The following is a 42,167-nucleotide window of genomic DNA, read 5'->3' on the forward strand; positions in this document are numbered from 1 at the left end:
CAGTGATTTGAGACATAACACGATCATTTGAAACAAGTTGATAATAATAGTCAAAATCATCTTCCTTAAACTTCAATAGATTTAATTTCATTAGGACCTCCAATTGAATTCAATAGTTACTCATTTAGTTATTGTTATTATATCTCAGAAGTAAGTAATTAATACTCTATATTTTACACATACGATACATGAAATTGTATAAAATCATGTATCGAGAATTCTATGCGAATGGGGTTCTTTTTTGTTAGGAGTATTCAATACATGATTTCGTGTCATAGCATTCGAAATTATGCATGCATTTTGAGGTTTTATAAAAAACTCACTACAAACAAAAAAAGCGAGAGGCCAGGGTATATGATTCCAAAATCAATTTTTGGAACACCACCCCTAGCTCTCGCTTTTTCTTATCCCAATACAAACAATCACATCTTCAGCGACCCCGTCATCCCTTTCACAAACCCTTTTTGCATAAACAAGAATAAGATCAAGGTCGGTATGGTGGCGATGACGATGGCGATCATTTGCATACCGTTATTAGCTATGTAAGAAGCGGAAGACAGGCTAGAAATCAGCAATGTCATGGTGTACTTGTTTTCTGTTTGCAAGAAAATCAAGGGCAACAAGTAACTGTTCCAAGAATTCATAAACGCATAAATAGCGGCCGCAGCGTAAGTAGATTTCATCATGGGAAAAACGATTCGGAAGAAAATCGCATAATTGCCGGCACCTTCTATTTTACTGGCATCGATGATTTCATTTGGAAAAGATTTGAAGCTTTGCCTGAAAAAGAAAATCAGGAATAGATTATTGACCGCCGGAAGAATGATGGCCAAATGTTGGTTGACCAATTGCAAGCCGGCCATGATCTTGAACAGCGGAATAACGAGCGCTGCCAGTGGAATCATCATAAACAGTAAGATGACGGTGTAGATCCATTCACTTGTTTTAGTTTTAAACTTTTCAAAGCCAAAAGCTGCCAGCGAGGTGACCAATAAACTGAAAATAACGGTAATGCCCGAGATCTTCAGCGAGTTCCACATAATCAGCGGAATGTTGTATGCACCCAGTAATCCTTGCAAATTGACCCACAGTTGGTTCCCAAGAGTCAGTTTTCCTTCTGCGATTTGATTGGTCGTATTGGTAGCACCTGCAATCATCCAATAAAAAGGAAAAATCGAAATAAAGGAACTGATGATCAGAAAGGCATATTTCAATACACTGGTTAATTTTTTCATCTTTCCTCCTCCCCTTTCATTGGCAAATGTTAGTCTCGGTTAGATATTTTCAATTGAATAATCGACAAGACAGCGATGATCACTACCAGTGCCCAAGATAATGTAGCTGAATAACCAAAGTTGGACGTATAAATAAAGGAATGGTTGTAGATCAATTGCGCTGCAGTCAGTGTCTCATTCGATGGACCGCCGCCAGTTAAGTTGACAACTTCATCAAATAATTGAATGGTCCCGATTGTTGAAGTAATAGTGGTAAAAACGATCACTGGCTTCAATTGCGGGATAACGACTTGAAAAAATTTCTGGAAGCCGTTGGCGCCATCAATATCAGCAGCCTCCAAGGTGTCATCTGATATATTTTGCAGACCTGCCAGATAAAAAATCATATTGTATCCCGTCCACCGCCAACAAAGTGCAATAATGACGGTCACTTTTGCCCAGAAAGGACTGTTTAACCAATCGATGGGGTTTTGAACGATCCCGATACCCAATAAAGCGTTGTTGACGATCCCTCCGATTTGAAACATCATCTTAAACAATACTGCATAAGAAACCAGAGATGTCACGCAGGGCAAGAACAGAGCTAATTTGAAAAAAGTACGGCCCTTTAGGTTGGGTGTGTTCAACAGGAAAGCCATCAATAAGCCTAAAATTACCATAATAGGCACCTGGAAAATCAAGAAAGTAAAATTATTCATCAAGGCTTTTAAAAAAATATCGTCTTGAAACATCCGCAGATAATTCCCAAATCCTACAAATACCGACTGCAGACCTTGCATACTGTGCAGTGACAGGTACAGGGAATAAAAAATAGGATAAAGAAGGAAGATGCTGCTTAATACGACTGCAAAAACGATAAATTTCCAGACATCTTGTTTTTGACGGCGAACGTGTTTTTCTTTCGGATGAGCCTTCATCTTCATCTCTCCTTTCACCCTATCCAGTAGTTTTAATTATTCTCCAACTTGCATCGTGTAGTTTTCTTCCGCTTTTTCCAACATCTCGTCTAGTGTCAAGTTGCCGTCAAAGTAGTCCTGCAGTACAGAACGCAAAGCATCTACAGCAGCCTGAGTGTTGTTTCCATAATCCACTCCCGGAATCTCAGCCATCCAGTCCGAGAAGTCTTTGTAGATTGGAGCGTCATTGAAGAACGGGTCTTCGAATTGGTAAGCTTCTCCACTCTGTGATGGCAAATAAGTTCCTACGGCGCCGTTTTCAACTAAAATATCTTGATAGAATTCATCATTCCCGGCAAATTGTGTCTTCATAAAATCGATGGCCAGATCTTTATTTGGCGAGTCTTCTAAAATGACCCAGCTGGCTCCTCCTAAGTTCGAATAAGGAGTGGCGTTATCGACTGTTTCCAGTTGCGGCACGTTTGTATATGCCCATTTGCCCGCTTGGTCTTCTGCTGAACGAATCGTAGCTGAGAACCAGATCGCTGAATTGACAGCTGCCACCTCTCCGCTCGTAACAGCTCCAATACCTTCAGGAGCAAAATAATCTACCGGTTTGGCCAGTTCGTTTTCTTCGATGGCTTTCAAAATTTCCGCCATTTCACGTACAGCAGGATTGTCTTTCAAGTAAATCTCTCCATTTTCATCAAAGTACCATAAACCTGCAGATTGCATGGCCATTTGAATGTAATGAGTTCCTCTGTTTGGAATAAATGCCACGAACCATTTGCCGGTTGCTTCTTTGACATCCTTCCCAATCTCCACAAATTCAGACCACGTCAAATCCTGCATAGCTTCCGGTGTATATCCCGCTTCTTCCAAGTAATCTGTGCGGTAATACAAACCAGCTGAACCAGAATCGAACGGAATAGCCTAAACACCATCATCTTTCGTAGCATTTTCTACTTTGTATTCGGCAAATTGTGAAAAGTCAATCTCGCTAGACAATTCAGCAAATTTACCCTCGTAATTCGTAATGTAGTTTTGTACGTCGTAATCATCCATCAGCATAATATCGGGCAATCCTTCAGATACTCCTGAAGTAAATCCTGAAACCAATTTTTGTTTGGTATCTTCGTTAGACATCTCGACAACATTGACGGTCACATCTTCATGGCCGGCTTGTTTGTAATATTCAGCTGCTTTCTCTGCGATAGGAATATTGAAGTTTGTATCCCAAGCCCATACAGTGATGGTATTGTCGTCTCCACTAGCAAAATCTTCAGGGTTGGCTTCTGGCCCGCCCGTACATGCTGCTAATAAAGATGCGCTAAACAATCCAAAAAAAAGTACCCCTAATTTCTTTTTCATCATCTTACCCTCCTATAAAATTATTCTTGTTGATTTGATACACTTAGAAATATGAGTTAGTTTGGTTGCTGCTTGATCGAAGATGTATTTTTAGAAGAAAAAAACTCTTCCCAACCTTTTTATCGGCTTGCAAAAGAGCGGAATTGTATACGTTATCATTTGTTAAGCTTATTATATAGTGACGCTTAGATAAAACCAAATGATTCGTCTCTGGCAGTTGGTACAAGGTAGTGACAGGCCCGTTACTTGCGATAAAAAAAACAGCTGCTCACGAAGAAGCAGCTGGTTTTAGTTGCATTTCAATGTGTCAAAGCAAACCCAATGCGTCCAATCCTTTGTAAATCCCGTCATTCCAAACAGTGTCGGTGACCAAATCAGCTAAATTCTTCAACTCTACTCTGCCATTCCCCATGGCTACCCCGATTCCGGCGTATTGGATCATTTCCATATCGTTCAATCCATCTCCAAAAGCAACGGTATCTTCAAGAGTGCCTTCAATATGCTCCAACAATTTTTGAATACCGACTGCTTTTGAGCCGCCTTTGCTGATGACGTCGACAGAATAAGGATTCGATCGCGTAAAGGTGTACTCTGGAAACTCTTTGGCATAAAAAGCGTCATCGGATTCCGGGGCATTCAAAATGCACTGGTAAATCGGGCGATCTTCATAATCCGTTGGTTGAATCGGCTTGGCAGAAAAACGGCGATTGACCAGTCTTAAAGCACTTTTTGGAGCCATCTTCGAAAAAAAGGGTCGCAGCCACTTTACGAAACCTCTATTGGCCAACAGAATCATTGAATTCCCGGTGATCTTTTCGCTTCCGCAAAAAGCTATGCCTTGTTTACGCTTTTGAGCGGTTTTCATTAGCCGCGCAATCGACTCTTGAGGCAGCGGATTTTGATAAATCGCTTCTCCTTCATATACCACATATTGCCCATTCATCGCGATAAATGTACAAATTTCTAATTCATTCGCCACTTCTTGCATCAAGGTGAGCGGTCTTCCCGTAGAAATGGCCGGGACAATGCCGTTTTGTTTTAATTTCCGGATCGCCGCTTTGGTAGAAGCTGGAATCGAATTGTTGTGTGTCACTAAAGTTCCGTCAATATCAAAGAAAATCATTTTTGGCATACTTTTCTCCTGTAACTCGTTCTCTTAATTTATGAAAACAGTTTCGTTTAGCTTATTTTAGCTTTCAAATCAACTTTAAGCAAGCTGTTATCTGCAAAAATCCATATTGTTTTGAATACGCATACAAGTCTGCTAAAATTTATTTAACAAGTTTGTTTCAACTTTTACACCACGCACTTTCTCTACTCAGTCTAGCTTCTGATTATCCAACATTTAGTCAGAAAGGAGCTTTATCAAACACCAGTGAGATACAGATTATTTCTTGTCTAAGAGTTCATTTGGACAGTTTTACATAATCAAAGGGGGGAATTTCATCATGAAAAAAACTATCAAACTATCTTTAGCACTTTTAAGCACAGCTGCCGTTCTTGCCGCTTGTGGCGGAGGTTCAGGTGATAACGCAGGCAGTGATTCTGAGGCAGTAGTCGTGGAATTCTTCAGCCAAAAGCCGGAGATTACCACTCAATTAGAAGCCTTAGCAGCTAGTTATACAGAACAAAATCCTGATGTTCGCGTCAACATTACAACAGTAGGAAGCGGAGAAGGTTCTGCAGCTCTGCAAGCGAAATTTTCTTCTGGAGATGAGCCGGCTTTAATGATGTTAGGCGGTTTGCCGGAAGTAGAACGTTATAGCGATTCATTGCTGGATGTGACGGAATTGGAAATGAGCGATACAGTGATCGAAGGCATGCTGGAAGGTGGAACGATTGACGGGGTGCCTTTAGGAATCCCGATGAATATCGAAGGATTCGGCTGGATGTACAACAAAGAAATCTTCGAACAAGCGGGTGTCGACCCTGAAGGTATTCAAAGCTATGATGATTTTGTAACCGCTGTAGAAACTTTGGACAGTCAAAAAGAAGAGTTGGGTATTGATGCAGTGTTTGCCTTCAGCGGCGCTGAAAATTATATCGCCAACCAATTCTCAGCCAACTTTACTTCGCCTGAATTCAACAACAGTATTTTGGAAAGCTACAGTGCGACTGAATTAAATTGGGAATATGGCGATCAAATGCAAAAATACACTGACTTGTTCAATCAGTACAATGTACAGCCTATTTTAACGATTGATTACAGTCGTTCTGTGGAAGAACTGTTTATCAACGATGCAGTTGCTATGGTGCACCAGGGAAACTGGATCGTCCCTACTTTGAATGGTATTGATCCTGAATTCGCCGCCAATAAAATGGGCATTTTGCCTGTATTTGGCGAAAACGATACCACCGGTAAAATCATCGCCGGAGCTCCTTGGTACATTGGAATCAACAAGAATCTAGACGAAGCTGTTGTGGAAGAAGCAAAAGCATTCTTAGACTGGATGTACACTTCTGAAGAAGGCCAAACAGCAGTCTTGGAAGAATTTGAATTCGTGCCGGCACAGGAAGGTTACGATGTGGAAGCTATCAGCGACCCGGTTTCTCAACAAATCTATCAAGCATTACTGGATGGCGAGACTGGCGCGATGACGCACAAACAATATCCAGATGGTTGGTTCCAACAAGTATTGTTCCCAGAATATCAAAAATATTTGAACGGCGACATCAGCTGGGATGAATTTGAAACCAATACTTCTAATCGATTTGCAGAAATGCGCTAGACATTGCAACCGAGGAATAGAAGAACTTTTCTTCTATTTCTCTTTCTTTTTCGCAATAACTTATCCTAAAGGTAAAAGGGGCGAACAACAGAATGAAACGAAAAAATGAAAAGTATTTTTATTGGGCATTTCTATTCCCAAGCATATTAGCAGTATCTTTAGTCATCTTCATCCCTCTACTTTATGGGATTTATACTTCCTTTACGGATTCTGACGGATACACGATGAACTTTATCGGTCTAGAAAATTACACCCGCTTATTGAATGACAACCAATTTTTAAGCAGCGTTTGGTTTACGGTCAAGTTTGCGGTCGTTTCTGTTATTGGCGTTAATGTCATTGGGTTGAGTATGGCTCTTTTAGTGACGCAGCGGACAGGAAAAATCAGCAACTTGTTTCGAACGATCTTTTTCATGCCCAATTTAGTCGGGGGGATCATTCTTGGATTTATCTGGCAATTTATTTTTGTCAAAGCCTTCGAAGGCATCGCCCAATTGACCGGCATTAGTTTTTTCAGCAGTTGGCTGGCAGATACAACGACTGGATTTTGGGGACTCGTTATCGTGTTCTTATGGCAAATGAGCGGCTATATCATGATCATTTACATTTCATTTTTAAACAGCATTCCGGGCGACATCAATGAAGCGGCCTCCATTGACGGTGCAAGCACTTGGCAGACATTCTGGCGAATCAAACTACCGATGCTGGCTCCCGCTTTTACGATCAGCTTGTTTTTAACTTTGGCAAATGCGTTCAAAGTCTACGATCAAAACTTGGCTTTGACGAATGGTGCTCCCTTTGGTTCTACCGAGATGGTAGCTATGAATATCTACAACACGGCTTTCTTCCAGTACCAGCAAGGATATGCCCAAGCTAAAGGGATCGTCTACTTGTTATTGGTAGCGGCCATTTCGTTAACGCAAGTTTATTACACACGAAAGAGAGAAATTGACCTATGAAAACAGAAAAAATGCATAAATGGCTGGTCATTATTCTAGGTACAGTAGTTTCTCTGACGTGGATTTACCCTTTCGTATTGATTTTCATCAACTCCTTTAAAACCCGAAGAGAAATTTTTACCAACACCTTATTTTGGCCAGAACTATTGACCACAGAAAATTACCCTAGAGCGTATGAAAGTTTAGATTATACGCGCAGTTTTATGAATTCATTGATGATCACCGTAGCTAGTATCATCGTGGTCGTCTTGTTCTCTTCGATGGCAGCTTATGCCTTATCTCGCTATCCAGGAAAAATGAGTTCCGTGATTTATTTTATTTGTGCGATTACAATGCTGATCCCTTTTCAGTCGTTGATGATTCCTTTGGTGAGTTTATTTGGACGATTTGATATGCTGAATCGCGTGGGACTGACTTTTATGAACTTAGGTTTCGGTTCCAGTATGTCTATCTTCTTATATTTTGGAGCTTTACGGTCAGTGCCGCAATCCTTGGACGAAGCAGCCATTTTAGACGGTGCCAATCCTTTTCAAATCTTTTGGCGCGTGGTATTCCCGCTACTGAAACCAACGACAGTGACGGTTATTATCTTGAATTCCATTCGCATTTGGAATGATTACTTGCTCCCTTCACTGGTCATCAATAAAGACGGCATGTACACCATTCCCTTGCAAATGTACTACTTCTTTGGACAGTACACGATTCAATGGGAATTAGCCTTAGCTGGTTTGGTACTGGCGATCATTCCTATCATACTGCTGTATATGTTCCTGCAAAAATACATTATCCAAGGGATTACAGAAGGCGCTACAAAATAAAATGATGAAAAGGCTTTGAGAATGTTTTGTTCTCAGAGCCTTTTTCAGTGGATCTTCATCTTCTAGCGTTGGTAAAGAAATTTTTTCCAGCCTACGGTGTAGCTCGTGGAGAACCATGGGAACGCCTTGAGCCGAAAACCGCGTCTCAAGGCTTGCAAGCGTCAAATTTAGCGTAACGGCTAAAGCCTAACGCTAAGTAATTCCCATTGCATCCTCTTTCATGGTTATAAGCAACCCCATATTCCTCCAAAAATTTCTAGGAATGAGACTTTTTAAACGTTTACAATTAAATTTTTTTCCGCTTACCAACGTCAAATGATGTAGAACTTTTTCAGTTAAAAAATGGTTTTTTGTCCTCCATAAATGGAATGATTTCCATTGAACACATAGGAAATACTAACGGTGATCAGAAAGTACGGAAGGTAATCAAATCCAAAAACTTCTGCACCGATCAAAGCTGGTGCAATGAGGGTGTTTGTAGCAGAAGAAAACACACTTGCATACCCTAAAGCAGCCGCGAATTCTATCGGCAAGCCGAATAACGGCGCCAGCCAAACTCCTAAACTAGCTCCAATAGAAAAGAGTGGCGTAACCTCTCCTCCTTGAAACCCTGCCGCTAAAGTTAGAATGGTCAATAGAAATTTGATGATCCAATCATAGCTGTAGATACTGCCTCCATCAAAACTGGCGGCGATCAGATTTGTTCCCAAACCTGAATATCTTTCCAGATGGAGAATGAAGAGCAGCACACTGAGCAGCAGACCTATGAAGAAAATCCGTTTGCTCAAGTCCGGTATTTTCTTTCCAATATATTGCTTCGCATAGCCCAGCAAGTAGGCAAACAAACCGCCGACTACGCCAAATAAAATCCCTAAAAGAATCATTTTTAAAATCGTTTGACCGTCCATACTCACAGAGGATTCTAAGTGGACTGAAAATTTCTCCAGCCCTAAAAAATGCGAGACAGAACTGGCTACCAAAGCAGCAATTAAAGCAGGAAATAATGCTAAATACTCTAGTTTTCCTACTACCAATACCTCTAAGGCAAAAAATGTAGCTGCAAATGGCGTTTCAAACAAACCGCCGAATCCGGCTGCCATTCCTGTGATCAACATTATTTTTGAGGCATTTTTATAGGGTATGTTGCGACCGATTGCATGCGAAAAGGTCGCTCCAATTTGGACTGCCACTCCTTCGCGACCGGCACTCCCGCCAAATAAATGGGTGATCCAAGTGCCGATGATGGTCAACGGAATCATACGCTTCGGGATTTCCCGCAACTCTTCATTTCCAGCTGCAAAAACCAAACTCATACCTTTCTGGGTATTCTTTCCGATTTTTTTGTACATAGATACAATAAATAAACCTGCTAAAGGCAGGAATGGAATCAGGTACACAAAGTGGCTGTCCCGAAAGGCACTGATCATAAGCAATACTCTCCCAAATAAGGTATCTAATATGCCCACTACTAGGCCAATAAAGATGGCCAGAATCGCATAAAGTCCAATTTCTTTATATTCCGATAGATATTTGTTCATTTTCTATTCCTTTCAAAACAACGGCTATTTTTATTGCTTACCTCTTGCATCCCGCAAAAAAAGCTGAAGACAGACTGCGGCCTATGCGCAGAAGTCATCAGCTTTATCAAGCGGTTTAAGCAGTTTGCTTAGGGAGACATTCATTCCCCAAAAGATAACATTAGAATACTATAGATTTCTTTGGTAAACAAGTTAAAAAATTCATCAAAGACTTTGAGAAGATAAAAACAGTTTTTTTCTGAATCAGATACATTCGCACTACTTGAGCTAATTGCATGCAGATGTATTTACAACAGCATTACAAAAGAGTATAATAAAAATAAACAAGGGGGGTGATTCTAGTGGCAACTAAAGCAAAAAAAGCTGTTGTTCAAGTTCGAATCGATGAAGACATTAAGAGTCAAGCAGTAGACGTTTTGAACAACATTGGAATGGATACCAGTACAGCCATTAACGTCTTCTTTAGACAAGTTATTGCAGACAATGGACTTCCGTTTCAACCCACTCGACCTAAATTTAATCATGAGACATTTGCAGCAATTAAGGAATCCGATGAAATGATTAAAAATGGAACGGGCAAACGCTATTCTTCTATTGATGATCTTTTTGAGGATAGTTTAGGAAAATAGCCGCTATGTTGGAAATGATACAAACGACAAAGTTCAAAAAAGATATGAAACGTTTAAAAAAGATATGAAACGTTTAAAAAAACGGAATTATAAGTTGGAAAAACTTAAAACGGTCATACAAATGATCATTGAAGAAGTGCCTTTATCAGAAGAAGAGTATCGTTCCCATCTCTTAGAACCAACAAAAGATTATCTCGATTGCTGGGAATGTCATATTGCTGGACGCAATAGTGACTGGCTATTGATTTATAAGTTTTATCCTTCTCAACATCTTGTATCTTTTATCCGAACTGGAACACACTCGGACCTTTTTTAATTTCTATAAACCTATTAAAATAAAGCGGAGAGAAAAAACAACTTCTCTCTCCGCTTTATTTTTGAATCAAATATCTCTAGAAGTTCTTCCTAAACACAAATAAGCACTGATTATTACAGCAATTCCTTCGCCAACAAGCGATACGTATCCAATCGTTTCTCTTGTGAGTGAGGGATACTGCAAATCATGGCTTCATCAAAACCATAGCGTTCTTGTTGCTGCATCAGATTTGCTGCCACTTCTTTAGCCGAACCTACGATGTGCTGAGTCCGGTTATCTAACATATTCAGACGATCTACTTCACTCAAAGGGTAATTTTGCGCTTCTTCTGGTGTTAAAATCAGCCCCATTTTTCCTTGAGACATCCACAAGCGAACCAGATCCTGCGGCAATGCTTCATATTCCGCTTCTTCCGTAGTTTCGGCAGCGGTAACCATATATGCTACATTGATTTCGGATTTTTCCATGAAAGCACTAGGTTCGAAATTGCGTCGATACTGATCTAACACAGCTTTTTCCATCACTCCTGTAAAGAACTGTGCATAAGAATAACCGATCCCTTTCCGGCCGGCTTGCACAGCGCTGCTTCCACTAGAACCCAACAACCAAGCTTCAGGCAGTACAATACCGCTAGGAGCAGCGATTGTTTTGTTGTACAGATTATCTGCAGGCTTTAGATCATTTATTAATTCCAGCGCCACATCTAATTTTTCATACATATTATCCAACTGAGGTCGATTTCCTTGCGCCAACGCAAACATGGATGCGTGATCTCCACCTGGAGCACGCCCTACACCAAAATCGATCCGTCCTGGAGCAAATGCACTCAACGTTTTGAAGACTTCTGCCATTTTCAAGGGTGAATAATGCATCATCATTGTCCCGCCTGTACCTAGGCGAATATTTTTAGTTTTGGCCGCTAAATAAGCTAGCGTAATCTCGGGTGCCGAGCTGGCGTAGTTTTCAGTCCCATGGTGCTCCGCCATCCACATCCGTGTGTACCCCAATTCATCAGCTAATACAGCCAGTTCTTCTGCTTTTAACAGCGCGTCTGCTGCTGTGTTTCCTTGAGTCACCGGAGCTTGATCTAAAACACTTAATTTCATAAAAATCCCCTTCCTTACTAAAAATCAGTCTTTTAACTATCTTAGCACTAACTCGTCGGGAATTCCTTTCAAAATTCTCATTATTGAATAAACTTCTTGAAAAAAGTGTCTGCTTCAGATGCCTAGCAAGCTTCGGCAATTGATTTTGCTTTTCTTAAGTTCAATAGGCTTCCTTACTATCCTGCACTCTTTGTGTAAGACAATCTTTCAAAAATACTTTATACTAGACATAAATAGAATGAGGAGGCAACAACATGGATTTATATGGAGCAACCGTTGGATCGATCCAAGAAAATTGCTATTTTCTAGTGGGCGACAACAATCGAGAGACGCTTATTTTCGATCCGGGTGCAGAACCTGAAACACTTAAAAATATCGTGAAAGAACACGATTTGAACCCGATCGCGATTGTTTTGACTCATGCGCATTACGATCATATCGGAGCATTAAATGACATCAGAGATACTTATGACATACCAGTGTATCAACACATTATCGAAAAGGAATGGTTAGTAGACCCCGCACAAAACGGCTCAGGACGCCATCCAGAAATCGAAGACGTGATCTCTACCAAACCAGCTGATGTTCATTTGGAAGAAATGGGCAATTATTCTATCGGCGAATTCACCTTTGAAATGCAGCACGTTCCAGGGCACTCGCCTGGAAGCACTATTTTCATTTTCAAAGATCACGGGTTTGCGATTGTCGGAGATGTTATTTTCAAAGGCAGTGTAGGCCGGACTGATTTTCCATATGGAAGTCATGAAACCTTGATAGACGGTATTCGCAAATACATCATGCCGCTCCCAGGCGATACTGTTTTGTTCCCGGGACATGGCGACGCGACAACTGTTCAAGAAGAAATTGACACCAACCCATTCTTGAATGGTGCAACCCGCTAACTAAAACAACTGGGACAAACCTCCTAGTAACTGAAATATACTAAAACAAAAGGACTCTCAAACACACACTCCCAAAACTATGAACTATTTTGTTCGATAGTTTTGGGAGTGTGTGTTTCTATCTATATTAAATTAAAGTAAGGGGGATTACTTTTTTGGCAACTCTGCTTTTACTCGATTCGTCTCGTGCTTACTAAGGGGGAGCCTATTACTTTACTTGTGGGTCTTAAAATCATCGTGGTAAGTCAGGTAACTCTTCCTTTCTTGACTTGTGGAGCTGAAAATCTGAGGCGTAAGGCAGGTTTATCTCTTATAGCTGACTTGTGAGCACCAGAATGTTCCCCACAAGTCAGCTAAAGGCCGTTTATCTCAGTGTTATTACCTGTGCTGACCTAAAATCTTTTCAATGAGAAGAGAGCTGGAACAATAATCCACCTTTGAATGGTTCTATAAAAAAGAATGTTCCTTTTCTCCCTTAAGAAAGGAGAAAAGGAACATTCTTTTTTTATTTAGTCTAGGAAAAATAAGTTATTGTCCCAGCTTCTTTCCTACGTTTAGTTAAAATAAATCCAATCAATGGTCAACAAATTATCTTTAAATGACTCATTCATTTCAGGTGCATCAATAATTTTTCCGTCATACAATACTTTTCCTGTATTAAAGTCTGCAGCTACGATTGCAATGTCTTGTCCTGAATTTTCTTTTACGGCACTGACATAATAAATGACGTTTTCATCAATGTAAGTTGAAAAGGCTTCTTCTTCATAGTATGTCTGTGAAGTAAAATTCGTCATCACTTCACTTGGCAGACTAACAAACTGTGTTTCTGCAACCTCATTTGCTTCAATATCAAATCGACTGACCTCAAACCCATTTTCCACAGCATTCGTGTAATAGATAGATGATTCATGAACCGTCATGGCTGGATATAAAGGTAATTCTTTCAATTCATTTGGAACTGTTAGCTCTTTCAAATTACCAGATGCTGTATCGTAGGCCGATAGCAGTATCTCATCAGTATCTACATCCTGCTCATCTTTTAGGCTGCTTTCATAGATCATGTAACGTTCTTCTTTTGAATCGTGTGGCCCAGTAAGTGTATTTAGTAAAATAGAAGAATAATCTGCTCCCGTTTCGCCTGCTGCCGGCTGGATAATTTGATCTTCTATCACTGTTCCAGTTGCTAAATCTACTCGATAAACGTGCAGCTCCGCATATTGCTGATCATCAAAGTAATTCACAGTAAAAACCATTACTTCTTCGCCGCTTTTTTGAACGTTTTCAATGTAAATGTCATCATATTTTTCATACTCAGGAATATCGACAATCATTTGAGTTTCATCATTAGTTTTTTTATCCAACAAAGCGATTTCCATTTGCTCGTAAGGTAGATTGTAATCTTCCGTATAGGTATCTACAAAAACAATACTGGCTTCATCTTCATAATACAAATTAGCGCTCACGCTTTTATCACGCAGAAAACTAGGATGTTCGTGGTACATAGTTTGTATTTCTGGACTGTAAGTATAAATATAATCCAATTGCTCATTAAATGAAAAGTCTTCTGAAGCTTTTGTACCTTCTGTACTGATCTGTACAAAATCCCAGTACATATTTTCCTCGTTATTGACATCTCCTGATAAAATCATATCCTTAATATAGGTTGCATCTCCTGAACGAGTTTCAATCGTATATTCAGGTGACGTTGTATTTGCTAAAGCTTTTTGTACATAAAAACTACTGATAGTGATTACGCTAAAAAGTACTAAAGCAATTACTTTCCAATATTTCTTCATTCTTTTTCTCCTCCCTTTCTTGACGCAGACCCGTTAGACGGTAATCCGTTTGTTTAATAAATGATGGCTGATCCAAACAGAAACTGCTCCGATCACAAAAGTCAATGCTAATGAAATCCAGAATATTTCACTTGTGAAAAATAATTGGCGATTAAAGATTGCTTGCAGCCAGTAAGGAGAAAATAGACATACGAGTGTTAATACACTATAGACTCCAGCTAATAGTAACCCTTTGAATTTAAAACTGCGTTCTAATAAAATCAACGTAAATAGCACCAAAATCGCTATAAAACCTCTACTGTAATTAGCTACTGCTGCAATAAAAGAAGCTGGATACAAAAGGAGTAATTGATTAGATCCTTGAATTATTTGGCTTATGGTCGATGTCTTAATATACACTGCAGGAATCAACATAGAGAAAAGTTGTCTTTCTACAACCAATAAGACCAACTGTAATGCGACTAACCCCAACACCATTATGAAGATAGCTGCCGCTTTAGAAAAGTATACGTTCAATCTTTCTGTTGGCAACATCAATAAACGGTAAATAAACGTATTTTTTCCTAACCAATCCCGGTACCAAATGAACAAACTATAAATAATCAAAGTGACAACACATAACGCAATAGGCGCCCAAAACCATAAACTGCTAGTGAAACGGTCCATTCCCATTCGACCAATCTCAAGAATAACAGCACTTTCTTTTATTATTCCCATTTTTATTTGTTCATTAACTTGATAAATATAGTCATTTGCTGTTACAAATACTCCAACGATTTGCAAGATGATCGTTAAAATCCCTAAAGCAGCATAAATCGGAAAGAATCGATTCAGTTCAAAGTTGACTAATTTAATAAAATTTTTCATGGTTGGTACACCTCTCTCATCACATCTACGACTGATTTCCCGTTTTCTTCGCGCATTTCTTCTGCGTTGAATTCAGTCAATACTTTTCCATTTTCTATCAACACCGCTTTATCGATTAAATGTTCAATATCGCTGATCTCGTGAGTCGTGATCAAGACTCCTCGATTTTCTACCAAATGACTGGTAAACACGGCAGCGATTTGTTCACGACTGAAAATATCAATTCCAGAAAATGGTTCATCCATCAATAAGTAATCTACATCTAACGCTAGTCCTAGCAGCATATTTACTTTTGCTGTGTTCCCTTTTGATAACGTCGAAATTTTATCTTGCGAGCTTAATTTGAAAAAGTTCAATATCTCCGTTGCTCTGTCTTGGTTCCATGTAGTATAGAAATCGTTCATAAAGTCCATCGCTTGTTGAATCGTCATAGATGGCATCATCGTGATCGCATCAGGAATAAACGCTATTTTTTCATAAGACTCTTTCGTCAACGTCTTTCCGCCAATCAAGATTTCCCCATTTTTGATCGGCGTCAAATTCATAATGGCGTTCAAGATGGTTGTTTTACCAGATCCATTGATTCCGATCAAACAAGTGATTTCACCTTTATTTGCGGTAAACGACATCCCGTTCAATACTTTTTTACGCCCAAATCGTTTCTCTACTTGTTTTACTTCGATCATGCTGTTTCGCCTCCATCTTGTTCATCTTCCAAAAGAAATTGTTCTTTTATTTTGTGTTGGACTTCCTCCAAAGAAACACCGATCGGCTTCACTGCTGCGATAAAGGTTTCCACAGCTTCCAACATCAATTCGTGACGGACTTGAGTCAATACATTCGTATCTTCCGTTATTTTGCTGGGCATATTTCCTTCTGTATACAACAACTTTTCTTCCTCCATTCGTTTGTACGCTCGTTGAACTGTGTTGGGATTGATGCCTAAAGTTCCTGCTAACTCTCTTCTTGACGGCATTTCTTCCCCGGGCTGCAGCTCTCCCGCAGCGATTTTTTCTTTAAAATGACGCACGACTTGCAAATAAACCGGCTCTCTTTGATTAAATAGCTCTGGCACGATCAATACACCTGCTTTCTTTTCTGTACTAAGGGGTTAATACACTATGCGCAAATTGATGTATTAATCCATTAATACAGTTGCTTTGTGTGTATTATATGGTTAATACACTAAACTGTCAACAACTTTCTTTTTTCCTTGATTGACATTCTGCCATTAATTTCCTATACTGAATTTAAATCTTATAACCTTTGCATAGAAAGAGCACAGTAGAGTATTGTCACTGTTTAAAGAAAGCCGATGGGTGCTGGAAATCGGCACAAACAATACGTCGAATTACACTCTGGAGCAACTTGATTAACCTCAAGCGCGATACTGGCGATATTAGTACTGAAGAGGCAACGAACTCAGTTCAACTGACGTTTGCTTGCAAATTGGGTGGTACCACGGAAAATACATTCGTCCCGATGAAAAGACTTGTTCTTTTCATCGGGTTTTTTTATACAAAAAAATAGAAAAGGGGTAAAAAACATGAATATTATTGATGAATTAGAATGGCGCGGAGCCATCAACCAACAAACGGATGAGGCTGGTTTACGTGAACTAGTTTCAGAGAAGGAAATCGGGGTCTACTGCGGAATCGACCCTACAGGCAGTATGCACATCGGTCATTTGATTCCTTTTATGGTTCTAAGACGTTTTCAATTAGCTGGTCATAAACCCGTTATCTTAATTGGCGGTGCAACAGGCTCTATCGGAGATCCTAGCGGAAAATCCGAAGAACGTGTGCTGCAAACGGCTGAACAAGTGCAAGCCAACGTCGAAAAATTAACAGAGCAAATGGAGAAACTATTTGATGCTGGTAAAGACGAAAAATCGATTCGTTTAGTCAACAACCTAGATTGGACTGGCGAGCTGACTTTATTAGACTTCTTGCGCAATGTCGGAAAAAGTTTCAACGTGAATACGATGTTATCTAAAGATATCGTTGCCAGCCGTTTGGAAACTGGAATCTCATTTACTGAATTTACTTACCAAATCTTGCAATCCATCGATTTCTTGCATTTATACCGCAATGAAGATGTTCAATTACAAGTTGGAGGCGCAGACCAATGGGGAAATATTACTGCTGGTTTGGAATTCATCCGCAAACAAGAAAGCGCTGAAGCTAAAGCATTCGGCTTAACGATTCCACTACTGTTAAAAGCTGACGGTACTAAATTCGGGAAAACAGCCGGCGGAGCAGTTTGGCTGGATGCAGAAAAAACAACGCCTTACGAGTTCTACCAATTCTGGTTAAACCAAGACGACCGTGATGTAGTTCGTTACTTGAAATACTTTACTTTCTTGAGCCAAGAAGAAATCGATGCGTTAGCCGAGAAAGTTGAAGCCGAACCGCACAAACGCGAAGCTCAAAAAACTTTGGCTCGCGAAATGACATTATTTGTTCACGGTGAAGAAGCCTTAGCAGATGCTGAAAAAATCACTGCCGCTTTGTTCTCTGGAGAAGTCAAAGACTTGACCGCTAAACAAATCGAAGAAGGCTTCAAAAACATGCCGACTTTTGAAGCACCAAAAGAAGAACGCAATATCGTGGAATGGTTAGTAGACGTTGTAGGCATCGAGCCGTCTAGACGCCAAGCGCGAGAAGACATCACTAATGGAGCGATCTCGATCAATGGTGAAAAAGAAACGGATGTAGAGGCAGTCATCAAACCAGAAAATTCCTTCGAAGAACGTTTCATCCTAGTCCGTAAAGGCAAGAAAAAATACTTTTTAGTGAAACTCGTTTAGAGAGCGGAGAAAAGCGCTCAGCTTATAGGTGTATAGGATACTTTTCGCAGCTCGTTTTAAAAGCAAAGAGCGGAGAAAAGCGTTTTGACTCTCGTAGAGTTCGATTTTCACCTTTCTAACCTCATATTTAGTACAAGGAGATGTCACCACATGATTAATATCCAAATCGCTCAACCTTCTGATGCACACACGTTGGCAGTTTTGGCGCGTGAGATCTGGGAAGAACACTACACCGCCATTCTTGGCGAGCAACAAGTGCAATATATGTTGGAAACCATTCAGTCGCAAGCAGCCATTGAAAAAGACCTTCAAGACGGCAAGATTTATTGGCTGGTTCAAGTAGATGGCCAAGATGCTGGATATGTCAGTTATGAACTTCAAGAAAGCCAGCTTTTCTTGAGCAAATTGTATCTTACTGAAGCTGCTCGCGGCCAAGGTGTAGCACGCTTCTTATTTGAAGAACTGAAGAAAATTGCATTTGAAAAAAATAAAGAGTCTATTGGTCTGACCGTCAATAAATACAACGCACCTACTATAGCGGTGTATAAAAAGTTGGGCTTCAAAAAAGTCTGCGAACAAGTAGCGGATATCGGCAATGGTTTTGCGATGGACGATTACGTTTTGAGTTATACAATCTAAAACAACTTTGTTTATATAGTGGCTATCTATGCTGGAAAAAGGCTAGATAGCCACTTTTTTCAACTCGTTTTTCTAAGCTTGAGTTCTTTTCTCAACGCGGCAATGCTAAACTGAACAAGAAGAATTTTTAGGGAAGAGGGATGTTGTGAGTATTATCAATCGTGAACAAGACGGATTATTTTACGCAGAGCAAGTACGAAATAAAACTGTCACGCCAAAAGAACTGGTAGAACAAGCTTTTCAAATGATTGAAAAAGAAAATCCGCAGTTAAACGCGGTGATTCATACACGAAAGGAACAAGCTTTGAAAGAAGCCGAAGAACGAGATTTTAGCGGCAAGCCTTATGGCGGTGTACCTATTTTGGTCAAGGGGTTAGGTCAAGCTCTAGCTGGTGAACCAAGCACGTCTGGAGCTCATTTGTTTAAAGATTCGGTAGCTGTTCAAACGAGTCACTTTACTCAAGCCTTGATCGATGCTGGTTTTATTGTAATCGGGCAGACCAATGTACCAGAATTCGGTTTTAAGAACATTACCGAACCCGAATTGTACGGACCTTCTCGTAATCCCTGGAATCCAGATTATTCTCCAGGCGGTTCCAGCGGCGGTGCGGCAGCAAGTGTGGCTTCAGGTATGGTGTCTGTGGCGGGTGCCAGTGATGGCGGCGGTTCGATTCGGATTCCCGCTTCTTTTACCGGCTTAGTCGGTCTGAAACCAACTCGCGGTCGCACTCCACTTGGGCCAGGTTCTGGCAGAAATTGGCAAGGTGCTTCGATCAGCTTCGCGTTGACCAAATCCATTCGGGATACAGCGGCCATGATGGATGTGTTGCAAACTGTCCAACCAGCGGCTGCCTTCCAGACACCTTTATTTACAGAAGGCTATTTGAATGCCTTAGAAAAACCGACTCCTAAATTCAACATTGCTTACTCATTAGAATCCCCTATTTTGTCTGAAGTTAGTGAGGAAGCTAAAAAAGCTGTTCTGAAGACGGTCGACTGGTTGAAAGCTCAAGGACACACTGTGGTAGAAAAAACGCCGCCGATTGATGGAGTTGATTTGATGAAGAGTTACTACGTCATGAATTCTGGCGAAACAACTGCAATGATGGAATCCATCGAAATCACTCTACAGCGCAAATTGACCATTGATGATATGGAATTGGTGACGTGGGTATTGTACAACGCTGGAAAAACCATTTCTGCGGCTGCTTACTCTAAAACATTGAATACTTGGGATCGAGCTGCGGAAGTGATGGCAGAATTTAATCAAGAATTTGATTTATTCCTAACTCCCGCAACTGCCGACAGCGCGCCTAAAGTAGGTACGCAATGGCAAGACGAAGACATGCTGAAACGAATGAGAAATATTGCTGAAGTAAGTTCTGAAGAACAACAACAAGTGGTGTGGGACATGTTCGATAAAAGCTTGCCTATTACACCATTTGGCATGCAAGCCAATTTAAGCGGACAGCCTTCGATCAGTTTGCCGGTGCTTTTAACTACAGAAGGATTGCCGCTTGGGGTTCAATTCACGGCTCCTAAAGGGAAAGAAGACTGGTTGTTAGCCATTGGACGCGACATGGAAGCAGATGGACAGTTTATCTAGGCAGTATTCTATTGTTTTTATTTTAAGTGTTTTATTATTGTCTGAACACAAATAAAAAACTGTGAAAGTGAAACTTTTCTTTCATAGTTTTTTTGTTTATAGCAGTACTATTTGTTTAGATATGCCACCAAGCATCATTGAAATAAAAAATATTTTTAAAGTCGAGGTTACTTATTATTACAAGAGTCTGATTATTAAAGAGAGTAGATTATGCAAAATAGCTATAATTACCTAGTCAATTTTCCCATGAACCTATTTTTTATCCATTCCAACCCCATTCTTTTGAACACAATCTTAACCATACCTTCTTCATCTTGAGTTTCATACACTATTCCTACATCATTGTTTTTTAATAACGTCATACAAGAATAAGAGAACGCACCTGGTTCAATCATTTTTTTGTACGCCCAAGCTTTTCCGCTATCTTCACTAAGTTGGATAGTTCCTTTTTTTCTTTCCGTTTTACTGTGGGCTCCTAGAAATAGAATAGAAGTCGTTTCTTTTTCAGAATTAGGAATAGTTAAGACACTTGTTTGGCAAACAGGATTGATTAAATCTTCTACAAATTCGAGTTGTCCCCATGTTTCTCCGCCATTTTCACTTACTGCTCTCGCAATCGTTCCATTTCCAAAATGATTTCGAACGTAACACTCAACAGTCCCGTCATCATGTTCAATAACTTGTGATTCTGTTAGTTCGTAAGTCTCTTCTGTTAATGTTTTTGCAGACAAAATCTTTCCATCAACCTCTCTCCCATCATTCGGAGTAGAGCCACGTTTCCAATTGATTCCATGATCATCACTGTAGGCAACTGCATTGGACATTCTCCCGGATTCATTCGAAAAATAGATAGGGAAAACAAGTCTTCCTTTATAAATCCCATTCTTAATTTGAATACCCCTTCCAGGTCCAGTGCCTATAAAACGCATCCAATCTTCTTTTACATGGGGATTCACTTCTATTGGCTTAGACCATGTCTTTCCATCATCTTCACTTTTAACCAACTGCAAAAATGAAGTTGAAGCTTCAACCAATAAATGCTTATTGCTTTCATCAATTTTTTCAAAAATGTGTCCTGTTTTTCGTCCATTAATGAACACACTTCCATCACCATCAACAGTATACCGGCTTAATTCTCTTTTTGTATTTCTGACTTCTCCATTTTCTTCCAACTCATAAGGCTGTTTTTTATTGTCATATAGCTGACGCTGACCAGCTAAATCAAAACCTACACTTGGTTCACTATTCCATAACCCAATGCCTCCAGGAGTATGGCAATACATTAACCAAATTGTCCCGGTTTCTTCATCTTGCAAAAGAGAAGAATCAACCGCTGCAGCACTATCTAATTTTTCATCTGGAAAAGCAACTACTGTCTGAATTGGAGACCAAGTGTTTCCGTTGTCTTCACTTCTTCTAATACAAATATTGATTTTATTTGGATTATCTTGTTGGTTGTATAAACGAGCATCAATTCCAGCTATAACGGTCCCTTTTTGTGTGGTAATGAGTGATGGAATACGATATCCTTTTGAGTCATTCATACCTGAATAAAATAAAGTTTGTTCTTGGATTAAAGAAGTCAATTTATGACGACATCCCTTCTAATCAGTTTTCGTTTTATTTTTATTGAAGCATTTCTTGTAACGTTAATTCATATATTTTGATATTTCGTTTTAAATCATCTATATACATGTACTCGTCACTGTTATGTGCTATTCCAATTTGCCCAGGAAAAGATGGTCCAAAGGCTATAATATTCGGCATAAAACGTGCATAGGTTGCCCCAGTCGTAACGATTGGAGTACCATCTAGACCAGTTACTTCCTCATAAGTACGCTTCATTATTTCTAACATTGGATGAGTACGATCCAATATTTTAGGAGGCATTGAACGGATAACTTCAACTGTTGTGTTCTTAAAATTACTTTCCTTTATTAAAGACAAAACCTGTGCTTCTGTATAATCCACTGAATAGCGAAAAGAAACTTCAACTATCACTTGTTCCTCTTTTATCTCTATCTTATAAGGGGTAATTTGAATAGCCATATCTGATATGTTCAAATCATTCATTGAAGTCAATCCTTCTCCGTAATGCTTATCATGAAAAGTAGTTGAAGCCCAATTAAAGAAAGCCTGCAGTTCGAAGGATAGTGTCGAATGATCTTTTAAATTCTCAACGGCCATTGTAATGGCATTTTCTCCTAATTGCGGCTCATTACTAGGAGCCCGCTTTCCATAAAAGGTTTTTTCAGTTCCATTTCCAAAAATAAATACCGCCTCATCAGGAACTGAACTTGAAATAAAATCTCCACGAATGGCTGTTAATCCATCTAAATCACCTTTTAAAAAGGACGTCTTATAACGAATACCGACAACTCCCTTTTCTGCATAGACAGCAGGAAATTGGCTATCTGGTGTAAATCCGTATACTGGCGGCTGCTCTTTAGCTAAGTAAAAAGGCAAATCTTTCGACCCTGTTTCTTCGTTTGTTCCGAACATAACCCGCAAATTTTTCTTAAACGTTTGCCCTGAATCTTTCAATAACTTAGCAGCAAACAAAACAGCCATCGTTGGTCCTTTATTGTCTAACACACCACGCCCATAAACTATGCCATTTTCAATAGTGGTCTCAAAAGAAGGATACGACCAGCCAGTTCCAGCAGGCACAACATCTACATGTCCAAGAGCTCCTACATAGTCATTTGTCGTGGAATCATTGATCCATTCAGCGTAACCAACAGCGTTATCTATCGAAACGGTTTGAAACCCCCAATCTTCAGCAATGGATAGAGCTTGTTCTAAAGCTTGTTTCGGTCCATTTCCAAACGGAGCTTCAGGAGTTGCATTCCCTTCAACACTTTCTATACGAACCATCTTTTGTAACGCATTTAGATAGTCTTCAATCTGTTCATCAATAGCTCCTGGTATCCATTTTTCCACATTTCGTCTCCTCCTCTATTCAGTCCGATTGTTTACGTTTCCCAAGTAATCCTTCAACCATTCTTCGGTTGTTTTTTCTATTATCACCTGTCCATCTTCTGTCCGATGAGAAATATAAATCGTGGGTTTTTGCGATTCAGTTGCAACAACAAACGTAAATTCTACATTTGTCGCAATACCCCATTCCCCTTTATTGTCCATACAAATGAGCGACATCGCTCCAACTTTCCCATATTTTCTCTTTAATTTCTTTTCAAATTCCTCCAAAGTTCGCTGTGCTGCATCTTTTGGTGGTAATCCCTCTTCCATTTTCCGAACCACTTCGTAACTTAAAATGCCTTTCATTAAATCTTCGCCCAAACCGGTTGCTGCTGCACCGCCGATATCGCTGTCTACATAAAATCCTGAACCCGGCAGAGGAGAATCTCCAACCCTACCTTCTTTTTTCATAAATAGACCGCTACTGGATGTTCCTGCAGCCATATGATGGGCTTTATCTAATACAACCGTCCCAATTGTGTCGTGACCATCATAAGGAGATATTTCTTTAGCTTCAATTTCCTTTTTTTTCTCTTCCCATTTTTCTTTAGACTTTTCTGTCAATAAATCTTCTTGTTCAAAACCCATTTTCACTGCGCATTTTTTTGCTCCTTCAGCAATACGAAATGAATTGAATCGCTCTTTACTTAATTTTCTGGCAACTGAAATGGGATTTTTTATATTCTCCAGCCCAGCAACTGCCCCTATTTCTAACGTAGTTCCATCCATGTATGCTGCATCCAATTGCACTATTCCTTCTTCGTTCGGAAGGCCTCCATAACCGACTGAGATAAAATTGGCAAACTCTTCTACTTCTTTGATGACTCCCTCAAGTACATCTCCTGCACTACTTCCATCAGCTAATTTTTCTGATTGATGAAGAACTCCTTCATAAGCCATCCGCCATGTTGCAATCATTCCATAAGTCATTCGTTTTCCTCCTTAGCAAGTTTCGTATACTACAAAGTATAAAAGCTTTACTTGCTTCAAAATAGTCAGCAAGCAAAGCTTTTCGTGTTTCCTCAAAAAGAATCTTTTTGTTTCCATCACTGGTTGAACTGGCTTTGTTGAAAAATAAAATCAAACTCAAAATCGTCCATTTTTAATGTATATTCCGGCTGTGCATCCGGACCGCAACTCCCAGTCCCAATTCCATTCTGTGCTATATCAAGATATAAAAAGTTGAAAGGAGATTGCACTAATTCTTCTCGGTGCTGAGCTAAATCGATATTTTCTTGAGAACTAGAATGGATACTGTACGAAAATGAATTGGTGCTGGAAATATGCACTTGTTTTCTTTCCTGGGCGTTTAATTTAACCCAATGAGTGTCTAAATGGTTTCCACTCTCTTGCGGATAAATGTAGGGAAAATTTAAATTTTCTACAGAACTTTCAAATAACCCAAATCTTCCTGCTGATTGTGTATCAACATACGTTTCATTTGGCCCTTTTCCAACCCAAGAAATATGTTTGTACTCTGCGCGTATTCCTGATTCTAAGCCAATACGAGCAATCGTATCAGGAAAACGTCCTTCTGGTTTACCCTTTACATGAAAAGACAATGTACCATCTTTCTTCAACTTGTATTCATAAGTGAGATGGATCTTCCACGCTAATTTTCTTGTTCCAACCACTTTTTGTACCGTTACTGTTGTATTTTCAAGGGAATCATCGTAATTAATTGATACTAGACGCTCTTGAGTTTGATGCAGGCCATAATTTCTCCATGTTGCTCCTACTCGATGATCATTATCTGTTAACGGTCGATACAAATTTAGACGTGGCGCAGTTTTAAAGAATTTTTCTCCTTGGACTGTCCAATCCAACAGATTCCCAGTTACTTTGCTGAACAATACCTGAGTACAGTTATTTTGAATGGCAAGAGTGGTTTCAGCCTCACTCTTTACAAATGGACCTGTTTCAGCTGATTCTGGCACTGGAGTTGAAACAGAAATACTTGTCGGCAAGTACAATACATACTCACTCCAGGCCAATTCAAACCCTTTTTCACACCATTTCATATCTTGTTTAGAAGTGTACTGTATTTCTATCCACACGGCCTCGTTTTGTTGATGAGTTGGTATATTATAAGATAGTGTTCGTTTGACTGCCGAATGCGGCTGAATCCCAACAATATCAATAGTACCTTTTTGAATCGCAACTCCTTCTACTTTTAGTACCCACTCTGCAGTTAAGTCATCCACCGTGGTAAAATCTTTGCGATTGGTTATTTCAATTTCAGTACTAGAGAGCCATTTAGTTGTAAGCGGTTCTTGAGCTTTTTTTGCTTCATAATATCCGGGAGACGGTGTTCTGTCCGGTTGCACTAAACCATCAATAACGAAGTTCGCATCATTCGGTTCATCACCAAAATCACCGCCATAATGGTAGACTAATGTCCCTTCTTCATTTTCAGCTAATATACCTTGATCACACCATTCCCAAATGAATCCCCCTTGAAGTCTTGGGAACTTATAGAAGATGTCCCAATAGTCTTGAAGAGCTCCTGGACCATTTCCCATGGCATGGGCATACTCACAAACAATGTGCGGCTTTTTCATTTGTGATTGTACTCCTAATTGTTTTAAAAGCGGCAAGTCTGTATACATTGTAGAATGAACAGCAGAAAGTTTTGGTTCTTCTTCTAATAATTTTCCTCTCCAGTTGATTTTTAATGACTCTCCTTCATGATGGACAAACCGTGTAGGGTCACGTTCTTTTGTAAATTGAACCATTTTTTCATGGTTTTTTCCTGCTCCAGATTCGTTTCCCACAGACCACATAAAGATAGAAGGGTGATTTTTATCTCGTTCCACCATTCGTTCCATCCGGGAAACATATTCCTCTTCCCACATTTCTTGATTGGCTAATTCGTCTACCTTGCCATCTATTTCAAAGCCATGTGTTTCGACATCCGTTTCGTCCATAACATAAAATCCGTATTCATCACACAATGCATAGAACGCCGGTGTATTTGGATAATGACTCGTTCGAATAGCGTTAAAGTTCCCTTGCTTTAATAGTTTGAGGTCTAAAATGATATCCTCATAATCAATTGCTCGTCCTTTTGTTTGATGAAACTCGTGTCGATTAACCCCTTTTAATTTGATGGGAACTTGATTTATATATAACAACCCTCCTTTTATTTCTAATTTTCGGAATCCAGTTTTTTGGATAACTGTCTCCAAAACTTGATTATGGATATCTCGTAGTTCAATTTGGACTTCATACAGATGAGGGGTCTCGGCTGACCACAGTTGAATGTCTTTTACAGGAACAGACCATTTCCAATATTGATTATCTACTTGAACAGCTTCTTCCTCTCTATAAAGTACCTTCCCCAAAGGATCGACTAAAGAATGTACGACCGTTATCCCTTCTGTATCTCCAATGAGTTCAGACTCTACCATTAATTGAGCAGAAGAAAGTGCATCATTCACTTCTGAATGAACAAATGTATCTTGAAAATACGTTTGTGGGCGAGCAATTAAAGTTACATCTCGGTATATTCCCGATAACCACCACATATCCTGATCTTCCAAATAGGTTCCTTCAGACCATTTCGTTACTTGAACGGCAATTCGATTTTTCTCACCCTTTACATATGAAGTAATATCAAATTCAGCCGGTAACCGGCTTCCTTGACTCATACCTACTTTTTCCCCGTTTACCCAAACCTTTAGTGAACTGTCCACTCCTTCAAAACGCAATAAAACTTTTTTTTCATCCCATCCAACGGGCAAATAAAAATCTCTTGCGTAATTCCCGGTGGGATTCTCATCTGGTACGTATGGAGGATCCAATGGTATAGGATATTGAACGTTTGTATAATGCGGCTTCCCATATCCTTCCAATTGCCAATGGCTAGGAACCGAGATATCTTTCCATTTAGAAACATCATACGTTTTTGCAGCGAAAGCCGTTCCAGCCTCTAAAGGATTAGACCAGTAAGAAAAAGACCACGCTCCATTCAAACTCATCGTTCGATCAGATTCGTTCCATTGTTTTCTGTGCTGATAAGCTTTTAGTGACCCATATGGAATAAAATCCGCTCGAGCAGATTCACGATTTAAACTTGTTTGCATCATGCCCCTCCTTGTGAATAAATCTCCAGTCCATATTTAATAATGTCTGTACTAGCTATCTTCATTCTTTAATGAATAAGGCAGCTCATGAGGAAGATAGTCATTTTCTGAGGGTAATAAGCCTAGTTTGACTTCCAGTTTTCCGCCTTTAAGAATGGTTTCATGATTTAGATAAAGACTTTCCATTGTTTCTGAATTTAGCTTCGTCCGCTGTACAAAATTGTTTTGCGGATATTGATTAGGTACAACTGTAGTAAACGTTTTTCCATTCGGCAAATGAACCACGCTTTTATCAAATTGTGGTATTCCCAATACATATTGAGGAACACCAGGAGTCACAGGATAGAACCCCAACATACTAAAAATGACCCAACCTGACATGCTGCCATTATCTTCATCTCCTGGATAACCATCAAAATGGGTTGAAAAAGCGTGCTCACAGAGTTGTTTGACTAACAACTGTGTATAAGCCGGTTTTCCAATATAAGCAAACAAGTAAGGAATATGGAAACTGGGTTGATTCGAAATCGCAATTTGCCCAAATTCGGCAGTTGCCAGTTCGCTCATTTCATGTATTTCCATTCCATAGTTTCCAATTTCAAAGGTAGGATCACTATTTGTCAGACGAACAAGATGTTCTAAGAACGCTTCTTTGCCTCCAAATACATCTATGTAGTCTTGGAAATTATGAAACACAGCTAAACTATTTTGCCAAGCACTTCCCTCCGTATAATCATATCCCCAATCTTCAGGCACGAAGGATTCTTTATACTCTCCTTCTGCATCTTTTCCTCGCATAAAACCGGAATTTTCATCAAATAAATGATGGTAATTTAAAGCCGCTTTTTCGTATTGACCTGCTATTTCCTCTTCTCCAAGGATTTTGGCTACTTGTCGGATACAGAAATCACTATAGGCATTGTCTTGAGTTTGATTAACGCTTTCAATTTTATTATTTGTCACATAACCATAAGCCAGTGTGTCTTGTACCCCACTTCTCCCAAACTTTTCTTCTGTAGGCGGAATTGTGGCTTCTTTCACCATAGCATCTAAAAGGAATCGCATTTCTTCTTCATTTAATAACCCTTTCACACCAGCATCTGCAATCACTGCGTTCACAAGTGTTCCAGGCATTAAGCCACGTTCATCTGGGCTGATCCATTTAGGCAAATGACCAGATTCTTCATAAAAGTGCCGGATGCCTTCTAAGATTTCTTTGTATTTTTCTGGAATAATTAACGAATACAGCGGATAGACTGTTTTATAAGTATCCCAGAAACCATTATTCGTAAAGAATTTACCTTTTTTAATAGAGTTGCTGTATACGTCAAAATGAATCGGCTGATTTTCATCATCCAATTCGTAAAAGGTTTGCGGGAATAAGAACATTCGGTACAAATAAAAGTTAAAATCCTGAACCTTTTGCGTGTCTCGATCGCTTACTTCGATCTTACTTAAATAATACTCCCACTCATCTGCAGCCTTTTCTTTTATCTCTTCAAATGATTCGGTCAAACTTTCTCTTTCTAAGTTTAGTAAAGCTTGTTGTTCACTGATAAAGGAAGTGCCCAAAGAAATTTCCGCTTCTTCCAAATGATTACCTAGACTGATAAATAAACAACTTGTAATGGTGTCCTCAAGCTCAAGCGTTTTTGTCCAGCCTTCTTTTTCATCAAATGTTAAGTAAGAAACTTTATCCTCTTCAGCGGTGCCAAAATCCAACACAAAATAAAAGTACAACAAAGACTTATCGCTATCTACTTTTTGAGGTAATCTCCCAATGAGTCGATTACTTTCTCTATCTACTGTGTAGTCAATGGTTTCATTAGTATGCAAAAGAAGGCCTAGTTCCTTTTCGCTTTGATTAGTCAGCTTTAATTTTGCTCCGTAAGTTGTTGGAGCCAACTCTACTCCTAAACGATAACGCAACAGATCTGCTTTAAAATAGTGTGGTTGAAAAAAAGCTCTGTCAATTTTGTATGAACTTTGATTCAATTCAACGTGAGTTCCTGTCGGCATTCCTGTAACTGGAGTCATTAAAAATGAACTAAAATCTCCCATCCAAGGACTCGGCTGATGTGTCAGCCGAATACCTTGGAAAAGGGGATAAGTAGGATCGAACATCCAATTCGATCCCATTTGGTTTTGTAAGACGAAGTAATTCATTCCAAAAGGAACGCCTGTATAAGGGAGAGTGTTCCCATTTGAAAATCCTGGTTTATTTAACGAACCATGTCGCGTATCTACCGTAGTTACTTTCATACTTCGCTTTCCTCCATTTTTTTCCAAATATGTGTTTTAATTTCAAACGGTTTTACTTCTTGGGTATTCCCATTGTATGGTACTTCTTCCTCTAAAATAGTTGCTTCAACAGGTTTATATGAACCCATTTCTAATTTATAAGGGCTCTTTTTACTTGTAAAATTGTAAAAACGAGTCACTGGGTTGTTTGTACCTGCGTTCCGTTTTAAAGCCGTTACTGCAATGTTTTCTCCATCAACTGAGAGAAATTGATCTGTTGATTTCAGTGTTCCATCATGCAAGTCAGTTTGATAGGTCAATAATGGAACTGAACTATAAATAGCTTCTTTGTAGTTTTTTTCTACGTCATCTTTTCCATGGAAGCTTAAATAATAGTCAAATGTATAAGTTCCTTGGCATTGTGCTTCTGGCGTTGGGAAGTAACCCCAATCTCCCATTTCTCCTACTGCGCGGAACAACGTTAAGCCAATCGTTTGTTGGTCGTTCTCTGAAATCACTTCATACTCTGGTATCCCTTGAGGTGCCAATACCATTCCATGAGAGTCTGTACGAACATTAATAAAACGATGCGTTCTTTGTGGATTCGTCGGATTTGTCCATGCTGCACTAACCTTATTTTCCCTTTTAACCGTTTCAAAAATACTGTCTGCATAATGGACATCTGTTTGAATACCTGTTGGGAACAACACTCGTAGTCGATGGTCTTTCATTTCATTGTGAAGAGTGGATGAAAATGAAAGGTGACGACTATTTTTAACGAGAGAAACAGTTGTTTCAATACGTAATGGCTTCGTTTCTTTCACACGTTGAGCTTTACGGTTTCTAAATTCGACGACTGCTTGCTGTTCTATTTCCAATTGTTCATCTGCGCTAACTGGAACGTCCATTTCGTGTACCAAAGTTAATTCTTTAAAGAATGTAGTCTCTTTTGATACCTGAGCACTTACTAATTTGTTCAGTGAATAAATTGGTTTTTCGTTATTCGGTTGTTTAAATACATATTCATTTCCAATATCTCCAACATCTTCAAAGACCAATAAATTAGAATAAGTTCTATTTTGTTTTAAATCAGTCACGCTAATCGTTCCATCACTGTTTACTTCTAAAGACACCCAGTCATTTTTAAGGGTTACGTCTGTTTTATCCCTCTCTTGGTTTTCTTCATGAATAACTCTCTCTCCGACTGGAACTAGATAATACGTATCCCAAGAATACGAGGCCATTTGCTTAACAGGAAGTTGAACCGTTATATTTCTTGAAATATAAGGACGCCTAAAAGCATCTTTTGGCAATTCGTATCCAAAGCGTGGCCCTTCATTTATAATTTCGGCTTCCACTTCTTCCCCTGAGGCATTCACTATTTTGTATTTAGGAGCATCTGCTTCTCTGATTTCTTCGTAACTTGCTGTTGGAAATTGTTCAGAAAAGTAAATTTTTTCTGTATCCAAGCTGATTGAAGAAACTCCATTTTTTTCTGAACCGGCTGTATTAAACACTACAAATGGTACTGCTTTTTCCATTCCATCTTGTGCAGTTTTGATATGGTTCGTCAATTTATCCATAGACTCATCTTTAACATATTCTCCAACATTTCTTGCATTTTGGAAACGAGTCATCATTCCAGCATGAACCTCATCTACGCTACAGCCACATATACTGTCATGCGGGTGGTTTTGCATGTAAATTTTCCAAGCATAATCCAGTTGGTCATGAGGATATTCCCCAGTTACTTCATACGCCATCGTTGCTAATGGTTCTGCAATTTGTTCTAATAACACAGAAACTTGGTGATTCGCTTGTTTCAAGTATGTCCGAGCAGAAGCTGTATTCGTTAAGGTATACCATCCTTCTGTCTCTTGAGAAGTCAATTCGCCTTTAACAGTATCCAAATCTTCAGGAAGTTCTGACATCATTTGACCCATATATTCCTCAAAATTGGAATGAACAAAATTGTAGTCTGGATATAATTCATTCGCAACTTCTATTGCTTTTGATAAATCTCTTTGAACAGGTTGGTGATCACAGCCGTTCATGAACAATAATTGATCCATTGACGCATAAGCCTCGGCATCTTTTAATTTTTGATCCCAAAATATTTTAGCTTCTTTTTCAGTTGCCGGAACTTCATTCCCATTGCTGTACCAATTAGCAAATAGAAGGCCAATAATTTCTGATTGGTCTACACCAACCCATTTCATTTCAGAATAAGAAGAAACAAAATTATCTTCTTCAGTAGACTTATTCGCAAATCCAGTTGGTTTTACTCCTCTTCCATATGCTGCAATATCAAATCCCAATTGTTTCATTAACTGAGGAGTTTGACCAACATTTCCAAAAGTGTCAGGATAATATCCAATATCTACTTTTGACCCCCATTTTTTACTCTCACGGTGACCAATTAACATGTTTCGAACATTGGATTCACTACTCGTCAAAAAGGCATCTTGAAGAATATAAAAGGGTCCTATTTTTAGATTTCCATTTTGAATGTGTTTTTCTAGCAATGGTTTCTTTTGAGGACGAACTGCTAAATAATCATCTAAAATAATTGTTTGTCCGTCTAAATAAAAACTCTTAAATTCAGGATCTGTTTCAAATAGCTCCAATACATCATCAATCAATTCAACTAATAACATATGGTGCTTTTCGTATGGCAAATACCATTCCCTGTCCCAATGGCTGTGCGAAATAATATGAACGGTTTTCATAATATAACTCCTTCAATACAAAAATATTAACGATCTAATTCATTCCTTTGAATGATTTCACTCATCCAAAACGAACTCTTTTTAGGAATTCGTTTGCCTGTTTCTAAATCATAGCGATAATAACCATAACGATTCTTATATGCATTTAACCAAGACCAGCAATCCACAAATGTCCATAAGTGATAACCAAAACAATTTGCTCCTTCGCCAATGGCTTTCAATGTTTGGTCTAAATGATCCCGGATAAATTCAATTCGGTAATCATCTTGAACAATTCCTTCTTCATCCATAAAACGCTCTTCATCCGAAACACCCATTCCATTTTCTGAAATATACCATGGAATATTTTCATACTCGTCTTTAAGCATTATAGCTATATCATAAATTCCTTCAGGATATATTTCCCATCCCCGATATAGATTCATTCTTTTTTCCGGCCAATCATAAGCACGTGAAAAATCACTTGGGCTTTTTGCAGGATGATGAACTTTTTCTTTATTTACAGCTTGGACGCGTAATGGTTGGTAATAATTGACACCTAAATAGTCTACTTTTCCTGCCGTCAATAGCTCAGAATCTCCTGATTCAGCAGCTGGTAATAAATCATTGTCTCTAAGCATCGTCACAAGCTCTTCTGGGTATTTTCCTAAAACAGCCGGGTCTAAAAAGCTCTTTATATGAAGTAATTCAGAATTTCCTCTTGCTTCTTGATCTTCCTCCTTATCAGAGCGAGCATAAACTGGAGACAGGTTTAAGATGATTCCGATTCTTCCATTCCGTTGTTTTTCTTTAAATACTTTTACTGCTGCAGCGTGTGCTAGCATCGTATGATAAGCAACTTGAATAGCTCGTTTAAAGTTATTCACTTGTGGCCAGTGATCGTTTCCTAAATAACCACACTGCACATGAACAATCGGCTCATTAAAGGTCATCCAATCTTGGACTATATCTCCAAATTGTTCAAATGCTGTATCTGCATAATAAGCAAAATGTTCAATGGATTCTCTGCTTTCCCAGCCGCCTTTTTCCATCAGCCACCATGGCATATCAAAGTGGAACAAGTTTACTATAGGTTCTACCCCTTGTTCTTTTAACTTTGAAAAGTAATCGCGATAATATCGAACAGCTTTTTCATTTACCGTTTTGCCATCTGGTAACAAACGATTCCAAGAAATAGATGTTCTAAAGGAATTTAAATTCATTTCTGCCATTAATTTTGCATCTTCCCCATATCTTTCATACGTTAGTGAAGTATCTTTTGGACCTACCCCGTTATAAAAACGCTCTGGTTCTTTTTCATACCATACATCCCACGTACTAGGTGTTTTGCCTTCTTCATATTGTGCGCCTTCTGATTGAGGCGCAGATGTTGCTGCTCCCCAAAGAAAATTTTCCGGAAATTTCTTTACCATCATTTTTTCACCTCTCAATCGTATATCCAAAGTAATCCAACATTAATTCACAAAAGAGCATATTTGGCCATGAGAACCATTCTCTAGTATATTGTGTGCTGTCGTTTTTATGAAATCCTTCATGCATAGCTTTCTTTCCGCCATCTGTTTTTACCATCGTATCAAGAAGATGTTTCTTATCTTCTTTATTATCACTAGTCAAACCTTCCATAGCTAAAGATAAATGCCAAATATAATCTTCAGGTGTATGCGAACTTCCAATTCCTGCTGCTTCTGATCCGCTGTAATAATAAGGATTTTCTGAACTGAGAATTGTTTCACGAGTATTGACATAAACTGGATCATCAGCAGAGCAAAAACCTAGGTACGGTGCTGAAAGAAGGTTTGGTATATTTGCGTCATCCATAATAGATGCGTTGCCTAATCCATCTACTTCATATGCATATATTTTTTTGCCTTGTTTATTTTCAACAATTGCGTGATTCGTGATTCCTGCTTTAATTTCTTCTCTTAATTTTTTCACGCGTTCTTTTTTTGCATAATCCGGTAAAACATCCGTAAAAATTTCTTCCAAGTAGCCCAATACAACAACAGCAAACATATTCGAAGGCACAAGATAATGGTATTCACATGTGTCATCGCTAGGACGGAAGCCAGACCACGTCATGCCGGTATAAGCCACTTCTGAACCTTTTCCTTCATTCACTAATGTGTCTTCTTTACGCCAAGTATCTCGTTCAAATAGATAAGGGGAATTTTCGTGTCGTTGTTCTGTTTCCCAAACAGTCAAAATATCTTCTACCGCTCTCAAGAATGTATCATTGAAATGAGAGGTATCTTTTGTTTGTTTGTAGTACAAATAACTTAATTGGATAGGGTAGCATAACGAATCAATTTCATATTTTCTTTCCCATACAATAGACTTCATTTCTGTGTAATCCGTTTGGTGTCCTGCGTTATTTTCTTTCTCATTAAATGCATTTGCGTACGGATCGATATGAATAAGTTTAAAATGTCTTTCAATCAATCCTTTAATGATAGACTTAATTTCTTCACTTTCATTTGCAAGAAATAAATAAGGACGGATTTGTGCCGTCGAGTCTCTTAACCACATTGCTGGAATGTCTCCAGTTAATACAAAAGTAGTGTCATCTTCTAAAATTTCCACTGTATTTTGTAATGTATCTAAAAAACTGCCATTAAAAATTTCCAACCACTCAGGATGTTCTTTCCCTAATGAATTAATATGAGTCATAAACGTTTGAATAGAATTGGGAAGAGTTTTTTCCATTATTAGTTACCTCCAATAAATTAGTCCTAGATAGAATAGCTCGTACAGTTTTCATAGGTCCAGAAAACAAATACGAGCTATATTCTTTAAATCAATAAAGATTACTTACCTTTTTTATTATTCTCCAGCTTCTGCCCATCTGTCGTAAGCAGCTTGGTATACCGATACGTATTCTTCAACACCCATATTTTCAACTGTAGACACATACTTATCCCAATTTTCATCATCTAATGGAAGTTGTCCCGTAATAAACTGTGCTTCAGAGTTACGGATATATGTTTGAAGGTCGACTTCGATTCCGCTTACTGTATCTTGTTCTTCTGAAGTTAAATATACAAGCGGGAATGCAACTTCTCCATGTTGATTAATTTTCTCTTCCGTTTCTGATTCTATAAACGTTTCAAATTTTGATTTTTCACTATCACCGATTGGCTCTAATTCAAAATCTGAATTTCCTGGTGTAGTAATTCCGTAATCTGGAGTAATTTGTCCTCGGTATTCTTCTCTGTCACTGGCTTCTAAATCTTCATTGTATTCTCTTGCTCCGCCTTCTTCATCTGCCCAATCCCATAAATAACCTTCAGGTCCTCTGTTCAAGAAATCATATCCTTCTTGGGAGTAGAAGTGATCTACCCATCTCATAGATGCAGCAGGGTTTGGATTATCTTTTGTAATCGCAAACGTACCTCTTTGAATTCCTGTACTCATCGGGAATATTAATTCTTCAGAATACTCACTTGTCATTGGACCCATCATTGGGTTATTAACAGCTTCTTCTTCTGTTTGACCAGTTGTAAAGAATGAGAACCAATCTGGAAACATTCCTAACTGATTGTTCTCTCCTTTAGCTTTTTTCTGTTCATCTGCTTGAGAGAATACTTCTTGGTCTAGTAATCCTTCTGAATATAATTTGTTCATGAATTCTAAATAGCCACGATAATTCTCTGTTGTTGGAGCGTAACGGACAACACCATCATTTTCTTCAATTCCCCATTCTTTAATTCCAAATGCTGAAAGCAACCATGGACGAGTACTATCCATTTTTACATCTGTAAAAGGAATTTCGTCTGCTTTACCATTGCCATTTGGGTCTTCCGTCTTAAATCTAACAAGCATGTCATATAACTCATCAATCGTTTTAGGTGCCTCTTCAATTTCTAAAGCATCCATCCAGTCTCCATTAATCCAAACAGGCCCTCTTATCCAAGTTGAGCTTGCTCCTCCATTAATTCGTGGCAAACTATAAATATTTCCATCAGTTGTTGTGATAGATTGCTTAATTTCTGGATTTTCTTCCATAGCTGCTTTCAAGTTTGGTGCATATTCGTCAATTAAGTCATTTAACGGCAATAGCAAACCTTGTTTACCATAGTCTACTTCTAAAGCTGGTGTTAGAACATCTGTCCCTGGTCCAAAAAGCATATGCGGTACGTCTCCACTAGCAAAAGCTAAGTTGAATTTTGTGCTAAAATCACTCAATGGTGGTGTGGTATAGTCCAGATCAATATTTGTCATTTTTTCATATTCTATCATCGTCGGCATGTCTTCCCATTCTGCCATACCAGTTCCAGGAGCCATCAGCGTCATATTGATAGGTTCTTCAACAAATGGGAAACCTTCTTTTGCAACTTCTTGAGTATCTGATTGTGTATTTTCATCGGAATTACCTTCGCTAGCTGAACTACCTCCACATGCTGCTAATAATAATGAAGTGGAGAATAAGAGTCCCGTTGCTAAAAATCGTTTATTTTTCTTCATTTGAATATTCACTCCTAATTTTTATTTTTTATTACCCTTTAATAGAACCTATCATTACACCTTTTACAAAATATTTTTGTAAAAATGGATACACAATAATAATAGGCAGTGTAGCAACAATCATAACACCATACTTTATGATAGCGCTTAAGTTTTGTTGTTCATTTAAGTACATTGCAGTCTCTTCTGTCATCATAGTAGTTGGATTTGAAGATAAATCCTGTAACACAAGAATTTCTCTCAAAACCATTTGCAATGGATACTTATTTCGATCATCAATATAAATCAATGCTTGGAAATACTGGTTCCAATGACCAACTCCATAAAACAAAGCCATTACAGCTAGTATTGGCTTAGACAATGGTAAAACTACTGCAGTAAATAGTTTGAAATTTGAAGCCCCATCCATAAGGCCTGCTTCCGTTAGCTCATCAGGAATAGTAGATTGGAAAAACGTTCGAGTAATCACTATGTTATAAACAGACGCCGCTCCTGGTAAAATCAAAGCCCACATCGTATTTGACAATCCTAAATCATTTATTAAAATATAACTTGGAATTAACCCTCCAGAAACAAACATCGTGATAATCATCATTTTTGTAAAAAAGCCCTTGAGAGGAAAATCCTTACGCGACAAAACATACCCCGCCGGAATAGTCACCGCAAGATTTATTAATGTTCCAACCACGGTGTAAACAATAGTATTGAGGTATCCTCTCCAAATAGCTTCATTTTGCAATATCGTTTGATACCCTTTGAATGTAATTTCTTTTGGAAACAGCCACATTTCTCCCGAGTTTACAACAGATGGGTCACTGATTGAAGCACTTAAGATATAAACCAAAGGATAGACTACTATTAATAGCGCGATCAATAGCAATAGGTACACAACGGTAAGAAACATTCGATCTGTTTTAGATTCTTTAATGGTAGAATTTTTTATAACTGCAGCACTTTTCATTTTCCTCACTCCCCTTCCTTATTACCATAAGGATACATCGCTTACTTTACGAGATACCTTATTCACTACAATCAATAGTGCCGCATTGATCACTGAATTAAATAAACCAATCGCTGCCGCATAACTATATTGAGCATCCAATAACCCTTGCTGGTAAGTGAATGTAGAAATTACGTTAGAAGACGGCATGTTCAATGGATTTTGCATCAATAATATTTTTTCATGTCCTACAGACATAATACTTCCAAAATTCATAATGAGTAAAATAACCATGGTAGGAATAAGAACTGGTAAATTGATGTACCACATTCTCTGTAACCTTGATGCTCCATCGATTGTAGCCGCTTCGTGCAATTGCGGGTCTACCCCTGATAAAGCTGCCATATAAATGACTGAGCTCCATCCTGTGCTCTGCCAAACTCCTGAAAGAACATAAATTGATTTAAACCAAGAAGGATCTTCCATAAATGCTTTTGCCTCAAAACCAAATGCTTCCAAACCGTGATTAATAATCCCATTTGTTGGCGATAAGAAAGCAATAATCATCCCAACGATAACGACTGTTGAAATAAAATGAGGAGCATAAGTAACTGTTTGAACCATTTTCTTAAATGCGCCATCTTTCACTTCATTTAAGGCTAGTGCTAACATAATTGGTATTGGAAAACCAACTACTAAGGAATAAATACTAATCCCCAATGTATTCTTTAATAGATCCAAGAAGTAATAAGAATCAAAGAACTTTTCAAAGTGTGCAAGTCCTACCCAAGGGCTATCCCAAATTCCTAATGATGGCATATAGTCTTTAAAGGCTATTTGAACACCATACATAGGTCCATAATGGAAAACTAAAAAGTAAAGAAAGGCAGGTAATATCAATACATATAGTTGCCAGCTAGAGAGGATTTTTTTTGTTTTATCTTTCCAACTTGATTTTATCCTTGTCTTTTCTAGGCTTCCCTTTCTAATTGTAGTATTTGGGATACTCGCTATTTTCTTAGCTTGTTTCTCCATACAAATTTGATTCCTCCTTCTTCTATATTATTCTTAGGAGTAAAAATAGAATCATCTTTCTCCTAGTTGCTTGTGGTTGGCCACCCCTAATGTAAGCACTTTCATTATATGTAGATCAGGCATTATTTACAATGTGTTGTTTTTTACGCTTTTTTGTTAAAAACATTATCAAATCAATGATTGTGCATTATAGAATGTGTAATTTTTCTACACATCTACACAAAAAAAATACGAATAGTTTACCCATTCATATCTTTTTTGTTTTTTAATTGCTTTCTCGATATCTTTTTCTATACTCTCCAGGTGTTATTCCATTTTCTTTCCGAAATTTCCTGGTGAAATTAGATACATCATAATATCCAATCTTTTTAACCAATTCTTGTATCGGTTCTTTCGTTGTCAACAGCAACTCTTTAAAGCGTCCCATACGCAATACTTGTATAGTATTTGAAAAAGACTTTCCTGTTTCTTCCTTAATTAGTTTACTGGCATATGAAATAGAAATATTATTCTCGGAAGCAATTCTTTCCAATGAAATATCAGGGGAATCATAATTTTGGTAAATAAATTGAACAACTCTTTGTTCTGCTTTTATACTTTCCGTTTTTTGTCTTTCATTTATGTTATTACAAATAGAAATGACAATGCTGTTTAACACTTCTTTTGTTTCTTTCGTATTGGAAAAATTAGATAACTGTAGAGCTTGTTTATAGTAATCGTCTATTTCCAAATCAATAGCTAATTTAAACACAGTATTAAATACATCAGCGACTACTGCCTGTGTGGCAATTGCTTGATAAGCATATTGTTCAATTTTATAAAATAAAGACTCCACTGTTTCTAATGCAGTTTCTTTATTCCCTTGCTTCATGCTTTGCATCAGAACCAACATTTCTTCATTTGGATAATGAATCATGTCTGTCGGATTCGTTATACCGTTCTTTTGCGACACTTCTTTGAAAAACATGATAGATGATGTCTTAGAAGAAGAGGAATTCAATTGTTCCAATGTAGAACTAGCTTCAATATACGAATTTTTAATTTTAGTTACTGATTCGTAGGCATTCCCGACTGCAAACTTCCACGCTTCATTTTTTGGCAAATCTTCACTCTCAATTTTTTCTTTAATAAATGAAATGGTTTTATTCCAATGGGCTTTATTATCCTCTTCCATATTTAAGATGACAAAAATCTGATTATTTTTAAAATGTGGAACAGTTGCTTCAACAATATAGCAATCTAGATTTTCTTCAGTCTTAATTAATTTTTGTACAATTTTTTCTATATTGATAATATTTTTAGTTTCCACAGATTTTTCTCCAAGTTCTAAAATTAAAATAGCAAATAAAGGAAATGGAAAATTTATTCCTATATCTTTCAAACCATTTATAAACTTGTCGTCTTGGAGGTACTTTCCTTCAATTAAGTTCAATAATGCAGAATTTCGTACAATTGGAGCCTGCTCATTCATCAAACGATTTAACAAATTATATTCTGATCGAGTGCGCTTTACATTTGTTTGTATAAACATCCACTCATCACTTATTTTATCTTCTTCTGATGAAAATGTACTCGTTAACCGCTTAATTGGCCGATAATTTTTTGTAGCAAAGTAAAAAGAAACACCCATGCCTACAAGACTAAGCAATACTGCCGCTGCTATGAAAATAAATAATACTCGATATAGTGGGCGATAAAAACGAACTGTTTCAATCAAAGAAACGATTGTCCAACTTGTGATTGAATTAGAGTGACTATTTAATGTAAAATTTTTCTGATTGATTTGAATTGTTTCATTATTCATGATGACTGGCATTTTGTTTAAGATGTCTGATTGGGACACTTTAGAGATTTCTCCATTTGAAAAAAGCAAGCTTCCTTTTTTATCCGCTACAAACGAAATCCTTTCATCCTCATTACCCATTGCTTTAAGATTTGCTTTTAAGGGATCCATATTCATTACGAAAAGAATAACGCCATATTCATATTCAGGAGATGTTCCTTCAAGCGGCATAGTATAATAGACAATTTTATTGTTAGAGAGATTACTACCTGAGAACCTATCCAATGTATAAACAGATGCATTCTCTGTAGGATGCATAATTTCTTCCATTAACCGATCTTTTTCAGTAATATTAAAATCACTTGTATTATTCATTAATGCCTCTAGCGACATAGTACCTTTAGATGAAAAAACAGTTGGATGATCATTAATAATAATATAAATGCCTTTTGTAGAACGGATTGAGTTATCATACATCCTTAAGCGTTCTACATATTCCCTATATTCTTCCTTTTTACTTAACGAATGCGGAACAAAATCACGAGTATAATTGATTTGATTCCCGACTGAATCCATTTCCATAATTTGTTCATCTAACTGTAAACTTGCTTGTTCTAAAGAAGTCTGATTCGCTGAGGTTAATTCTTCACGGATACTTCTGACATAAATTATATTCACTGCAATTAAAGAAATGATAAAAGGAATAGAAAAAACAAGTAAATAAGAACCAAAATAACTTTTAAACAGATCAGAGTTTGGAATTTTTCTCATTGCTAAATTTTATCCCCCTTTCTTACAACAAACGGTCTGGCATTAATCCTGTAGTTCCTTTCTCTTTTCTTCTGCTTTTATTGCTCCAGTATAGGTGAACCATACTATAGGCAGAAAAAATAATGGTATTCCAAAAAAGAATAGCAGAAAAAGATAATTTCTCATCAGGGCACTAACAATAACTAACCCTACTACAGCTGAAAGAGTAAATAATGGAACGGAAAGAGCGATAAAAAAAGATTGTTTAAGGGTGTTTTTCAAAGAGAAGTTGTATCGAATCATAATCGTGTACGTGTATATACCAACACAAAGAACAAGGAACCCAAGAAACAATATCAGCGTATGTAAAATGATAGATTGAATAAACACATTCGATACTCTTAAATCAATGTATAAAATTGCAAATGCCAGGAGCATCATGTACCCAATTTGGTTTGAACGTTTGAAGTATGCTTTGTATGCTTGACTAAATTCTTCTTTTATAGAAAAACTTTCCCCTTTTTCATCAAACCATCTATACATCACTCTTGTAACAGAAGCGCTCGCAGGAAAAACTCCAAATACAATAAATCCTTTTAAACTATGTAGAACCCAAAATAATTGCAAAATAAAAAAATTGTAAATCCACATTCCAAATGAAATAAGTGCGTTTAAAAATTTACTTTTCTTAATATTATCTGACATTTTATTAACTCCCCTAATTCAGTCTTTAAAATCGTTTCAACAACCACAAAGGAACCGCTTACTTTTTGCTTTAATAAAAAAAACTTCAAATCCAGTTTTTTTAGTCTTTTCATCACTAGTGTTGCATGAAACATAATATGTTTCACAATGTTATGTATCCTATTCCAATATGCAAAAAAGTCCTTTATACTGAACTTGGATGACTTATCCAAGACCAATAAAAAGGACCCAACTTATGGA

32 protein-coding genes, 1 pseudogene and 1 riboswitch are annotated in these 42,167 nt (G+C 38.1%); of the genes and pseudogenes, 9 read left to right on the forward strand and 24 right to left on the reverse strand.

Going from position 1 to position 42,167, the window contains the following annotated elements; translation table 11 throughout:
- Positions 1–422 precede the first annotated feature (422 nt).
- The 5 genes from ACEN4L_RS11440 to ACEN4L_RS11460 form a co-directional block, all read right to left on the reverse strand.
- Entirely contained in the window at positions 423–1,235 is an 813-nt protein-coding gene (locus ACEN4L_RS11440; protein WP_407097416.1) for a carbohydrate ABC transporter permease, read from the reverse strand.
- 29 nt (positions 1,236–1,264) lie between these two features.
- A complete protein-coding gene (locus ACEN4L_RS11445) occupies positions 1,265–2,152 on the reverse strand; it encodes a carbohydrate ABC transporter permease (RefSeq protein ID WP_407097417.1) in 888 nt (295 codons plus the stop codon).
- Positions 2,153–2,188: 36 nt separating this feature from the next.
- Positions 2,189–3,061, reverse strand: coding sequence for an extracellular solute-binding protein (locus ACEN4L_RS11450; RefSeq protein WP_407097445.1), 873 nt, complete (start codon positions 3,059–3,061; stop codon positions 2,189–2,191).
- A gap of 3 nt (positions 3,062–3,064) precedes the next feature.
- On the reverse strand, positions 3,065–3,502 hold the full coding sequence (locus tag ACEN4L_RS11455; RefSeq protein WP_407097418.1) for a hypothetical protein: 438 nt from the start codon (positions 3,500–3,502) through the stop codon (positions 3,065–3,067).
- Positions 3,503–3,809: 307 nt separating this feature from the next.
- A complete protein-coding gene (locus ACEN4L_RS11460; RefSeq protein ID WP_407097419.1) occupies positions 3,810–4,634 on the reverse strand; it encodes a Cof-type HAD-IIB family hydrolase in 825 nt (274 codons plus the stop codon).
- Positions 4,635–4,950: 316 nt separating this feature from the next.
- On the opposite strand from ACEN4L_RS11460, the gene ACEN4L_RS11465 reads away from it, so the two are divergent.
- The 3 genes from ACEN4L_RS11465 to ACEN4L_RS11475 all read left to right on the forward strand — a co-directional run bounded on the left by ACEN4L_RS11465 (position 4,951) and on the right by ACEN4L_RS11475 (position 8,008).
- Positions 4,951–6,231, forward strand: a complete 1,281-nt coding sequence (locus ACEN4L_RS11465; RefSeq protein WP_407097420.1) for an extracellular solute-binding protein — start codon at positions 4,951–4,953, stop codon at positions 6,229–6,231.
- A gap of 92 nt (positions 6,232–6,323) precedes the next feature.
- A complete protein-coding gene (locus ACEN4L_RS11470) occupies positions 6,324–7,190 on the forward strand; it encodes a carbohydrate ABC transporter permease (RefSeq protein WP_407097421.1) in 867 nt (288 codons plus the stop codon).
- On the forward strand, positions 7,187–8,008 hold the full coding sequence (locus ACEN4L_RS11475) for a carbohydrate ABC transporter permease (protein ID WP_407097422.1): 822 nt from the start codon (positions 7,187–7,189) through the stop codon (positions 8,006–8,008). The genes ACEN4L_RS11470 and ACEN4L_RS11475 overlap by 4 nt, the downstream gene beginning before the upstream one ends.
- Positions 8,009–8,343: 335 nt before the next feature.
- Here ACEN4L_RS11475 and ACEN4L_RS11480 read toward each other — a convergent pair whose 3' ends face one another.
- The gene (locus tag ACEN4L_RS11480) at positions 8,344–9,546 is read right to left on the reverse strand and encodes a chloride channel protein (RefSeq protein ID WP_407097423.1); all 1,203 of its coding nucleotides are present in this window, start codon (positions 9,544–9,546) and stop codon (positions 8,344–8,346) included.
- Positions 9,547–9,627: 81 nt separating this feature from the next.
- A riboswitch (Fluoride riboswitch) is annotated at positions 9,628–9,703 on the reverse strand.
- Between the two features lie 184 nt (positions 9,704–9,887).
- Between ACEN4L_RS11480 and ACEN4L_RS11485 the strand changes: the two genes are divergently transcribed.
- Positions 9,888–10,175: a type II toxin-antitoxin system RelB/DinJ family antitoxin gene (locus tag ACEN4L_RS11485; protein ID WP_407097424.1), complete on the forward strand. Its 288-nt coding sequence runs from the start codon at positions 9,888–9,890 to the stop codon at positions 10,173–10,175.
- Between the two features lie 52 nt (positions 10,176–10,227).
- Positions 10,228–10,491, forward strand: a pseudogene (locus tag ACEN4L_RS11490) (type II toxin-antitoxin system YafQ family toxin); the annotation flags it as partial.
- Positions 10,492–10,604: 113 nt separating this feature from the next.
- Here ACEN4L_RS11490 and ACEN4L_RS11495 read toward each other — a convergent pair.
- Positions 10,605–11,597, reverse strand: coding sequence for an MsnO8 family LLM class oxidoreductase (locus ACEN4L_RS11495; protein ID WP_407097425.1), 993 nt, complete (start codon positions 11,595–11,597; stop codon positions 10,605–10,607).
- Positions 11,598–11,851: 254 nt separating this feature from the next.
- Here ACEN4L_RS11495 and ACEN4L_RS11500 point away from each other — a divergent pair, with 254 nt between their 5' ends.
- On the forward strand, positions 11,852–12,499 hold the full coding sequence (locus ACEN4L_RS11500; RefSeq protein ID WP_407097426.1) for an MBL fold metallo-hydrolase: 648 nt from the start codon (positions 11,852–11,854) through the stop codon (positions 12,497–12,499).
- A gap of 554 nt (positions 12,500–13,053) precedes the next feature.
- On the opposite strand, the gene ACEN4L_RS11505 is transcribed toward ACEN4L_RS11500, so the two are convergent.
- From ACEN4L_RS11505 to ACEN4L_RS11520, 4 genes are read right to left on the reverse strand one after another with little or no spacing between them, the layout of a single operon-like run.
- Complete coding sequence (locus ACEN4L_RS11505; RefSeq protein ID WP_407097427.1) at positions 13,054–14,295, reverse strand: hypothetical protein; 1,242 nt, start codon at positions 14,293–14,295, stop codon at positions 13,054–13,056.
- A gap of 33 nt (positions 14,296–14,328) precedes the next feature.
- Positions 14,329–15,162 (reverse strand): hypothetical protein, encoded by an 834-nt coding sequence (locus ACEN4L_RS11510; RefSeq protein ID WP_407097428.1) that lies wholly within the window; start codon positions 15,160–15,162, stop codon positions 14,329–14,331.
- The gene (locus ACEN4L_RS11515; protein ID WP_407097429.1) at positions 15,159–15,848 is read right to left on the reverse strand and encodes an ABC transporter ATP-binding protein; all 690 of its coding nucleotides are present in this window, start codon (positions 15,846–15,848) and stop codon (positions 15,159–15,161) included. Before ACEN4L_RS11515 ends, ACEN4L_RS11510 begins: the two co-directional genes overlap by 4 nt.
- A complete protein-coding gene (locus tag ACEN4L_RS11520) occupies positions 15,845–16,237 on the reverse strand; it encodes a GntR family transcriptional regulator (protein WP_407097430.1) in 393 nt (130 codons plus the stop codon). Before ACEN4L_RS11520 ends, ACEN4L_RS11515 begins: the two co-directional genes overlap by 4 nt.
- 471 nt (positions 16,238–16,708) lie before the next feature.
- On the opposite strand from ACEN4L_RS11520, the gene tyrS reads away from it, so the two are divergent.
- The 3 genes from tyrS to ACEN4L_RS11535 all read left to right on the forward strand — a co-directional run bounded on the left by tyrS (position 16,709) and on the right by ACEN4L_RS11535 (position 20,216).
- On the forward strand, positions 16,709–17,971 hold the full coding sequence (gene tyrS, locus ACEN4L_RS11525) for a tyrosine--tRNA ligase (protein WP_407097431.1): 1,263 nt from the start codon (positions 16,709–16,711) through the stop codon (positions 17,969–17,971).
- 150 nt (positions 17,972–18,121) lie between these two features.
- A complete protein-coding gene (locus ACEN4L_RS11530; protein ID WP_407097432.1) occupies positions 18,122–18,610 on the forward strand; it encodes a GNAT family N-acetyltransferase in 489 nt (162 codons plus the stop codon).
- A gap of 145 nt (positions 18,611–18,755) precedes the next feature.
- Complete coding sequence (locus tag ACEN4L_RS11535; RefSeq protein ID WP_407097433.1) at positions 18,756–20,216, forward strand: amidase; 1,461 nt, start codon at positions 18,756–18,758, stop codon at positions 20,214–20,216.
- Positions 20,217–20,443: 227 nt separating this feature from the next.
- Here ACEN4L_RS11535 and ACEN4L_RS11540 read toward each other — a convergent pair whose 3' ends face one another.
- From ACEN4L_RS11540 to ACEN4L_RS11600, 13 genes are all read right to left on the reverse strand, one after another.
- Positions 20,444–21,802 (reverse strand): exo-alpha-sialidase, encoded by a 1,359-nt coding sequence (locus tag ACEN4L_RS11540; protein ID WP_407097434.1) that lies wholly within the window; start codon positions 21,800–21,802, stop codon positions 20,444–20,446.
- A 40-nt stretch (positions 21,803–21,842) separates the two neighbouring features.
- Positions 21,843–23,159 (reverse strand): Sapep family Mn(2+)-dependent dipeptidase, encoded by a 1,317-nt coding sequence (locus tag ACEN4L_RS11545; RefSeq protein WP_407097435.1) that lies wholly within the window; start codon positions 23,157–23,159, stop codon positions 21,843–21,845.
- Between the two features lie 15 nt (positions 23,160–23,174).
- Complete coding sequence (locus ACEN4L_RS11550) at positions 23,175–24,128, reverse strand: N(4)-(beta-N-acetylglucosaminyl)-L-asparaginase (protein WP_407097436.1); 954 nt, start codon at positions 24,126–24,128, stop codon at positions 23,175–23,177.
- A gap of 116 nt (positions 24,129–24,244) precedes the next feature.
- The gene (locus tag ACEN4L_RS11555) at positions 24,245–27,283 is read right to left on the reverse strand and encodes a glycoside hydrolase family 2 TIM barrel-domain containing protein (RefSeq protein WP_407097437.1); all 3,039 of its coding nucleotides are present in this window, start codon (positions 27,281–27,283) and stop codon (positions 24,245–24,247) included.
- A 51-nt stretch (positions 27,284–27,334) separates the two neighbouring features.
- Positions 27,335–29,545 carry a GH92 family glycosyl hydrolase gene (locus ACEN4L_RS11560; protein WP_407097438.1) on the reverse strand — a complete coding sequence of 737 codons (2,211 nt, stop codon included), beginning with the start codon at positions 29,543–29,545 and terminating at the stop codon, positions 27,335–27,337.
- Entirely contained in the window at positions 29,542–32,256 is a 2,715-nt protein-coding gene (locus ACEN4L_RS11565) for an alpha-mannosidase (RefSeq protein WP_407097446.1), read from the reverse strand. Before ACEN4L_RS11565 ends, ACEN4L_RS11560 begins: the two co-directional genes overlap by 4 nt.
- Positions 32,257–32,279: 23 nt before the next feature.
- The gene (locus ACEN4L_RS11570; protein WP_407097447.1) at positions 32,280–33,665 is read right to left on the reverse strand and encodes a glycoside hydrolase family 1 protein; all 1,386 of its coding nucleotides are present in this window, start codon (positions 33,663–33,665) and stop codon (positions 32,280–32,282) included.
- Positions 33,666–33,672: 7 nt separating this feature from the next.
- Positions 33,673–34,956, reverse strand: coding sequence for a glycoside hydrolase family 125 protein (locus ACEN4L_RS11575; RefSeq protein ID WP_407097439.1), 1,284 nt, complete (start codon positions 34,954–34,956; stop codon positions 33,673–33,675).
- A 117-nt stretch (positions 34,957–35,073) separates the two neighbouring features.
- The gene (locus ACEN4L_RS11580; protein ID WP_407097440.1) at positions 35,074–36,714 is read right to left on the reverse strand and encodes an extracellular solute-binding protein; all 1,641 of its coding nucleotides are present in this window, start codon (positions 36,712–36,714) and stop codon (positions 35,074–35,076) included.
- 31 nt (positions 36,715–36,745) lie between these two features.
- Complete coding sequence (locus tag ACEN4L_RS11585) at positions 36,746–37,675, reverse strand: carbohydrate ABC transporter permease (RefSeq protein WP_407097441.1); 930 nt, start codon at positions 37,673–37,675, stop codon at positions 36,746–36,748.
- Positions 37,676–37,696: 21 nt separating this feature from the next.
- Complete coding sequence (locus ACEN4L_RS11590; RefSeq protein ID WP_407097442.1) at positions 37,697–38,689, reverse strand: ABC transporter permease; 993 nt, start codon at positions 38,687–38,689, stop codon at positions 37,697–37,699.
- A gap of 265 nt (positions 38,690–38,954) precedes the next feature.
- Positions 38,955–41,243 carry a helix-turn-helix domain-containing protein gene (locus ACEN4L_RS11595; RefSeq protein ID WP_407097443.1) on the reverse strand — a complete coding sequence of 763 codons (2,289 nt, stop codon included), beginning with the start codon at positions 41,241–41,243 and terminating at the stop codon, positions 38,955–38,957.
- Positions 41,244–41,285: 42 nt separating this feature from the next.
- Positions 41,286–41,927: a YesL family protein gene (locus ACEN4L_RS11600; protein WP_407097444.1), complete on the reverse strand. Its 642-nt coding sequence runs from the start codon at positions 41,925–41,927 to the stop codon at positions 41,286–41,288.
- Positions 41,928–42,167: the final 240 nt, after the last annotated feature.

The sequence above is a fragment of the Desemzia sp. FAM 23988 genome (assembly GCF_045528365.1).
GTDB lineage: Bacteria > Bacillota > Bacilli > Lactobacillales > Carnobacteriaceae > Desemzia.

Excerpts from the sequence above, each read along its gene's own strand:
- ACEN4L_RS11440 (WP_407097416.1), bottom strand. The coding sequence starts at position 1,235 with ATGAAAAAATTAACCAGTGTATTGAAATATGCCTTTCTGATCATCAGT.
- ACEN4L_RS11445 (WP_407097417.1), bottom strand. The coding sequence starts at position 2,152 with ATGAAGGCTCATCCGAAAGAAAAACACGTTCGCCGTCAAAAACAAGAT.
- ACEN4L_RS11455 (WP_407097418.1), bottom strand. The coding sequence starts at position 3,502 with ATGAAAAAGAAATTAGGGGTACTTTTTTTTGGATTGTTTAGCGCATCT.
- ACEN4L_RS11460 (WP_407097419.1), bottom strand. The coding sequence starts at position 4,634 with ATGCCAAAAATGATTTTCTTTGATATTGACGGAACTTTAGTGACACAC.
- ACEN4L_RS11465 (WP_407097420.1), top strand. The coding sequence starts at position 4,951 with ATGAAAAAAACTATCAAACTATCTTTAGCACTTTTAAGCACAGCTGCC.
- ACEN4L_RS11470 (WP_407097421.1), top strand. The coding sequence starts at position 6,324 with ATGAAACGAAAAAATGAAAAGTATTTTTATTGGGCATTTCTATTCCCA.
- ACEN4L_RS11475 (WP_407097422.1), top strand. The coding sequence starts at position 7,187 with ATGAAAACAGAAAAAATGCATAAATGGCTGGTCATTATTCTAGGTACA.
- ACEN4L_RS11480 (WP_407097423.1), bottom strand. The coding sequence starts at position 9,546 with ATGAACAAATATCTATCGGAATATAAAGAAATTGGACTTTATGCGATT.
- ACEN4L_RS11495 (WP_407097425.1), bottom strand. The coding sequence starts at position 11,597 with ATGAAATTAAGTGTTTTAGATCAAGCTCCGGTGACTCAAGGAAACACA.
- ACEN4L_RS11500 (WP_407097426.1), top strand. The coding sequence starts at position 11,852 with ATGGATTTATATGGAGCAACCGTTGGATCGATCCAAGAAAATTGCTAT.
- ACEN4L_RS11505 (WP_407097427.1), bottom strand. The coding sequence starts at position 14,295 with ATGAAGAAATATTGGAAAGTAATTGCTTTAGTACTTTTTAGCGTAATC.
- ACEN4L_RS11510 (WP_407097428.1), bottom strand. The coding sequence starts at position 15,162 with ATGAAAAATTTTATTAAATTAGTCAACTTTGAACTGAATCGATTCTTT.
- ACEN4L_RS11515 (WP_407097429.1), bottom strand. The coding sequence starts at position 15,848 with ATGATCGAAGTAAAACAAGTAGAGAAACGATTTGGGCGTAAAAAAGTA.
- tyrS (WP_407097431.1), top strand. The coding sequence starts at position 16,709 with ATGAATATTATTGATGAATTAGAATGGCGCGGAGCCATCAACCAACAA.
- ACEN4L_RS11530 (WP_407097432.1), top strand. The coding sequence starts at position 18,122 with ATGATTAATATCCAAATCGCTCAACCTTCTGATGCACACACGTTGGCA.
- ACEN4L_RS11550 (WP_407097436.1), bottom strand. The coding sequence starts at position 24,128 with ATGACTTATGGAATGATTGCAACATGGCGGATGGCTTATGAAGGAGTT.
- ACEN4L_RS11555 (WP_407097437.1), bottom strand. The coding sequence starts at position 27,283 with ATGCAAACAAGTTTAAATCGTGAATCTGCTCGAGCGGATTTTATTCCA.
- ACEN4L_RS11560 (WP_407097438.1), bottom strand. The coding sequence starts at position 29,545 with ATGAAAGTAACTACGGTAGATACGCGACATGGTTCGTTAAATAAACCA.
- ACEN4L_RS11570 (WP_407097447.1), bottom strand. The coding sequence starts at position 33,665 with ATGGTAAAGAAATTTCCGGAAAATTTTCTTTGGGGAGCAGCAACATCT.
- ACEN4L_RS11575 (WP_407097439.1), bottom strand. The coding sequence starts at position 34,956 with ATGGAAAAAACTCTTCCCAATTCTATTCAAACGTTTATGACTCATATT.
- ACEN4L_RS11580 (WP_407097440.1), bottom strand. The coding sequence starts at position 36,714 with ATGAAGAAAAATAAACGATTTTTAGCAACGGGACTCTTATTCTCCACT.
- ACEN4L_RS11585 (WP_407097441.1), bottom strand. The coding sequence starts at position 37,675 with ATGAAAAGTGCTGCAGTTATAAAAAATTCTACCATTAAAGAATCTAAA.
- ACEN4L_RS11590 (WP_407097442.1), bottom strand. The coding sequence starts at position 38,689 with ATGGAGAAACAAGCTAAGAAAATAGCGAGTATCCCAAATACTACAATT.
- ACEN4L_RS11595 (WP_407097443.1), bottom strand. The coding sequence starts at position 41,243 with ATGAGAAAAATTCCAAACTCTGATCTGTTTAAAAGTTATTTTGGTTCT.
- ACEN4L_RS11600 (WP_407097444.1), bottom strand. The coding sequence starts at position 41,927 with ATGTCAGATAATATTAAGAAAAGTAAATTTTTAAACGCACTTATTTCA.